The organism is Novosphingobium sp. MBES04 (assembly GCF_000813185.1).
Taxonomy (GTDB): Bacteria; Pseudomonadota; Alphaproteobacteria; order Sphingomonadales; family Sphingomonadaceae; genus Novosphingobium; species Novosphingobium decolorationis.
The window spans coordinates 1,263,797-1,320,615 of the sequence record NZ_DF850489.1; the positions used below are offsets into that span (position 1 = coordinate 1,263,797).

Consider the following 56,819-nt stretch of genomic DNA (forward strand, 5'->3'; position numbering starts at 1 on the left):
ATTCAACCGACTCATCAACGCAATCGACAATTGCATCACCGCGACCGGGGAGGAACAGTAATGCCTCGCCCTCGTCAGCGCCCCCTTCCGACCGTCGATGAACTTCACCGTCGCTTCACCTATGAGCCCGACACCGGCATCATTCGCGCAAAATGGCGGGAAGAAACCGACCGCTACACGGTTGCATTCAATCGCCGCTATGCGAACAAGCCCGCTGGCGGTTTGATGAACCAAGGATACTGCTGGATTCGCGTCGGCGAACAGTGTCTGCTCGGTCATCGAATTGCATGGGCGCTCCATTTTGGCGAATGGCCTGATGGTGAAATCGATCACCGCGATGGCGACAAAACGAACAACGCACTTACCAACCTACGGATTGCAACCCGAGGGCAAAACATCATCTCTCGCAAGCTGCGTGGTGAATCACGATTCAAAGGTGTAAGCCGCTCCGGCAAAAAATGGCGCACCTATATCCGTGTGGGCGGACGCGCAGTCTACCTCGGCACCTTCGAGCGCGAAGAAGAAGCCGCCGAGGCGTATCTCCGCGCAGCGCTGGAAGTTCACGGCGATTTCGCCTTCGTCCCGCGTGGCAGGGTTCGCGGCACCGTCATCATCTCGATGGCGGCGTGAAGATAAATAGGAATGTGGGCGGTGAGCCATTGGTTCTCCTCGCCGCCCACACTCTCCTGTCTCCTCGGGCCGCTATCACACCCATGATAGCGGCCCTTCTCACCCGATGACTTTGCTCGAACACTTCTACGCCGATCTCGCCACCCTCTCCACCAAGGAAGGCCGCAGGCGACGGGTCCACTGGCACCGCGCTGCGGTTCGATATTTGAATATGCTCGCGCTGACCGCCGATCCGATCCCAGCGCATCACCGCGAAGGCGACATCACGACAGTTCCCGTCGATGCGTTCTTCCTGCGGTTCTCCCGAAGCGAACTTGAGCAGCTTTATCGGGTGACGAAATGGCGCGGATAAAGCACCAGAACGCGTCACCCGCGCTCGTTCAGCGCACCCTCGCAATCGTCCCTTGCCTGCGCCCCACTGGTGAGGGCCGGAACGGTGAGCGCGACGATCTGCGGGCCAGTCAGCAAAAGCGGTGCAATCGGCGCGCTGGTGTCCGCAAGCCACCGTTCCACCTCGTAGCGGTCGAAGACATCACCGATGATCGGCGCGGGAAACCCGCGAAGCGTGCGCCACTCGTGGAAAGTGGTCGTCGAAACGCCGGTGCGGGCAAGGATTTCACAGGTAGTCAGTCCAGTCATACGCATTCTCTTTCGAGTTGAGTTTGTGCGTAACCGGCTGCGCAGCGTCGTTCGCAGTTCGGTTTATATATTCGTCCCTTGCTCTCCAGTGAGAAACCTAATTTAGTGAAACAATGGCAAACCGAACCCCAGAAGTCCTGACAGCAGCCGCCCGCCACAAAGGCAGACGAAAAGGTCACGCGTCGAGCGGAAAGCGTGCAAATCGCTGGCTTTTAGATTTCCAATTCGAGATTCGAGCAATCGCGCGCGAACTTGGCGAAACCAACGAAGAGATTGCCGCGCAACTCAATGCACGAGGCTTCGCCGCACCGCGCGGCGGACCTGTCAACAAGAACCATATTCAGAAAGCGTTTTCTGATTTTGGCGTTGAACGCGGAAAAATTAAAAAACTACGGATGCAGGCGTCCGAGGCCGCCGATGAATTTAATATCGACCCACAGTTGATGATCTTTCAGCTTTGGCATGAATGGCAGCATCACGAAGCGGTCAAGGTGTTTTTACATCACCTCCCTATCGCCGACAAAACCACACGACCATTCGTTTTCAATCCGGTCCATCCAGACGAATGGGTCATTCCATCGAATAGACCCAACTTCGATCCCAACGACCGCATAAAACTCGGTCTTTTAGGCCCTCCGCCATGGTCATTCTTGGCGCAAGCACTGTTTGGAACCATCGAAGTGAACGATGATGTCGCGAAGGAAATCGTCGAACGAAAGAAGGGAGAGGTGATGCGGCGTGAGATGGCTGTAGAGCAGGGCGTTGAATATAGCGGACATGAGGACGACCTCGCAAACATCCGCGCGTATCTATCAAAAATGAGTGATCGATCCGCCTTACCGCCCGATATGAAAGCGATGGGCTGGAAAATCTTGCCGCCCGACGAAGCAGAATGAACGCTGGACAGGTCCGGTCTACCGCCCTACCCGCGCCTCCTTGATCCGACGACGCAGTTCCTGCCCGACCAAACTATCGCCGGGGTATTCGCGGGTCGGATGAACCATATCCAGATGCGAAATTTTTGCCGGTGACCTGCCCATTCCCGGCTTGATTGAAATCATGCGGGTGCCGTTGATGAGTGAAACACGCACCTCCCGGCTCGGGAAGCAGGTCACGCGCTCGCATACACTGCGAATGGCTTCCATGACTTTGCGGCGATGGACCGCCCTAACCTCCAAGTCTTCATCGTAGAGATGCTGACGGATCGACGCGATCCGGGACAAATGCTCCTCGCCTGACGCCTTGCCCATGGCTTTCTCCCGCTGCTTATGAAGCTCCGCGATTGCCGCCTCGCAGTCGTTGGCCTCCGCTTCCGCGCCTTCCGCAAGCCGCTGCGCCATCGCCGAGGGCCCATTTCCATCATTTGCAAATGCCAACCAAAGCCTCTCCGCCCTCACCTTCGCATGTTCGGCTTCGCGGGTTTTCTCAGCAATGAGCCCATTTAACTGCGCGACCTCATCTCGGCGCAGGAACGCCTTGTCATCCATCGCAAGCGGCAAGAGAGAATCCAGCAAGGCATCCTCAAAGCCCATGTAGGTAAGCTGCGACCGGTTCGGGCATTTGCCGTGATTGGCTGCATTGCGGCACACCAGTGCCGCGACATCACGCTTATGGGTTAGGACATTGCCGCTCTTCGCCACATATGTGCTTCCAGCAGGCTTGATCCGTTTGTATTCCATCTTCCCGCCACACTCAGAACATCGAGCAAGACCCGACACCAAGTTGACGACCACGGCAGAACGCCCGCCGCCCTTTGTTTCGAGGCGGGTTTTAGCTGTCGCCCTGACACGAGCGAAAAGCTCAGGCTCAACAATCACAGGGAACAACTTGAATGGTTCGCCGTGCTTCACACGCTTGCCGTCCCGCATGATGTGGGGCTGATATTCACCGATCACCGCAGGGTCGTTGAGGATTTTGCTGATCCGTGCCCGATCCCAGACTGCGGCCTTTCGGCCCCATCTCCCCCAAGTCTCGACGCCCTCTCGGTTGAGTTTACGAGCAATCGAGTGCGCGCCCATCCCGGAGTCTGCCATACCCCATATCTCGCGAACAACCTTGGCCTTGGCCTTATCGATATTGTAAACGCCATCCTCGACGACCAACCACGCAGGACAGGTGCGACTCATCGGCCTCTTCATAGTCTCTGCGTCGTTGCGGCGAATTTCATATCGGCGTTTCAGGCGCTCCGATTTCTTCTCACTCTCTTCCCGCGCCGTTTCGGCCTTCACCAGCATCGTGATGACCTGCACGAGGTCGAGCCGCGCGCCAGCCTCATAGAATGTGTCACCGTCTACCGTTGCGACATGAACACCATGCCGCCCGAAGTGGCGAATGAGATCGAAGGTATCTTCAAGCCCTTGTTGTGACAGACGGTCGAGGCGCTCGACGAGTAGAATCGAACCATGGTGAAGCCCCATCGATGCTTCATTCTCGAAAATGGCGAGCGCAGCCCCTTCGGTGCGGTTATCACCGCTGAAAGCCGACCGGCCTTCATCGATCAGCACCTCACCAAGCTTCCACCCCTTGGACTCTATATGCCGGAGACAGTCATCCTTCTGCCGACGCGTGGAAGTGCCCTCGCGCTGCTCAAGGGTGCTGAAACGGATATAAATGTGGGCGGTTTTGGTCATTCGTCGATCCTACCGGAGCAGGATCGTGATTCGCGATATTCGCGATCAGTGCCTGCCGAAAAGCTTCTCGACGCTTTTTAGGTCGAGTTTCACCCACGTAGGGCGTCCATGGTTGCATTGCCCCGAGCGCGGCGTGTGCTCCATTTCACGCAGCAGCGCGTTCATCTCGGCCACCGAAAGCGTGCGACCGGCCCGGACCGAGCCATGGCAGGCCATCGTCGCCAGCACGAGATCGAGCCGCTCGCCCAGGAGCAAGGCATCGCCGTTCTTGGCCAGATCGTCGGCGACGTCGCGCACCAGCGCCTCCGCGCTCGACTTGCGCAGGACAGAGGGGATTGCGCGCACCAGCATGGCGCCGGGCCCGAAGCGTTCGAGCACGAGGCCGAAGCGCGCGAGATCCTCCAGTTTCTCCTCCAAAGCATCGCACGCGACTTCCTCCAGTTCGACCACCTCGGGAAGGAGGAGCGCCTGGCTGCGGTTCATCGCCTCTTCCGCGCCCGCCGCCTTGAGGCGTTCGAGCACCAGGCGTTCGTGCGCGGCGTGCTGGTCCACGATGACGAGGCCATCTTCGGCTTCGGCCACGATGTAGGTGTTCGAAATCTGGCCGCGCGCCACACCCAGGGGATAGCGCAGCGCCTCTTCCTCCGCCGCATCGGGCTCTTCGGAAAGAGCTTCGGCCCGGCCCGAAGGCTGCGCCATGACGTCGGCCTCGTAGGCACGCCAGGCGGCGGCGCCTTCGGCCACGCGCCCTGCCCCGCCACCACTCGGGAAGAAGGTGCGCTGGGGAGCGTATTCGCGTGCAAAGAGCGAGCCGATCGAGGGCGCGGGCTCTGCGCTGCGGGCTGGCGCTGCGGGCTCGACCTGCCAGTTGCCCATGCGTTCGCCGAGGGTGGCTGCGCGCTCTTCTGTCCGGCCGCTTCCAGCGCGTGACGCAGCGCGCCGACCAGGAAACCGCGGATGAAGGCCGGGTCCCGAAAGCGCACTTCGGTCTTGGCCGGATGGACGTTGACGTCGACCTCCTCGGGCGGGATCGAGAGGAAAAGGGCGAGCACCGCATGCCGGTCACGCGCCAGCATGTCGGCGTAAGCCCCGCGCACGGCGCCGGTCAGCAGGCGATCCTTGACCGGGCGACCGTTGACGAAAAGGTACTGGTGATCGGCGACACCGCGGTTGTAGGTCGGCAAGCCTGCAACGCCCGTCAGGTGGGCGTTGCCCCGCTCGGAATCGATGAGGACGCCATCCTCGGCGAGTTCGCGCGCCACAAGTCGAGCGACCCGTGAAGCCAGTTCTTCATCGGGCTGGACCGCGATGACGCGGCGCCCATCGTGTTCGAGGACGAAACCGATGTCGGGCCGGGCCATCGCGAGACGGCGCACCACATCCTGGCACGCGGCGTACTCGGAGCGCGGCGTGCGCAGGAACTTGCGGCGCGCGGGCACCTTGCCGAACAGGTCCTCGACCCGGATGCGGGTTCCGGGCGGCAAGGCCGCCGGACCATCCTCGGTCACCACGCCATGGTCGGTCACCCGCTTCCAGCCCTCGTCCGCGCCGCGCGGGCGGCTCTCGATGGTTAGGCGCGCAACCGAGCCGATCGAAGGCAGCGCCTCGCCGCGGAAGCCCAGCGTCGAGACCATCTCGATATGTTCGTCGGGAAGCTTCGAGGTTGCGTGGCGCTCGAGCGCGAGGGCCATTTCGTCGGGGCGCATGCCGCAGCCATCGTCGGTGACCTCGATGAGGTCCAAGCCACCCGAGGCAATGCGCACGGTGATCTGCGTGGCGCCCGCGTCCACCGCGTTTTCCACCAGCTCCTTGAGCGCCGAGGCCGGGCGCTCGACAACCTCACCGGCAGCGATGCGGTTGACGAGATGTTCGGGCAAACGGCGAATCGTGGGCATGGAATTCCTGAATTTGCGGAGAATTTACGGCACCTGCAGGCGCATAATCAGAGCATGTGCCGGCAAGCACACCCCTAGCCCTTGAAACTAACGACGAAGCGCCGCGATTTCGAGACGGATACCGGAGGAAACCCACCGGAAATCGACACAAATTTTTGGCCTTTCGCGAATCGATGGTTTAAGGGAGCCTCTCTCTTGCAAAACAGACTTTCGCAGGCACGCCTCGCGCAACGCCTCGCGACTGGAAATCATACGGATAATAGATGGCTGGCCCCTTCTCGCGATTCTTCAAACTCGGCTCTCAGGACATGGCGATCGACCTGGGTACCGCGAACACGCTCGTTTACGTGCAGGACCGCGGCATCGTTCTGAACGAGCCCTCGGTCGTCGCGATCGAGACCATGAACGGCGTGAAGAAGGTCAAGGCGGTCGGCGACGACGCCAAGCTGATGATGGGCAAGACGCCCGACAACATCGAGGCCATCCGCCCGCTTCGTGACGGCGTCATCGCCGACATCGAGATCGCCGAAGAGATGATCAAGCACTTCATCCGCAAGGTGCACGGCAAGTCCAATCTCTTCCGCTACCCCAAGATCGTGATCTGCGTGCCCTCGGGCTCGACCTCGGTCGAGCGCCGCGCCATCCGCGACGCCGCCAGCAACGCCGGCGCGCGCGAAGTCTTCCTGATCCTGGAGCCGATGGCTGCGGCAATCGGCGCCGACATGCCTGTCACCGAACCGGTCGGTTCGATGGTCGTCGACATCGGCGGCGGCACCACCGAGGTCGCCGTGCTTTCGCTGCGCGGCCTTGCCTACACCACCTCGGTGCGCGTGGGCGGCGACAAGATGGACGAGGCGATCGTCTCCTACGTGCGCCGCCACCACAACCTCCTCATCGGGGACGCCACGGCAGAGCGCATCAAGAAGGACTACGGCATTGCCGTCATGCCCGAAGATGGCGCAGGTGAGACGATCCACATCAAGGGCCGCGACCTCGTGAACGGCGTGCCCAAGGAAATCTCGATCACGCAGGCCAATGTCGCCGAAGCGCTGGCCGAGCCCATCGGGGCGATCATCGAAGGCGTGCGCATCGCGCTGGAAAACACCGCGCCCGAACTCGCCGCCGACATTGTCGACCAGGGCATCGTCCTGACCGGCGGCGGCGCACTCATTCGCGGCCTCGACGACTATCTGCGCGAGGAAACCGGCCTTCCCGTCAGCGTCGCCGAAGATCCGTTGTCCTGCGTCGCGCTCGGCACCGGCCGTGCGATGGAAGATTCCGTGTACCAGGGCGTGCTGATGTCCGCCTGATCCACCGCCGAGGCGAAGAGCGCACCGCGCGCTCCTCGCCCGTTGATTGATGCAATACCCGGAGCCCCTCCCCTCGCGGGAGAGGTCCGGCTCGACTTGGAGTGCAGGGCGCATGGCGCCGCCGGCAAGCAAGCGCTCCGGATATTCCCGCAGAGCGCAATTTTCTTCGTTTATCAGCCATACTGCGGGCGTGGTGGGCGTGGTCATCGGGCTTGTCCTGATCGTGATCTCGGCCGTCAATCCCAGCAGTTTCCAGAGCTTGCGTGCGATTGCCGCCGACGCGACCGACCCGGCCCCGAAGCGACCGCAAAGGGGCGCAGCTTCGGCGACAACGTGCTGAACAGCGTTACCGGCTTCTTCAAGATGGGAAGCCGCCACGCGAAGCTCGAAAAGGAGCTCGCGATCGCGAAGTCGCGCCTGGTCGAGGCTGAAGCCATCGAGGCCGAGAACGCGCGTCTCAAGGACATGCTCAAGCTCACCCGCACGCGCAAGGACGTGGTTGCGGTCGCCACCCTGACCGCGTCGACCCCGTCGAGCACGCGCCGCTTTGCAACGCTGGGCGTGGGACGCAACAAGGGCCTGGAAAAGGGCATGCCGGTTCGCTCTGCGCGCGGGCTCATCGGCCGCGTCCTCGAAGTGGGCCAGACCAGCGCGCGCGTCCTCCTCATCACCGACACCGAGAGCCTGGTTCCGATCCGCCGCACCAAGGACGGCGTCGCCGGCTTCGCACAGGGCCAGGGCGATGGCACCTTGCGGGTTCGCCTCGTGAACCTGGGCATCAATCCGCTCAAGAAGGGCGATGTCATCGTCTCCTCGGGCGCTGGTGGCCTTTACCGCCCCGGCACGCCGATGGCGGTCCTCACCGAAATCCTGCGCGACGGCGCCATTGCCCGCGTGATCAGCAACCCGACCGATGCCGACTACGTGCTCGTCGAAAGGGCCTGGGCCCCGGAGGCACCGCCGGTCGAAGCCCCTGCGGAGAAGCCCTAGTGCTCGAAGGCCCCACGACGCGCCGCGACGATGGGCCGCGTCCGCGGATCAACCGGGCCCCCTCCCCGATCCTGGCCCAGGTCGTGCCCTGGCTGTCGGTGGTGCTGGCCACAATCGTTCCGACCTGGTTCGTGATCGCCTCGGCCCCGATGTTCCCCCCGTTCGGGTTCCTGACCTTCCTTGCCTGGCGCCAGTTGCGCCCGGGGCTCCTGCCGCTGTGGGCGGGCCTGCCGCTCGGCCTCGTCGACGATCTGTTTTCGGGCCAACCCTTCGGTTCCGCGGTGCTTCTGTGGTCGCTCGCGGCCATCGCCATCGACAACCTGGAAGAGCGCTTCCCTTGGCGCAATTTCGCCACCGAATGGCTGGTAGCCACCAGTCTCATCATCCTCTACATTCTGGGCAGCTATCTCCTGTCCAACCTGGTTGCCGCCAATGCCCCCATTCATGTCGTGGTGCCTCAACTCGTGATCTCGATTTTCGCCTACCCCCTCATTGGACGCCTGGTTGCCGTTCTTGACCGCCTGCGCCTGACCGCGGTGCGGATCACCCGATGAAATTCCGCTTTCGCCGCGCCAAGCCCAAGCCCCACATTTCCAACGGCATCCTGCGCAACAGCTTCGACCGGCGCACCGTCGTGCTCGGTTCGGTCCAGGGCGGGGTCGCTTGCCTTCTCGCCGCACGCCTGGGCTACCTCGCCGTGTTCGAGAACGAGAAGTACCAGCTCGAGGCCGAGAGCAACCGCGTCAACCTCTCGCTGATCGCGCCGCGCCGGGGCTGGATCCTCGACCGGCATGGCACCCCGCTTGCCTCCAACCGCGCCGATTTTCGCGTCGACGTGATCCCCGAGCGCATGCACGACAAGGCCGAGACCGTTGCGATGCTCGGCGATCTGCTCGACCTCACCCCCGTCGCGCGGCAGGACCTGCAGGACAAGCTTGAGGACGCCCGTGGCTTTGCCCCGGTGCAGGTTGCAAGTGGGCTCGATCTCGACCGTTTCTCGGCCGTCAGCGTGCGCCTGCCCGAACTGCCCGGCGTCGTTACCCAGCGTGGTTACTCGCGCTATTACCCCGACGGCGTGAACGTGGGCCACCTTATCGGTTATGTCGGTGCCGCCTCTGCCGAGGAGTACGAGAAGGACCGTGATCCGCTGCTCCTGACGCCGGGCTACAAGGTCGGCAAGGACGGCCTGGAAAAGGTGTTCGAGAAGGAACTGCGCGGCAAGCCGGGCGCCCGGCGCACCGAAGTCACCGCGCGCGGACGCATCATCCGCGACCTCGAAACACGCGACGACATTCCCGGCGACACCGTCAAGCTCACCATCGATGCGGGCCTGCAGTCCTATGCCGCACGGCGCATCGGCACCGAGTCCGGCTCGGTTGTCGTGATGGACTGCCACAACGGCGACATCCTCGCGATGGCTTCGATGCCCAGCTTCGATCCCAACAGCTTCTCCGACGGCATCGGCCGCCTGGAATGGAAGATGCTGTCGGATGACGACCACGTGCCTTTGCGCAACAAGGTCCTGCGCGGGCTCTACCCGCCCGGCTCCACCGTCAAGCCGATGGTCAGCCTCGCTTTCCGCGAAGCCGGCCTTGACCCGAACGAGACCGTCTATTGCGGCGGCGGCCTGCGCGTGGGCAACCGCGTGTTCCACTGCTGGAACCGGCGTGGCCACGGCCAGGTCGACATGGCCAAGGGCATCTACCAGAGCTGCGACGTCTATTTCTACGCGATGGTCCAGCGCATGGGCATGGACGTCATTGCCGCGATGGCGCGCAAGTTGGGCCTCGGGCAGGAGTTCGACCTGCCCGTCGTTGGCCAGTCCTACGGCACGGTGCCGGACCCGGCCTGGAAGCTGCGCAAGTACGAGCGCGAGTGGCAGACCTTCGATTCGGTGAACGCAACCATCGGCCAGGGCTACTTCCTCGTGAACCCGCTGCAGCAGGCGGTCATGGCCTCGCGCATCGCAAGCGGCCTTAACCTGCAGCCGCGCCTGATCCACACCGGTAAGCCGCAGCACGCCGAATCGCTGGGTATCCCGCAGGACCACCTCGACTACGTCCACAAGGCGATGTCGGACGTGGTCAACGGCCCCGGTACGGCACACCGCGCCGCGCTGCCCATGAAGGACGTGCTGCTGGCGGGCAAGACGGGTACGGCGCAGGTCGTCAGCCTCAGCATCTCGAACGGCAAGACCGGCCCCTTCAAGTACCGCGACCACGGCCACTTCATCTGCTTCGCGCCCTGGGACAAGCCCCGCTACGCCTGCGCCGTTGCCATCGAGCACGGCGGAGGCTCGGGCGCGGCCTACCCCATCGCGCGCGACGTGATGACCTACCTGTGGGACAAGGAGGCCGCGATGGAGCGTCTCACCGAATATGAGAGCCAGTGGGGCGGCACCGCGCAGGAACGCGCCGATTCGCGCTACGGCTCCTATGTTCGGCAGTACGGCGTCTCGGCCCCCAAGGTCTCGACCGAACAGGAAGCCGAAGCCGTGCGCGACGCTGAAAACACGCAGAGCCAGCCCCAACCCATCATGAGCGAAGCCCAGAGCCCCCGCCCCGAGCCGGTTGCATCGCCAAGCGCGAACGCGTCGCCCGATACGTCGGACGCAGCGCCCTCCGCCGCCACCACTAGCGGGCAGACCACGCAATGAGCCTGATGAACCTGCCCGTGGTCTTTGCACGCCAGCCCTGGATCGTGCTCATACCACTCTTCGCGCTCGTGGGCCTGGGCGGCGCCGTGCTCTATTCGGCGGCCGGGGGCAGTCTGCACCCCTATGCACAGAGCCATGTCCTGCGTTTTGGCCTGTTCCTGGTGATGGCCTTCGTCATCTCCATGTTCAGCCGCAATTTCTTCCGGATCATGGCCTATCCAACCTACGCCCTGATCCTGATGCTGCTCGTGCTGGTGGAATTGGTCGGCGCGGTCGGCATCGGTGTCGGCAGCGGCAGCCAGCGCTGGCTGGACCTCGGCTTCATGACGCTCCAGCCCTCCGAGCTGATGAAGCCGGGTATCGTCCTCGTCCTGGCCAAGTTCTACGAGACCCTTCCCGCGCCGCTTACCCGTAGCTGGCGCGGCCTGGTGCCTGCCTGCATCCTGATTGGCATTCCCGCCGTTTTCGTGCTGATCCAGCCCGATCTGGGAACAGCGCTCGCGATCTGCTTTGGCGGCGTCGTCATCATGTTTCTCGCAGGCTCCCGATCAGCTGGTTCCTCGGCGCGACGGTTCCGCTGATCGCCATCGTCCCCGCGGCCTTCTTCTTCGTGCTCCACGACTACCAGAGGAAGCGCGTCCTGACGCTGTTCGACCCCGAGGCTGATCCGCAAGGCGATGGCTACCACATCATCCAGTCCAAGATTGCGATCGGATCGGGCGGCGTGTTCGGCAAGGGCTTCGGCAACGGTTCGCAGAGCCACCTGCAATATCTTCCAGAGGCCCATACCGACTTCGTCTTCGCCACCATGGCCGAGGAATGGGGCATGGTGGGCGGCCTCTTCGTGATCGCGGTCTTTGCGATCATCCTGAGCTGGGGGCTGCGCGTGGCGGCCAAGGCTCCGGACCGCTTCTCCAGCCTGCTGGCCGCCGGAATGAGCACGACGATCTTCTTCTACGTGGCCATCAATCTGATGATGGTGATGGGCATGGCGCCGGTCGTTGGCATCCCGCTTCCGTGGATGAGCCATGGCGGAACCTCGATGCTCACCAACATGATCTGCCTGGGCGTTTTGCTCGCCGTAAACCGCTGGAACCGTGGACCTTCGTCATTCACCTGAAAAAATTTCAAGTTTTCTCTTCCCTTCCTCGAATGAGCCTGTATAGGAGCCACTCCGCCGCCGAATCGGCGAAGCCAAACGGCTTCACACCGGCTCACGGCAGAAGGCTAAAAGTGGACGCATAGCTCAGTTGGTAGAGCAGCTGACTCTTAATCAGCGGGTCCTTGGTTCGAGCCCAAGTGCGTCCACCAAGCCTTCATCAACCACTCTTCGGGGTGGCCCTTTCGTGGGGACGCATAGCTCAGTTGGTAGAGCAGCTGACTCTTAATCAGCGGGTCCTTGGTTCGAGCCCAAGTGCGTCCACCACCACCTTACCAACCATCCTTACAGGGATGGCCCTCTCGTGGGGACGCATAGCTCAGTTGGTAGAGCAGCTGACTCTTAATCAGCGGGTCCTTGGTTCGAGCCCAAGTGCGTCCACCACCCCCCTCTCCTGACATCGACAATCACGCCGGATGCTGTGGCAGCGCCATGGACAGTCCGTAGCGGGCATTGAGATCGGTTATCGTTGCCGGCGCAAGTGCGTGCACGAATTCGATGCCGACAGCCCCTTCGCGCACCCAGCGTACGCGCGCCTTGCGCGGCTTGAGATGGGCGAATCGCAACGTGACTTCCTCGCCTTGCGCAAAGCTCTCCCGGCTCCGCAGGATCGAGCAGCCGCCAGCTCCCAGATTGCCGATCTCGACATCAAAGACCTTCCAGGGGGACTTGCGGCAGCGCGCGCTCAGCAGCACCTCATGGCGACCGGACAGCCGATCACCGGGATTTCCGGCGTACATTCCTAAACCTTTCGTGATGCGCGACCTTCTTCTGCAATCGATAGCAAAGGCAGGTAAACACCAGGTTGCCTCAGGCCTACCTGACAGGCGCCGCCGCAGCGCCACCGCCGCGCGTAGGTGCGGCCGTAGGGGCCAGCTGCGCATCGATGGCCTTGCTGCTCGCCTCAATGCGCTTCGTGGCGTCTTCGTAGCGCTCATCGAACCCGGGCTCCTGCTGGCAGGCGGCGAGCAAGCCTGCCCCTGCCAGCACCAAGGTTCGCAAGACAAGAGCACATCGCGGCATCAATAATCCTTCCGGATGCGCACGTTGACGCTGTTGACGCCCGAACCACCCGCCTGGCTCAGGACCGAGAGCCAGTTGGTCACGCTGACCTCCAGCTGGGTCGCGGTGAACCCGCGGGCATCGGTGATGAGTTCGACGTAGATGTCGTCGGTCAGGTACTGACCTGCAGCAAGCGCCGTTCCGCGCCCGCTGTCCTCATCCGCGCCCAGGATACGCAGCCGGTCGACACCGGTCGCCGAGCGCAGCGATCCAAGCGGGTTCAGACCGCCGCCCGAGGCCCGCAGCGAGTTGAGCGAGGAGGCGAGCTGGACGGCCTGGATGGCCGAGAGGTTCGCTACCGAGCTGCCGAACAGGATGCGCGAGACGATTTCGTCGTCGGGCAGGCTGGGCGAGGAATTGAAGTCGAACTGGGGATCGTAGGCCTGGCCCGAGACAATCACGCTCACCTGGACGTCCTCGATCGATTCGGTCGCGGTGATGGCCACCGTGGGATCGATCGTGCGGCCTCCATTGAAGGTGATGAGACCCTCGCTGAGATCGAAGGAGCGACCCGCGAAACCCAGGGTGCCGCGAACAAGCTCCACCTTGCCCGCCATGGTCGGCTCGCTGCTCGTGCCATTGATGGTGAAGTCGGCCGACCATTCAGACTCCAGGCCCATACCGGACACGTAGAGCTTCTCAGGTGCGAGAAGATGGAGATCGAGACGGATGTTGCCGAAGGCACCCGCCATGCTTTCCGCTTCCTCGTCGCCCGACACGCGCACCGGACCGCGACGCGGCTTGAAACGCACGCCGGTCAGCTTGGGCACTTCGGAGACGCTGTCCATCACGATCTGGTAGCGGGTCTCGGGAAGCCGTATTTCACCCGAGAGGAGCGGCGTTTCGCTCGGCTTCTTCTGGAAACGCAGCGAACCGCTGGCACTTGCCGACAGCGAGCTGCTCTTGGCGAGGCGTGCATCGTCGAGTTCGACCTTGATATCCATCGGATAGCCGCCGGCTGCCGACAGGCTGACAAAGCCGTTGGCCTTGATCGTACCATCCCCAGCCTTGCCATTCAGCGAGCGCAAGGCAAAGCGGTCCCCTGTAAAGGCGCCTTCCAGATCCATCTCCGAAAGGCGGGTCCCGTAAGCCTGGTTCTCATAGGTGAGCCCCCGGCCCTTCACCACGCCCTTCAGGCATGGGTCCATGAGCTTGCAGGAGAAGTCCGCAGCCAAACCAACCGAGCCCGTCAGCGACTGGCCTGGCTGGCCCGCAAAGGAAAACAGCGTCGCTGCAGGCCCGTTGTAACGGATGCCACCGCTCAGGGGCGCCTCGAGAAGCCGCGCCATCCACGGGCCTTCGCTCGCGGGAAGCGGCCGCAGGTTGGCAGCCATACGGCCGATCACGCTGCCCCGGCGGCGCACGACCGAGCGCACTTCCGCTCCGTCAGCCAGCAGCTTGCCGACAAGGTTCATGTTCACCGGCTCGCTCACAGTGCTCGAGCTGGTCCGCGTGAAGTTCGCAAGCGTCAGACGCGCATCGGCCTGTGGGAAGGAGGCCGCGTTCTCCTGCGCGAAATCGACGCTGCCATTGACCGTCCCCCCAAGGCCGAGGCCGGGCATGAACGCATTGGCCATGGCGACGTCGAGCCCTTCGAGCCGTGCCTTGAGAGACATGCCCGCGCCATAGTCGCCCGAGAGCCGCAAGGTGCCTCCGCCAATCGAGACCGCGCTGGGCAGAAGCTCGTAGCCATCCTCCTTGATGGCGATGCGGGCCGGGTTGATCGTCTTGACAGTCTGCCCCCGCATACGACCACGCAGGGCCACCCGCCACAACTCGGGCTGCATCTCGGCGTTGAAGCCAAGCCGGAAGGGAATGCCGCTCACACCCTCGACCAGCCCCTTCGCCTTGCCCGCTCCGTCACGGTAATCGATCAGCACGCGGCCTGCGGCCAGGTTGTATTCGCCCATGCTGACGCCCGACACCTGCGCGTCGGCGACGAGCAGCGGCTGATCGTAGAGCACCGCACGCCCATCAATGATAGCCGATCCGATGGCGAAGTTTGCAGGCCCCTGGAATACCGTATCCTTGGCGCGCAGGTTGAACTTCGCGGCCTGGTATTCGCCGTCCGCCGAAAGATCGACCTTGCCGCCGACCCCATTGCCCGAAGCGCTCAGCTGGCCCGCGAAAGGCCCACTGGCGGTCTGGACAAGGCGTCCGGCGAAATCGATCCCCGAAAGCGTGGCCGAATTGATCTGCACCGCCATGGCCTTGGCCATTTCCAGCGTGACGTCGGCCTTGAGCGGGCCGTAATCGGTATCGCTCGTCATATCGAGACGGTAGCCGCCCTTCGCCCCGGTCACGCGCGCATCGACATTGGCAAGACCAATGCCCAGGCCCGGCCGTTCAGCCGTGAGGTGCGCGTCGGGATCGGTCATGGTGCCCTTTACCCGTACCGCAATCGCTCCGTACTGCTCGGACGTGCCATCGGCGTTGAACGCAATACGGCCATCAGGCGACCACAGGCCCGATCCGCCCCGCACGTTGAGGTAAGGCGCAGTCAGGTTGACGTTCGAAAAGCGCGCCACACCGTCCGCGCCGTAACGCACGCGTGAGGACACCGCAAAATCGCCGCCAAGGTAGGTCGCGACATTCTCGTTGAGGAGCTTGGTGGAACGCGCCTTGACCGTACCGTCGAGGCCATAGTTCGCGCCCTCGCCCTTCAGCTCCATGTCGGCGTTGATCGTGAAGATGCCGACGCTGGAAAGCTCGTAGTTGTCGATCCGTCCGTCGAGCGCGCCAGTATAGAAGCCCTCGCTCATGTCCGCGGCCAGGAGCAGCCCGGCATCGATGCGGTCAGAGCGTAGGCGCATGTTGTCCGAAAGGATGCGCGTGCCCTTGACCGCGACATCGCCATCAAGACGCACCTGCTCCAGGGTTCCTCCCGCAACCGCGTCGAGCCCCGTGATCCGCGCGACGCGCGCCGAGACGGGAATGAGGATGCGCTCGGCATCGACCGTTGCCGCGCCGCGTGCGGTGAAGCCCTGCAGGCCCATGTCGTTCATGACCAGACGCGCGGCCGTGATTTGGTAGTCCACGGACGGCGTCGCAAAGGCGCCATCCAGAGCGAGGTGGGCATCGACCCCCGAACCGTGCAGGTTCTCGGTCAGCACCGAAGGGCTGAGCAAGGTGAAGTCGAGCGTGAAGTCCTCGAAGGTGTTGTCGGACAGGTCGATGCGGCCCGCAGGCACGAGACGGAAAGCGTCACTGCTGACCTCTCCCTTGACCGCCATGCTGCGCTCGGCAAGTGCCGCGGTCACATCAAGGCGGGTGATCGGCCCCAGGAGGGCCGCCGTCGGCCCTTCGAAAAGACGTGCGACCTGCGTATCGCCACGAACCTGGAAAGTTCCATCCCGCGCGCGCAAGGCAAGATCCGCCAGCGGGGCGCCGCCGTAGGAGCCCTTGAGCTTCCCATCCCAGCTCGCCCAATCCCCCTTGCCCGTCAGCGCCAGGTCCATGGGCTGCGTGAAGCCGGCTAGCGCGGCAATGACACCCTCGGTGGGCGCCTTCAGATCCAGATCGATACCGAGGCGGTTCTTCGCAGGCTGAGCGTCGAGTTTCACGAGGAAACTGTCGCCCCCCTCCTTGCCCTCGATGGGAATCGTCGCGCCCTTGGCATCGACGATGGCCCGGCCATCGGAAATATGCGTCTCGCCCGAGAGCGACATGATCCGGCGTTCGCCCGAAACCGGCGCCTCGGCGATGAAACGGTCGACCCGCAGCTCGCCGATGTCGATGTCGAGATCAGGAAGCAGCGGGCCTTCGCTCGGCGGAGTTTCCTTGAACACCGGCACGCGGCGCAGAACCATCTGGCCCGCCGTCGCACTGCGCACATCGACGTGGTTCTGGAGATAGGCAAAGGGCCGCCAGTCGACGTGGATCTCGGGCGAGAAGAGGAATTCCCCCTTGGTATCGCGTACGGACAGGTCATGCAGCGTCATCTCGCCGTAAAGGGAGCCCTCGATCCGGCCCACGCGAAGCCGCATGCCATTCTCGAAGGTCAGCCCGGCGATCTGCTCGGCCACGAAGCGATGTCCGGGCCCGGTATCGATGCCGAAGATCACGGCCGCGACAAGCACCACGATCCCCAGCACCGCAGCCACGACCGTCTTTACGAGGCGTATGCGCGCGCGATGCCACAGGCTCGGCTTGGTCGGGGCGGCTTCCACCGTATCCGTTTCGCCGGTGTCGGGAAGTTCGTCCTGGGCCATCAGAAGGCCTGCCCGATGGAGACATAGACGTTGATGGAAGATTCTCCTGGGCGCCGGTTGATGGGCGTTGCCACATCAAGGCGCATCGGTCCGAAATTGGTGTAGAAGCGACCGCCGATACCCACGCCGTAGCGGATATCGTTGAACTGGGGCATGGTCTCGCGATAGGCTTGGCCCGCGTCGACGAAGGCAACCACGCCGTAGTTTCCGAAACGGTAGCGCGCCTCGATGGAGCCCTCGTTGAGGCTGCGCCCACCGATCGGACGGTCATCGGGGGCCTGCTCACCAAGCCCCTGATAGCTGAAGCCGCGCACCGATCCGCCGCCACCGGCATAGAGACGCCGCGAAGGCGCGAGATCGAACAGACCCACGCCCTGGATCGTGCCGAACCGCACGCGCCCGGCGATCACCAGGCTGTCCGTCACCGGGTAGTAGGCCGAACCATCGATCCGCGCGCGCAGGTAGGGATTGAACCCCTTGTTGAGCGTCGCCTCGGGCTGGATCAGCGTAGTCAGGCGGAACCCCTTGGTCGGATCGAGGAGGCTGTCGGAGGTGTCCCATCCGACCTGCCCGTTGACGCCCGCGATGTAGTAGGTGCGGCGGCTGCGATCTCCGGTGGTCTCGTTGTAGTCAGTCTCGGCCGTACCGATCAGCTCGATGCCGGCACCATAGGTGAAGCGCTTCTGCCACAAGGGGGTCGAATCGCGGCTGATGCGCGCGGCCAGGCGTCCGGTATAAGCGTCGTAGGCATCATAATCGTTGTAGAAAGCCTCGGCGGTCAGTTCGAGCGTGCGGTCGCGTTGGCCCGCATTGGAGCGGCGGAAGGTGCTGCCAAGCCCCATCTGCTGCGTGCCGAGGATTCCGTTGAAGCTGACAGCGCCTTCGGGCGGAAACATGTTGCGATGGGTCCAGGCCGCCTGCGCGGTGATACCCTCACCCGCCGCATAGCCGAGCGAACCGGCGATCGTGCGCGCAGGCCCCTTGTCCTGCTTGACGTGGAGGCGCACCGCCTCGGTGCCGTCCTCCAGCACCTCCCCGGTCTGTTCGGGCTCGACCGCGACAGTCGAGAACAGGCTCGTGCCAATGAGCGCCTTGCGCAGGTCATCGACCATGCGGCTGTCATAGAGATCGCCCTCTTCGAAACGCGCCAGCACACCCACGTGCCTGGCATCGAAGGCCGTGTCGCCATCGGTCGTGATACCCCCGAAGCGTCCACGCGGACCGATCGTGACGGGCAAGGTGTACACGCCATCGCCCGTATCGCGGTCGAGCAGGATATCGCGCTGGCCGACCTTGGCGAAGGGATAGCCGTTCTGCGGCAGGGCCACCGCCACGCGCGCTTCGGCACCCTGCACGCGCTGCGCCACGATCGGCTCTCCGACCTTGAGCGGCATGTTGTCCGCGATCAGACCTTCCGGCTCGGTCGGATCGGCCTCGATCACGATGTCCGAGAACGTGAAGCGCTGTCCGGGAACCACCGAAATGCGCGCGGTGAGATCGCCCTCGTCGCTGTCACGCGCAGGGGCAAGGCGCGTGCGGATACGCGGCGTATACCAGCCATCCGCCTCGAGCAGGGTCTGGAGAAGCTGCGCATCCTCTTCGAGGCGCGCAGAGACCATGGCCGTATTGTTCGCCTTGCCATCGCCCTTCTTGAGGGCGGAGAGCGAGTTGAACACGCTCTTTATGGCCGTCGGGCTTTCCTCGTCCGCGCTCTCAAGGCCCTCGAGTTCGACGCGGTAGCGGACCTCGCTCTGCTGCTCCTCGCCGCCCTCCTCGGCAAATTCGACCGGGGTCACCTCGAACTGGTCGAGCGGCGGCAAAGGCTCGGAAAGCTCGGCGTCGCGAATGGGCGCATTCTCGATCTCGCGGACAGTCTGCGCATCGTCGGGGAGCGACTGCACCGTCTGTACGGGCGCCTCGGGCACGCGCGCGCCCTCACTCTCGCCTTCTCCGGCCATGCGGCGTTCGAAATCAGCGATCGATTCCAGCGGTTTGTCGAGCTCGGGATCCTCGCTCGCGCCCAGTTCGGGAACGCGGGAATTGAATTCCTCGTCATCGATGACGGGTTCGACCTCGGGCAGATCAGACGCGTCCGGCAGAGCGGGCACATCCATCGCACCGGCCTTCAGCGAGGAGGCCTCCTCGGCACGTTCCTGGATGGCCGGATCGCCCGACACCTGGCTTTCCTGCGCCAGAACGGGCGCAGCGTAGGCCAGGCCGACCGAAAGTGACAGAAGTGCGCAGCCGCAGCGGATAACACGAGCCCCCCTGGTTCGGGTACGGAGACAAGGTGTATCGCTTAGTCCATTCATAAACAACGCTGTTTCTGTCCCCATGCGCGCCAAGGCCGTGTCCACACCGCCGATAACCCTTATCGCATTGCAACCACAATGGTTCCCGTACAGTTTGTTAGCGCATGACCGAGGACTATCTCCCCCCCGACGCCCCGCCCGGTGCGGATTCCAACTGGCCCCTGCAGATGCCGCCCCGCGCCTGGCTGCGGATTTTGCGCAGGGTCTGGATCATGGCGGGCTTCCATGAACTGGGCCTCCTGGCAGGAGGACTGGCCTTCTACTGCTTCCTCGCGCTGACCCCACTGATCGCCGCGACAGTGATGATCTACGGATTGGTCGGCGATGCCGATACCGTGCGCAAGCAGATGCAGAGCATCGTTGATGTGGTTCCGCCTGAAGTCGCGCAGGTTCTTCAGGCCCAGCTCATCCAGATCGTCTCGACCAGCTCCGGCGTTACCGGCCTTGCCCTTGTCATTGCCCTGTTCTTCGCCATCTTCGGCGGCATGCGCGCGGCCAACGGCATGATCAGCGCGCTCAACATCGTCAACGAGGAGCACGAGACGCGCGGCACCATCGCCGTTTCCTTCCGGGCTGCGAGCCTGACCCTGGCCGCCGTCTTCATCGCGCTGACCGGCGTCCTGGCGGGCGGCGTCTTCACCTGGCTGCAACGCCAGGCTTCGTTCTACCTGGGCACCTCGACCGCGACCCTGTTCACCTGGCTGACATGGCTTGCCGCGCTGATCCTTGGCACCTGCGGCTTTGCCCTCATCATGCGCTTCGGGCCCGACCGGCGCCCCGCCAAGTGGCGCTGGCTGGCGCCCGGCGCGATGCTGGCCACCTTCCTGTGGCTGGCGATCTCCTTCGGCTTCTCGTTCTATGTCGCCTATATCAGCGACTACAACGCGACGTACGGATCACTCTCGGCCATCGTTGTCTTCCTGATGTGGCTCTACCTCTCGGCCTACGGGGTCCTCTTGGGCGCGCTGCTCAATGCCGAGATTGAGCGGCAGGTGTTCCGCGACACGACCGCGGGCCGCACGCGCCCTCCCGGCAAGCGCGGCGCAGTCCTGGCCGACATTCTCGATGACACGATCCCCACGCTCGAGGATCTCGAGCAGCACAAGGTTCGTCGCGCACGCCTGGCACGCCAACGCCTCGACAGCTGAACATCGGATATTCAGCTCTTGCATTGCGATGTGATAAAGGTCTAACGGCCGCACATCGCAATGTGAGAAAGACCAATGCCCTCCAAAGTCATCGACCAGGTCCGCAAGCTCATCACCGAAGGCGGCATGAGCCGCGCCGGGCTTGCCCGCGCCGCCGGCCTCCACGCCAATACCCTGCGCGACTGCACCGAAGATAGCTGGAACCCGACCACCGAAACCCTCGACAAACTCGAACACGTGCTCTTCTCGAACGACGAGACCCCCGTTCTCGTCCCCATCGAGGAGATCATCGACGAGGCGCGCAACGGCCGCATGTTCATCCTCGTCGACGACGAGGACCGCGAGAACGAGGGCGACCTCGTCATTCCGGCGCAGATGGCCACGCCCGCCGCGATCAACTTCATGGCCACCCACGGCCGCGGCCTCATCTGCCTCTCGCTCACCAACCAGCGCGTCGACGAACTTGGCCTCGACCTGATGAGCCAGCACAACGGCACCCGGCACGAAACCGCCTTCACCACCTCGATCGAGGCGCGCGAGGGCGTGACCACGGGCATCTCCGCCGGTGACCGCGCCCGCACCGTTTCGGTTGCCATCGACGGCACCAAGTCCAAGGCGGACATCGTTACCCCCGGCCACGTCTTCCCACTGCGCGCCCGTGATGGCGGCGTTCTCGTGCGTACCGGCCACACCGAAGCCGCGGTCGACATCTCGCGTCTTGCCGGCCTCAATCCATCGGGCGTGATCTGCGAGATCATGAAGGACGACGGGACGATGGCCCGCATGGACGACCTCGTCAGCTTCGCGCGCCTCCACGATCTCAAGATCGGCACCATTCGCGATCTCATCGCCTACCGCCGCAAGCACGACCGCATGGTCGAGAAGACCAACGAGCTGACCTTCACGAGCCGCCATGGCGGTCAGTGGACGGCCTGCTGCTACCACAACCGTGCGACCGGCGATGAGACCATCGCGCTGGTGAAGGGGCGCATCGACCCCACGCAGCCGACGCTGGTACGCATGCACACCCTCTCCACCTTCGTGGACATCTTTGGCGAGGAATCGCAGGATCGCTCCGACCTCCTGCAGCGCTCGATGAAGATCATCGCCGAGGAAGGCTCCGGCGTCATCGTCGTCATCAACAGCCCGATGTCGCAATCTTTCTCCGAAGTGATGGACCTCAAGCGCCAGTTCCGCGATGGAAAGAATCCGGACCTGGAGGAACTGCGCGATTATGGCGTGGGCGCGCAGATCCTGGCCGAACTGGGAATCCACGACATGATCCTCCTGACCAACACCCGTCATTCGCTCGTCGCGCTCGAAGGCTATGGCCTCGATATCGTCGGCGAACGCCCCATCACGTCCAGCGAAAGCTAAGGAAGCTACCACCATGGCTCGTTTTCTCATCGTCGAAGCCCGCTTCTACGACCACCTCAACGACATGCTCGTCGCAGGCGCCCGCAAGGCGCTGGAAGCCGAAGGCCATTCGGTCGATGTCATCACCGTTCCCGGCGCACTCGAAATCCCGGGAGCCCTCGCCCTCGCGGACGGTGCCGGTGAATACGATGGCTATGTCGCCATTGGCGTCGTCATCCGCGGCGAGACCTACCACTTCGAGATCGTCGCAGGCGAGAGCGCGCGCGGCATCATGGCGCTGACGATGGACGGCATCGCCATCGGCAACGGCATCCTGACCGTGGAGAACGAAGAGCAGGCCCTCGTCCGCGCCGATCCGGCACAGAAGGACAAGGGCGGCGAAGCGGCCAAGGCGGCACTTGCCCTGCTCAAGCTGCAGGACAAGTTCGGCCGCTAACCAAGAGGTCACACCACACCCTTGCGAAAAGGGCGCCGCGGCACAGGCCCGGCGCCCTTTTTCATGCGCGCGCACCGGTCGCTGGAGCGCGGTAGCTTTCGCCCTCGCACCAGTCCCGAAACGTAACAGCGCGCAAACCCTGATTGCTCCGCCCTCGAATGGCCCTAGAAAGGGGGCATATGGCATTTTAGAGCCATAACGGATGTTCATGTGACATCTGGCTCGGAACGCTCGATACAGGGGGCGTTTATACGAAGCCAAACCCGGGGTCGCAGCCGGTACACCAACAGCCGACAGGAGAAACGGCACCATGAAGGACCGGGCTCAATTGCAGGAATTGCTCGATGATCTCTACGACCGCCTCGCCCAGCTCGACATGGCGGGGGAAAGCGTGGCCGCCGCCCATCTCGATGCAGCCGTGACACTGCTGAATCGATCGATCGAACTGCTGCCAACTGCAACCGAAATGGAATAACCTCGTAAAGACGCGGGCCCGTAAGCGCGCTTAAGGTTGTTGGACCATGTCAGACGATCGGGGCAAGAATTCGTCAGGACGGGACGCCAAGGCCGCACGCGGGGATGATGCGGCTAAGTAAGGAATTGTACGCACGATTGCTCCGACGTCGATGTGGATCTCGGCTCCCGGTTGGCCATCCGGCCCATCGGACCACCCACTCCTTGTGCGACGGTGATCCGGACTGATGGAAAATACAGACCAGAGGATGCGAAACCGAAACAAGGCGATCCGCCTGATCGGCATCGCGAACGAGCTCCTGGCCATGGCGCGCCAGCTCGAACTTGACGACGACGCGCCCAACGGCGCCTCACCGTTCGATGTCCTGCCCGATCTTGCCGCGGCAGATGGGCATACCCGACGCCTGCGGGCCGCGACATCCGCCAACGACACGGGCCGCAAGGACCATCCCATCTGGGTGGAACTCGCCCGGCAGACGTACGAGGACCGGCGGCGGCGCTCCAAGATCTTCCAGTCGGACGACCTGTTTGGCGAGCCGGCCTGGGATATCCTGCTGGACCTGTTCATTGCCGCCAAGGAACGGCGCAGCGTTTCGGTAACGAGCGCATGCATCGGCTCTGCCGTGCCCTCCACCACCGCACTGCGCTGGATCACGATCCTGGAAAAGCAGGGACTTCTCCTGCGAGAAGCCGACCCCGGCGATGCCCGCCGCGTCTACGTGAAGTTGAGCGCGCGCGGCTACGGAGCCATGCTCGAGTACTTCACTGCCGCTTCGCGCTCTGTGGTCCTGCTCGAAGAAGGCGGCACGACCGCGGCCCTCAAAATGCAATAAAAAAGCCCCGATACCAATGCGGTACCGGGGTTTCTTCAACTCACGGCGAGGAGTCTCGCGCCGCTATGCGGCGCAAGGCTGCCGCGTCGCCCTATCAGCCAAGCGAAACCTTGAAGGCTTCGGCACCGGCATAGTGCGCCGCGCCGCCAAGCTCTTCCTCGATGCGGATGAGCTGGTTGTACTTGGCAAGCCGGTCCGAACGCGCGAGCGAGCCGGTCTTGATCTGGCCGCAGTTGGTCGCAACGGCGAGATCGGCGATGGTCGCGTCCTCGGTTTCGCCCGAACGGTGTGACATGACCGCGGTGTAGCCCGCCCGGTTCGCGATCGAGACGGCTTCGAGGGTCTCGGTCAGCGTGCCGATCTGGTTGACCTTCACGAGAAGCGAGTTGGCGAGCCCCTGCTCGATGCCCATGGTCAGGCGCTTGGGGTTGGTCACGAAGAGGTCGTCACCCACCAGCTGCACCTTGCCGCCGATCTTGTCGGTGAGCGCCTTCCAGCCCTCGAAGTCGTCCTCGGCCATGCCGTCCTCGACCGAGATGATCGGGTAGGCCGCGCACAGGTCGGCAAGGTAGTCGGCAAAAGCCGCCGGAGCGAGCGAGAGGCCCTCGCCGCTGATCTCGTACTTGCCGTCGCGGAAGAACTCGGTCGAAGCGCAGTCAAGGGCAAGCTGGATGTCGGTGCCGGGCTTGAAGCCGGCCTTCTCGATGGAGGCCATCACGAAGTCGAGCGCATCGCGCGTGCTGGCAAGGTTGGGCGCGAAGCCGCCTTCGTCACCGACCGCGGTGGCCAGGCCCTTCTCCGACAGACCCTTCTTGAGCGTGTGGAAGATCTCGGCACCCCAGCGCACGGCTTCCGTGATCGAACCGGCGCCCACCGGCATGATCATGAATTCCTGGAAATCGATCGGGTTGTCGGCGTGCTCGCCGCCGTTGATGATGTTCATCATCGGCACTGGCAGGACGTGCGCCGAGACACCGCCAATGTACGAATAGAGCGGCAGACCACGGGCATTTGCGGCCGCCTTGGCAAGCGCCAGGCTGGTGCCCAGGATCGCGTTGGCGCCCAGGCGGCTCTTGTTCTCGGTCCCGTCGAGATCGATCATCGCCAGGTCCAGGTCGCGCTGGTCTTCGGCATCGAGGCCGATCAGGCACTCGGCAATATCGTCGTTGACCGCGTCCACGGCCTTGAGCACGCCCTTGCCTAGGTACCGGTCCTTGTCCCCGTCACGAAGTTCGACCGCTTCATGCGCCCCCGTCGACGCGCCCGAAGGCACCGCGGCACGGCCAAAACTGCCGTCTTCCAGCAGCACGTCAACCTCCACGGTGGGGTTGCCACGGCTATCCAGAATTTCACGGCCATGAATATCGATGATCGCGGTCATTTTCGAAACCTCCTCTGTCGCCACATTCCAGTGACTCTGGTTGGCGCTCTAAGCAGCGGAACAACCTGTGACAAGTTGCGTTGCAGCATTATTGAGTAGCTTGTGTTACCCTGTGTGCACACCATATCATTCAGACGCCGCACGCGATGCCGGGGCAAAGGCAGGCTGCGGCGATTGGGCAAAGGAAGGAAACCTCGATGGTCGAATCCACCATAGACGACACGACGACCCCTGGCGCCGATGCGGCCAAGAGCCACTTCACCAAGGCGGTCGACGAAGCCAAGGCTGGCGCCCACGCCCTTGCGGACGAGTATCGCGCCAAGTTCTCGCAGAAGAAGGACAGCCTGAACGAGGAAGCGAAGCACTGCTCGGATGAGGCACGCGGAAAGGCCGACGCCTTTGCCGCAGACGCCAAGGCCAAGGCCAGCGAATACGCCGTGGAAGGCAAGGCGCAGACGAGCAAGGCCATCGTGCGCCTCTCCAAGGTCATCGACGACAACGTCGCCTACATCGACGACAAGGCGGGCGTGAAGTACGGCGACTATGCCCGCTCCGCGTCCAAGTCGATGCAGGACGCGGCTGCCCGCCTCGACGAAAAATCGTTTGAGGAACTGGGTGAGGACACGCGTGCCTTCGTGCGCTCCAATCCGACACTTTCGGTCGGCATGGCCGTGGCCGCAGGCTATGTCCTGGGCCGCCTGTTTTCGAAAAGCAGCTGATCCCCCTGACGACCGAGCCTGATTGATGCTTCACCAATCCCCGCCGGGGACCGAGCCGAGCCCGGGAACCGACGACGTCACCCTTGCCGAGGACCTGCGCCTCCTTGCCGATGAGGCCAAGGTCCTCGCCAAGGCCGAACTCGGCTTCCAGAAGGCGCGCGCGTCCTATGCCGGACAGCAGGTCAAGAAGATCGTGGCCCTGCTCGTCATCGGGCTCGTGCTGCTTTTCTTCGCAGCCATGGCGGCCGTGGTCGGTCTCGTCATTGCACTTGGCCAGGTGATCGGCGCCTGGGGCGCAATGGCCGTTGTCACACTTGGACTTGCCGTCCTTGCGGGGCTGTGCGCAATGAATGCCAAGCGCAAGCTCGGCGCCATGAAGCGCGTCATCGCCAACACGACCAGCGAAGAGACTCGGCCATGAAGAGTTCGGCCCAAGAGGTCATGGCACAGCGCGAGATGCGCAACGCGGCCAAGGACGCCTTCGACGCGCGCTACGGCGCGATCCGCGCCGACATGGAGGAGCGCGGCATCGCCGGACGCATCCTTGACGAGACCGTCGAGGCTGCGCGCGGTGCCTTCGATGAGGCCGTGGCCGTTGTCGAGGACAACCCGGCAATCGTCGGCGGAACCCTCGCCGCGCTGGCGCTTTGGATATTCAGAAATCCCCTAATCTCCTGGGTCGAGACGCTGCTGCGGCTTGATCACGACCATGAAGAGGACACCGACAATGGCTGACAGCGAACCCACCACTCCCGCCACTTCGGCAACCAGCGCCAATACGGGCAATATCGTGGCCCTGCACTCCTCGAGCAAGGATGAGCGTCCTTCCGAGAAGGTGATCGGCTTCGTGAAGCGCCACCCGGTCATCACCGTGGCCGGCGGCCTGGCGGTGGGCGCGGCCGTGGCCGCACTCCTGCCGCGCCGAATGACCCGCGGCGCCGCTACGCGTGCCATCAGCATTGCCCAGACAGCGGGCACCACCACCCTCCTGTTCGGCAAGCGCGCTGGCGACGAGATCCGTCTCCTGGGCCACCGCGCAAGCGACGAAACGCACGCGGCCCTCGAAGGACTCGAGGAACGCGCCGAGCACGCGGGCGACTACGCGGCGGGCAAGCTTGAAAAATTGGCCACTGCTGCACTGGGATTTGCATCCTCCATCGCCCGCAAGAGCGGCAAGCGGATCGAACAGGCCGGCGAGGCAACCAGCGAAGGCACGCACAAACTCGCGGATTTCGCCGAAGATCTGCGCAAGAAGGTGGGTCACTGAGGCGTCTTGATAATGATTTGCAGGAGCTGAAATAGCCCGATTTCCGGGAAGATCCGGCCTTGCCCCCAGCCCAGTCGGAAATTATAGGGCCAAGGCGTCTCCCAACAGGAAAAAGTGGCACATCACATGCAGCAGAAACTTCACCTCGTGATGGGCGGCCGGGTCAAGGATCCGACCGGTCTTGAATTCGTCGACCTCAACGACATGGACATCGTGGGCGTGTTCCCGAACATGGCAACCGCGAAGGACGCCTGGAAGTCGGCCGCACAGCGCACCGTCGACGATGCCGAGATGAAGTACGTGATCGTGCACCTGCACCGTCTGCTCGACCCCGAGAACAACGAAGTCTGATACCGACTTCGGCACACACGAAAAGAGCCGGGAAGGACCCCCCTTCCCGGCTCTTTTCGTGTGTGGGTGGCATTCCGGGCGAACAGGTCAGCCCGAAATGCCCGCCAGATCAAATGAAGTCGATCTTCTCGACAAGGTAGAACTTGTCACCCGAAGGGACGGTCACCTCGATCTCTTCGTTCACCTTCTTGCCGATCAGCGCCTTGCCGAGGGGCGAGTTGTAGCTGATGCGCCCCGCCTTCGCGTCGGCCTCGTAGGGGCCCACGATCTGGTACTTCACCGGCTTGTCGTCATCGTCGAGCAGCGTCACGGTTGCGCCGAAGATGATCTTGTCACCCGACAGCGTTGCGGGATCAACGATGTGCGCACGGCTGATCTTGTCCTCAAGATCGCCGATCGTGGCTTCGATCTGCCCCTGGCGTTCCTTCGCCGCGTGATATTCCGCATTTTCCGAAAGGTCGCCGTGCGCGCGCGCTTCCTCGATCGCGTCGACGACACGAGGACGCTCTTCGCGCAGCGCCTTGATCTCTGCCATGAGCCGTTCGTAGCCCTCGGCGAGCATCGGCAGCTTTTCAACACTTGCCATCTAAATCTTCCTCCTGTTGCCGTCCCATGCTCGCCTCGCTGCCTCGTGACAGGCGACTAGTCACCTGCCCGGTCCCCGGCGATGCGCGCCAAGAGGGACCGGTCCGATCTGCAGCGATGTGGGAAGGCAAGATCGATTTCAGCTATAATAATCTTGCAACGAACGGACTTCAAGCTGGCTCCCGCGAATCGTCGCGATTGCCTCGCTTGCCGCAATGCTCGCGGCGGCCGTGGTGAAGATCGAGACCTTCGCGGTCAAGGCCGAGGCCCGGATCGACTGCGAGTCCTTGAGGCTCTGCCACCCCTCGGTCGTGTTGAAGATCAGCGAGACCTCGCCATCCTCGATCTTGTCGACGATGTGCGGACGGCCTTCGGCGACCTTGTTCACGAGTTCGACCGCGATCCCGGCCTTCGCCAGGAACTGCTGCGTGCCCGACGTTGCGATGATGCGGAAGCCTTCGTCGGCCAGCTTCTGGACCGCGGGAAGGATGTAATCCTTGTCGCTGTCCTTGACCGAGACGAACACCGTGCCTTCCACCGGCAGGCGCATGCCTGCACCGAGCTGGGCCTTGGCAAAGGCGCGCGGATAATCGCGGTCGATGCCCATGACCTCGCCGGTCGACTTCATCTCCGGGCTCAGCACCGGGTCGGTGCCCGGGAAGCGCGCGAAGGGGAAGACCGCTTCCTTGACCGCGAAGTAGTCGAGCTCACGCTTGATCGGCGGGAAGGTCGACAGCTTTTCGCCGGCCATGACGCGCGCGGCGATCTTGGCGATGGGCTGGCCGATCGCCTTGGCGACGAAGGGCACGGTGCGCGAGGCGCGCGGGTTGACCTCGATGAGGTAGACCTCGCCGTCCTTGACTGCGAACTGCACGTTCATCAGGCCGCGCACACCCAGGCCGAGCGCAAGCGCGTGTGACTGGCGCTCCATTTCCTCGATGATCTCGGCGGGCAGGCTGTAGGCGGGAATGGTGCAGGCGCTGTCGCCCGAGTGCACGCCCGCTTCCTCGATGTGCTGCATGACACCGGCAACCACGACCTGATCGCCGTCGCACAGCACATCGACGTCGCATTCGACCGCATCGCGCAGATACTGGTCGATGAGGACCGGACTGTCGCCCGAGACCTGCACTGCGGTCGCGATGTAGTCATCGAGCTGCTGCTCGCTGTCGACGATCTCCATGGCGCGGCCGCCCAGCACGTAGCTGGGACGCGTCAGCACCGGATAACCGATGCGGTTGGCGACCGCGACGGCCTCGTCACGGCTGCGCGCCATGCCGTTGGCGGGCTGCTTGAGCTTGAGCTTGTCGACGAGCGCAGCGAAGCGCTCACGGTCTTCGGCAAGGTCGATGGCGTCGGGCGAGGTGCCCAGGATCGGGATACCTGCCTTCTCCAGCGCGGCCGCCAGCTTGAGCGGGGTCTGGCCACCGAACTGGACGATGACGCCGACGAGTTCGCCCTTCGACTGCTCGACGCGCAGGATTTCCAGCACGTCCTCGGCCGTCAGCGGCTCGAAGTAGAGACGGTCAGAGGTGTCGTAGTCGGTCGAGACGGTTTCGGGGTTACAGTTGACCATGATGGTCTCGAACCCGGCCTCTTCCAGCGCGAAGCAGGCGTGGACGCAGCAATAGTCGAACTCGATGCCCTGGCCGATGCGGTTGGGACCACCGCCCAGGATGACGACCTTCTTGCGCTCGGACGGCATGGCCTCGTCCTCGGGCTCGCCGAAGAGCGGCGCTTCGTAGGTCGAGTACATGTAGGGCGTGATGGCCTCGAACTCGGCCGCACAGCTGTCGATGCGCTTGAAGACGGGGCGCACGCCCAGCTTGTTGCGAAGTGCGCGCACTTCCTCTTCGCTGGTGGCACCGGCCATCGCGCGGATCGTATCGTGAAGGAGGCCCGAGCTCTTGGCCTGGGTCTCGCCCAGACCGCCCGCGACATGGACCGAACGCACGGCCAGCGTGGCCAGGCGCTTGTCGGAGAAGCCCATGGCCTTCACCCGGCGCAGGCCCGCGGCATCGATCGGGAGGCCATGCTCCATGATCTTCGCTTCCTCGGCGATGATCTCCTCGATGTGGCGCAGGAACCACAGATCATAGAAGGTGATCGCGTGGATTTCCTCGATCGTGAAGCCCTCGCGCATGGCCTGGGCCACGTTGAGGAGACGGGTCGGGGTGCGCTGCGCGAGCGCCGCAGTGATGGTGTCGCGGCTTGCGCCTTCGAGTTCGACCACGCGGTTGAAGCCATCAAGGCCGGTTTCGAGGCCGCGCAGGGCCTTCTGCATCGATTCCTTGATGTTCCGGCCAATCGCCATGACTTCACCGACCGACTTCATCGCGGTCGAGAGTTCGGGCTTGGAGCCCTTGAACTTCTCGAAGGTGAAGCGCGGGATCTTGGTGACGACATAGTCGATGGTCGGTTCGAACGAGGCGGGCGTGGCGCCCGTGATCTCGTTGGTGACCTCATCGAGCGTGTAGCCGACGGCCAGCTTCGCCGCGACGCGCGCGATGGGGAAGCCGGTGGCCTTCGAGGCCAGCGCCGAGGAGCGCGAGACGCGCGGGTTCATCTCGATGACGATGAGACGGCCGTCCTTGGGGTTCACCGCGAACTGGACGTTCGAACCGCCGGTCTCGACGCCGATCTCGCGCAGCACCTCGAGCGAGGCGGTGCGCATGATCTGGTATTCCTTGTCGGTCAGCGTGAGCGCCGGAGCCACCGTGATGGAGTCGCCGGTGTGGACGCCCATGGGGTCGACGTTCTCGATCGAGCAGATGATGATGCAGTTGTCCTTGCGGTCGCGGACAACCTCCATCTCGTACTCTTTCCAGCCCAGCAGCGATTCCTCGATGAGGACCTCGGTGGTGGGGGATGCGTCGAGACCCGACTTCACGATCGCCTCGAACTCGGCCTTGTTGTAGGCGATGCCGCCGCCGGTACCGCCCAGCGTGAAGGAAGGACGAATAATCGAGGGCAGACCCGTGCGCTCAAGGACGGCGAGAGCCTCGTCCAGCGTGTGGGCCACGCCCGAACGCGCGCTTTCGAGGCCGATCTTGTCCATCGCCTCACGGAAACGCTGGCGGTCCTCGGCCTTGTCGATGGCATCGGCGTCCGCACCGATCATCTTGACGCCCCACTTCTCCAGCGTGCCGTCATTGAACAGCGCGAGCGCACAGTTGAGTGCGGTCTGGCCACCCATCGTGGGAAGCACCGCATCGGGGCGCTCCTTCTCGATGATCTTGGCGACGACTTCGGGGGTGATCGGCTCAACGTAGGTCGCATCGGCCATGTCCGGATCGGTCATGATCGTGGCGGGGTTCGAGTTGACGAGGATGACCCGGTAGCCCTCTTCCTTGAGAGCCTTGATCGCCTGGGTGCCCGAATAGTCGAATTCGCAGGCCTGGCCGATGATGATGGGTCCCGCGCCGATGACGAGGATCGAGGAGATGTCTGTGCGTTTGGGCATGGTTCAATCCTGCCTTGAGATTATGCGGGTCAAAGGGGAGACGAAGCGGTCGGGGCCGGGGTTCCCGGCGCGTCGGCTTCGATGATGCGGGCCTGAGGGAGCGAGCGGCGCACCTCGCGAAGGGTGCAGGCCTGCTCGGCCGCGCTCAGGTCGGGAGAGAGGGTAACCACCGGAGCGCCCTTCCCGCCCGAGAACATCGTCTCGGGCACACCGCAGATTTCCGCGATGGCCTTCCCGTCCGTCGTCACCACCTGGGCCTTGGGCGGCGGTTCGCCGCAGGCCGCCAGCGCGAGGGCGGGAAGGAGAAGGGAAAGGCGCCAGGAGATCATCCCAGCATCCCGACGAACTTCTCGAACAGGTAGAAGCTGTCCTGCGGGCCCGGCGAGGCTTCGGGGTGGTACTGCACGCCGAAGGCCTTCTTGCCCTTGATCGCGATGCCGCAGTTGGAGCCGTCGAAGAGCGAGACGTGGGTTTCCTCGATGCTGTCGGGCAGCGTCGCGTTGTCGACCGCGAAGCCGTGGTTCATCGAGGTGATCTCGACCACGCCGTCCTCGTGGCGCTTCACCGGGTGGTTGGCACCGCGGTGCCCCTGGAACATCTTGGCGGTCTTGGCGCCTGCCGCGATGGCCAGCATCTGGTGGCCAAGGCAGATGCCGAAGATCGGCACGTCGCGGTCCAGCAGGCCCTTGATGACGGGGACGGCGTAGGTGCCGGTTGCGGCCGGATCGCCCGGGCCGTTGGAGAGGAAGACGCCGTCAGGCTTGAGTTCAAGCACCTTTTCAAGGCTCGTCTCGGCGGGAACCACGGTGACGCGCGCGCCAGCCTTCACCAGGTTGCGGAAGATGTTGTCCTTGGCGCCATAGTCGAGCGCGACAACGTGAGGGCGATCATCGCCCTCAGCGGCCGCGTAGCCTGCGCCCAGAGTCCAGGTCGAGTCTTCCCAGCTCTCGTCCGCGGTGCGGGTGACGACCTTGGCCAGGTCCATGCCCTCGAGGCCCGGCCAGGCCTTGGCCTGCGCAATCAGGGCGGGAACATCGAAGTTGCCTTCGGGATCGTGCGCGATGACCGCGTTGGGGGCGCCCGTCTTGCGGATGCGGCGGGTCAGGGCGCGGGTATCGATGCCGGACAGGCCGATCTTGCCCTTGGCCGCGAGCCAGTCGCCGAACTCACCGCCCGAGCGGAAGTTCGAGGCGAGCGTCACGTCCTCGCGCACGACGCAGCCGACCGCGCCGTCGACCTTGGATTCCAGATCCTCGTCGTTCACGCCGACATTGCCGATGTGGGGGAAGGTGAAGGTGACGATCTGACCCGAGTAGGACGGGTCCGTCATCACTTCCTGATAGCCGGTCATGGCCGTGTTGAAGCAGACTTCGCCTTCTGCCACACCCACAGCGCCAAAGCCGCGGCCCCACAGAACCTCGCCTGTGCTGAGTACAAGAGCGCCCGTGGCTCCTTCCGGTTTAGGCGCAGGCGAAGATGCGGCGTCGGCCATAATGGGTCGCTCCGTTGAGGGTGTTTCTGACATGTGTGCTAAGGCGCTCCCGCTAGAGAGGGTTGTACATCACGTCAAGGCGGCTAGATGCAATTTTCGCGCTGCCTTGCTACTTATGCAATCCCAGCACGTCCCACATCCATACACCGACAGGAAAACAATGCTTCGTGATTCGATCAAGGCCGCCCAGATCGCAGCCATGAAGGCCGGCGACAAACCGCGCCTTGCAACCGTCCGGCTGATTCTCGCCAAGCTCAAGGACCGCGACATCGAGCTGCGCACCAGCGAAGCGCCCGCCGATGACGACGCCATGGTGATCGAGGTCCTGCAGAAGATGGTCAAGCAGCGCCGCGAATCGATCAAGCTGTTCGAGGAAGGTGGCCGCCCCGAACGCGCCGCCGAGGAACAGGCCGAGGTCGAAGTGATCGAGACCTTCCTCCCCGCCCAGATGAGCGAAGAGGAAACCAAGGCCAAGATCGAGGCGATCAAGGCCGAAGTCGGCGCGGCCGGCATGAAGGACATGGGCAAGGTCATGGGCCTGCTCAAGGAGCGCCACGCAAGCGAGCTCGACATGGGCAAGGCCAGTGGCTGGGTGAAGGCCGCGCTCTCCTGATCACTCACCCCAACTCGCTCTAAGGCAGGCTTTTCCCGTGCTTACGCCCCAATGGCTCGACCAGCTCCGTTCCCGCACCACGCTCTCGGCGCTGGTGGGCCGTTCGGTGCGCCTCCAGAAGGCGGGGCGTGAGCACAAGGCCTGCTGCCCCTTCCACGACGAGAAGTCGCCCAGCTTCTACGTCAACGACGAGAAGGGGTTCTACCACTGCTTTGGCTGCGGCGCGCATGGCGATGCGATCCGCTGGATGACCGACCACCAGGGCCTCGCCTTCATGGACGCGGTCAAGGAGCTTGCGGGCGAGGCCGGGATGGACATCCCCGAGCCCGACCCGCGCGCCGCCAAGGCCGCGCAGAAGCGCGACACGCTCCACGACGTGACGACGGCCGCGCAGGAGTGGTTCCGCCACAACCTGACCACGCCCGAGGGCGCCGAGGCACGCGCCTATCTCCAGACGCGCGGGTTCGATCCGCGCATCATCGCGCGCTTCGGCTTCGGCTTTGCGCCCGACGAGAGGCAGGCCCTCAAGCAGGCCCTCGTGCGCTTCCCCGAACCGATGCTGATCGAGGCGGGCCTGCGCATCGAGGTCGAGGACCGCGATCCCTACGACCGTTTCCGTGGCCGCCTGATGCTTCCCATCGAGGACGCGCGCGGCCGGGTCATCGCCTTTGGTGGACGTATTCTCTCAAAAGAGAAGACCAAGGCCCCGAAATACCTCAATTCTCCCGACACACCACTGTTCGACAAGGGGCGCACGCTCTACAACCTGCACCGCGCCGCGCCCGCCGCGCGCCAGTCGGGCCGGATCGTGGTGGTCGAGGGCTACATGGACGTGATCGCGCTGGCGGCGGCCGGTATCGACGAGGCTGTTGCCCCGCTCGGCACCGCGCTTACCGAGCACCAGATCGAGATGCTCTGGCGCCATGTCGAGGCGCCGATCCTGTGCTTCGATGGCGATGCGGCCGGACAGCGCGCGGCGCTGCGCGCGATTACCCGCGCCCTCCCCCTGCTGCGCCCGGCGCACACCTTGCGCATCGTGCGCCTGCCCGAAGGGCTCGACCCCGACGATCTTATCAAGGCGCGTGGACCTGCGGCGATGGAAGAGGTCCTTGGCGAGGCGCGAAGCCTGCTCGACGTCTTGTGGGAGGTGGAGAAGGACGCGCAGCCCCTCACCACGCCCGAGGACAAGGCCGGGCTCAAGGCGCGCCTCGTCCAGCATGTCGAGACCATCCAGCACCCCGACATCGCCAGCCTCTACAAGCGCGAATTGCTCGACCGATACGGCGAGTTCGCCTTCCCGCGCCGCGAGAATCGCTGGCAGGGCGGACAGGGCAGCGGCGAATCGCGCCGGTCCTTCACGCCGCGAGGCCCCGGCCAGGGACGCTGGAACGGGCGTCCGGCAACGCCCCCCTCGCTCCCCGAATCAATCGAGAAGCTGAAGAAGGCGCTTTCGGGCGGATCGCGCGACGGGCTCGCGGCCGCGGTCATCGCCGGACTGATGCGTTGGCCCGAACTCGTACCCCGGCACGCCGAGGCCCTGGCGCGCACGCCGGGCCTCGATTCGCGCTTCGATGCCTTGCTCGAATGTTGCGATGCCATGGCACCGCTTGAAAAAGACGCGCTATCCACCATATTGTCGGAAAATGGACTGGAAGTTCCCAGAACCGCTGAATATTCGGGGTTTCGCTTCGGCTTTCTGGCCCCGGGCGCGAATGCAGAGCATGCGGCAGCGGAACTCGCTCAGGCCATCGATCTCTTGGTGGAACGTCCAGTCCTGGAGGCGGCACTGGCACAGGCGACAGCCCGGTTCGAAAGCGAGGTTTCGGACGAAACTTTTGCCGAGCAGCAACGTCTCCTCAAGAGAAAGCTGGAATTTGATAAACGCCTCAGGCAAATGGCGACAAGACATGCGTCTTCGTCCTGATTGTATAATTATACGCTCACAGGGTGTCGGGCAGCACGGGATAACGGCGGAAGAATGAGCAAGAACGAGACCAACGGCGGCGAAAACGACGGTACCGACGCGCCGCTGATCGACCTCAACGAGGCTTCGGTCAAAAAGCTGATCGCGCGCGCCAAGCGCAAGGGCTACATCACGATCGACGAACTCAACGAGGCCCTGCCCCAGGACCAGATGAATTCGGACCAGATCGAGGATATCTACGCCGCGATCAACGAAATGGGCGTCAACATTGTCGAGAACGACGAGGACGCCCAGAACGAGGACGAGGAAGAGGTCGAGGAAGTCGATTCCTCCGACGACACCTCGCCCAAGCCGGCCGTCGAGACCAAGAAGAAGGAAACGGTCGAGCGCACCGACGACCCCGTGCGCATGTACCTGCGCGAAATGGGCGCGGTCGAACTGCTCAGCCGCGAGGGCGAAATCGCCATCGCCAAGCGCATCGAAGCTGGCCGCGACATGATGATCCTGGGCCTGTGCGAGAGCCCGATCACCTTCCACGCCATCATCCAGTGGTCCGAAGCCCTCAACAACGAGGAAATGCAGCTGCGCGAGATCCTCGATCTCGACGCCATGCTCTCCAAGGAGCCTGCGCCCGAAAGCCTCAACGAAGACGGTGAGAGCGACGACGACGGCGAGATCTCCGAAGCCACCGCCGGGCCGTCCTACAAGGACGACGACGACGAGGAATCTTCGGAAGAAGGCGAAGAAGGCGAGGACGGCGAAGGCGGCCGCAAGGAAGAGGAAGAGGAAGAGGACAACACCCTCAGCCTCGCCCAGATGGAAGCGGCTCTCAAGCCCGAGGCGCTCGAGAAGTTCGCCACCATCACCGAGCTGTTCCAGGCCTTCGAGAAGCTCCAGTCCGAACGCCTCGAAGCGCTCGCGCTGGGCATCGATTTCCCGGCTGCCAAGGAAGACCGTTACAACGAGCTGCGCGAGGAACTCACCGCGCAGGTCGAATCGGTCCAGTTCCACGCGACCAAGATCGAATACCTCGTCGACAACCTCTACACCTTCAACCGTCGCCTCACGACGCTGGGCGGCCAGATGCTGCGCCTTGCCGAGCGTCACAAGGTGAAGCGCGTCGACTTCCTCAACAGCTACGTCGGCCGCGAGCTCGACGACACCTGGCTGCCGGAAGTGGGCAAGAAGGACAAGAAGTGGGCGGCTTTCGCGACCGAGGAAGCCGACGCCGTCGAGCGTATCCGCCAGGAAGTCTCGGACATCGCGGCGGCCACCGGCATGGCGCTTCCCGAGTTCCGCCGCATCGTCAACATGGTCCAGAAGGGTGAGCGCGAGGCGCGCATCGCCAAGAAGGAAATGGTCGAGGCGAACCTGCGCCTGGTGATCTCGATCGCCAAGAAGTACACGAACCGTGGCCTTCAGTTCCTGGACCTTATCCAGGAAGGCAACATCGGCCTGATGAAGGCCGTCGACAAGTTCGAGTACCGCCGCGGCTACAAGTTCTCGACGTATGCGACGTGGTGGATCCGTCAGGCCATCACCCGCTCGATCGCGGACCAGGCACGTACGATCCGTATTCCGGTCCACATGATCGAGACGATCAACAAGCTCGTGCGTACAAGCCGCCAGTTCCTCCACGAGCAGGGCCGCGAGCCTACGCCTGAGGAAATGGCCGAGCGTCTCTCGATGCCGCTCGAGAAGGTGCGCAAGGTGATGAAGATCGCCAAGGAGCCGATCTCCCTCGAAACGCCGATCGGCGACGAGGAAGATTCGCACCTGGGTGACTTCATCGAGGACAAGAACGCGATCATCCCGGTCGATGCCGCGATCCAGGCCAACCTCAAGGAAACGGTCACCCGCGTCCTTGCCAGCCTCACCCCGCGCGAAGAGCGCGTGCTGCGCATGCGCTTTGGCATTGGCATGAACACCGACCACACGCTGGAAGAAGTCGGCCAGCAGTTCTCGGTGACCCGCGAACGTATCCGTCAGATCGAGGCGAAGGCCCTGCGCAAGCTCAAGCACCCGAGCCGCAGCCGCAAGATGCGCTCGTTCCTCGATCAGTAAGGGAACACGTTTCTCGTCGATCACGAAGCGCCCGCGGACCTGCTCCGCGGGCGCTTTCGTTTGCGATTGGAAAGCCTCCCCTTTTGTGCTTGGTATTGCTCAAGGGGGACAACGATCTATGCACGGCGCCGTACGACTTGCGATCGGCCTGGGTCTGCTCACCTGCGGCTTGACGCCAAGCGCCCAAGGGCAGAGCACCACACAGCGAGCCACCACAGCAACGCCTGGCGATAGCCAGGAACTGGCCCGGCGGGTGACAGCGGCCGCCTATCCTCTGGAGGTCCGCAACCGGGAGATGGACCGTATCGTGGACACGGTTCTCGATGCCATTCGCGCAAGCTACGCCTTTGCAGACGAAGCTCCGCCATTTGCCCGCGACATGATCGAGGAGCATCTGGCCCGATTTTCCGTAGAGATGCGCAGGTTCGCCTACGACAAGATCGCGCTTCGCATGACCCAGGGGCTCGAACGGGCCTTTGCCCGGAAATTTAATCGCCTTTCGCTGATCGTCCTGGACGCGCAGTCCGCCACACCCGACGGCCGCGAAGACCTGCAGGACATCGCGCGGGAGATCTACACGACCGATCCCGACTTTCTCGAAACCGAAAACGCCATCGTGCGGACGTTCATCGCGGCCGAGCGCCATAAGTCACGGCAGTTGCGCCAGAACATTCGTGACATTCAGGCCGGCCGCATTTTCAGCCCCTGATCAACCGACGCGGTGGACCGAGAGGTAGACCGTGGATCCCGTCTTGCCGCCTGCGGCCACGAACAGCGAACGATTGACCCAGGCGTAATCCGGATGGCCGGTGTCGAGCCGGATCGCGGTGCGCATGTAGTATTCCGAAAACTCGAGTGTTTCGCCCGCCGCGATGCGTTCGACCGCCTCGGGCGGCATATGGCGCAGGCCCTGGCTGATGACCTCGATCACCGCGCCGTCATCCGTTTCAATGGCGTAGCGGGCATCGAGATAGGCGACGTCATCGGTGCGCACGGTCTGCCAGTCGGCCCCTATGGCGAGCAGCTTGCCGTTGATCGCCGTGCCCGACACGCGCCCTCCAACGATGGGAATGATGCGGCGGGTGCCCTGGGCGTTTTCGCCCATCTCGTGCGGGGGCGAAAGCTCGACCTCGAATTCGCATATATGCTCCAGCGTGGGGGTCACGGCAGTTTCTCCTCGATCTTGTGGGCACCCTCGACGCGCGCACCGGGTTCGATAGTGGCGGGCGATGCGTTCAGTTCCTGCATCGCGAAGCCCGCCGCGCGCTGGTAGGCGCGCATGAATTCCTCGCGCTCGGTCTTGGGGATCACGTCCTCGATATCCTCGAAAATGCCGCCGCAGCGCTCCTCGACCATGCCCAGCAGACCAAAGGGCCCGGCCCCGCGGTTGCGCAGCGCCAACTCGCCGACCGGCGCGCAGTAGCGGGCATCGAACGCGGCCAATGCCTCGGTGCCCACACCCATCTCGAGGAACAGCGCGCCGATCCGGCGCGCATCCATGATCGCCTGCGAAGCCCCGTTCGAGCCTGTCGGGTACATCGGATGCGCGGCATCGCCCATCAACGCGACCGGCCCGTCAACCCAGGTCGGGATCGGATCGCGGTCGATCATCGGGTTCTCGTAAGCCACGTCCGCCCCCGCGATCAGGGCAGGCAGGTCGATCCAGTCGTAGACGAAATCGGTGAAGTGATGGGCAAAGCTTTCGACATCGACCGGGCGAAACCAGCCCAGGCTCTGCCAGTCATGATCCTCATCGAAGGTCTGCTCGGCGATCCAGTTCACGTCGCACAGGCCCTCGGCGTCGGGCTGCGAGATCGGGTAGATGACGACGCGGTGGCGCGCCGTGCCCAGTCCCACGAACGACGACCCGGTGCGAATGGCCTTGGCGCGCGTGGTGCCGCGCCACATGACCGTGCCGCCCCAGTGGATCGGCGCCTGGTCCGGGTGCATCTGGGCACGCACGCTCGAATGAATGCCGTCCGCGCCGAACAGGAGCGTACCGTGCTCCTCGACCTCTGTGCCATCGGCAAGGCGGCACAGCGCGGTGACCGAGCCATCTCCCTCCTTGCGGTATCCCGTGACGCGCTGGCCCAGGCGCACCTTGTCGGCCCCCAGCCTGTCAATCGCGGTTTCATGCAGCAGCATGTGGAAGCGCCCGCGATGGACCGCGTACTGATCCCAGTGATAGCCTGCCAGGCGTCCGCGCGGTTCACTGTAGATTTCGCGTCCGTTGAGGCCGACCAGCGCCCATTCCTTCGCCGGGATGCCGATGGTGTCCATCATTGCCTGGTCAATGCCCAGATCCGCCAGTTCGCGCACCGCATTGGGCTGCAGGTTGATCCCCACGCCCAGCGGCCGGGGCTCGCGCACGCTCTCCAGCACCAGGCAATCGACGCCGATCTGGTCGAGGGTCAGGGCGAGGCAAAGGCCTCCGATACCGCCTCCGGCGATGAGAACGCGTGGTTGCACCCTGACTTTCCTTCTTTCGCTGCGCATTATCGGCCCCTTACGGCAAGTTTCTTGCGCGACCGGGTGGAGCGCGCGTACACTGCGCCACACCGCGACGCAACCGGATGAGAGGCGCAGACTTGGCCACTCTCTCCGGCACGCAGCCATTCTTGCCCTACAATCAAAGATAAGCGCTCAGGGACTCGCAAAACGACACCGCGATGACTAAGGGGGCGCTATCAACTCCTCTCTCTGTCAAAAGATCCATTCGCCATGCGTATTGCCATTGCTTCCGATCATGCCGCCGTGGACCTCAAGGCCACGCTGCGCGACTATCTCATCGAACTGGGCCACGAAGTGGCTGACCTCGGCCCCGAAACGGCCGACCGTGTCGACTACCCCGACTACGGCTACCTGCTCGGCTCGGTCGTCGCCGACGGCACCGCCGACTATGGCGTGGCGCTGTGCGGTTCGGGTATCGGCATTTCGATGGCGGTCAACCGCAACCCGGCCTGCCGCTGCGCGCTCGTGTCCGAGCCGCTTTCGGCCGCCCTTGCGCGTGAGCACAACAACGCGAACTGCATCGCGATGGGCGCACGCCTGACCGGGATCGACATGGCCAAGGCCTGCCTCGACGCTTTCCTTTCGACCGAGTTCGGTGGCGGACGCCACGCCGGACGCGTCGAGAAGCTCTCCAACCCTCCCGCCTGAACCCAAGGGGCCCTTCGAACCATGACCGTTGATACCGCAATCCGTTCCCCCGGCTTCTTCACCGACAGCGTGGCTGACAGCGATCCCGCGATCGCCGCCGCCATCGGCAAGGAACTGAAGCGCGAACGCAAGCAGATCGAACTGATCGCGTCGGAAAACATCGTCTCCAAGGCCGTTCTCGAGGCGCAGGGTTCGGTGCTCACCAACAAGTACGCCGAAGGCTACCCGGGCAAGCGCTACTACCAGGGCTGCGAACCCTCGGACGTGGTCGAGAGCCTCGCCATCGAGCGCGCAAAGGAGCTGTTCGGCTGCGAATTCGCCAACGTCCAGCCCCACTCGGGCGCGCAGGCCAACGGGGCAGTCCTTCTCGCCACGGTCAAGCCCGGCGACACGATCCTGGGCATGAGCCTGGATGCCGGTGGCCACCTCACCCACGGCGCCCGCGCGGCGCTGTCGGGCAAGTGGTTCAACGCGGTCCAGTACGGCGTGACCAAGGACACCCACCTCATCGACTACGACGAGGTCCAGAAGCTGGCAAGCGAGCACCAGCCCAAGCTCATCATCGCGGGCGGCTCGGCCTACCCGCGCGTGATCGATTTCAAGCGCATGCGCGAGATCGCCGACAGCGTGGGAGCCATCTTCCAGGTCGACATGGCGCACTTCGCCGGCCTGGTTGCCGCGGGCCTGCACCCCTCGCCCTTCCCCTACGCGCACATCGCCACCACCACCACGCACAAGACCCTGCGCGGTCCGCGCGGCGGCATGATCCTCACCAACGACGAGAAGCTCGCCAAGAAGATCAACTCGGCGGTCTTCCCGGGTCTCCAGGGCGGTCCGCTCATGCACGTCATCGCGGCCAAGGCCGTGGCCTTCGGGGAAGCCCTGCGCCCCGAGTTCAAGGACTACGCGGCCAAGGTAATCGAGAACGCGAAGGTCCTCGCCGACACGCTCAAGGAGCGCGGCGCGGCGATCGTCTCGGGCGGCACCGACACCCACGTGGCCCTTGTCGACCTCACGCCGCTCGGCGTGACGGGCAAGGACGCGGACGAGGCGCTCGAGCGTGCGGGCATCACCTGCAACAAGAACGGCATCCCCTTCGACCCGCTGCCGCCGATGAAGACCAGCGGCATCCGCGTCGGCACGCCGGCGGGCACGACCCGCGGTTTCGGCCCGGAAGAATTCCGTGAAATCGGCAACATGGTCGCCGATGTCCTCGACGGCCTCGCCAAGTGCGGCGAGGAAGGTGACGCGCAGGTGGAACAGAACGTGCGCGCGCGCGTAGAAGCCTTGTGTGACCGCTTCCCGATCTACGAGGACTAAGACCATGACCGACCCCCAGCGCCCCAACGACACTGGCGACTTCGTGACCGATGCTCGCCTTGAACTTTCCGGAATGCTGCGTGATGGCCTCGACCATCCCTCGACCCGGCCAGTTCTCGTCTGGGGGGCGCTGGGTGCGGTGGCAGGCGCAGCCCTGCCCTTCGTCTCGGTGGGCCTCGGGCTTGCCGCAGGCGCCGGATACAAGTTCTACAAGCGCGTGCGGCCCGACTGAGGCCGCGCCCGCTCCCTTTTTGAAACGATAGGCCCGAATGCGCTGCCCTTTCTGCGCCCATGACGATTCCCAGGTAAAGGACAGCCGTCCGGCCGAGGACAACGCCGCGATCCGCCGCCGCCGCCAGTGCTCCAGCTGCGGCGCGCGCTTCACCACGTTCGAACGGGTGCAGCTGCGCGAGATCACGGTGCTCAAGTCCGGCGAGGAAGGCGAGGAGAGGCGCGAGCCCTTCGACCGCCTCAAGATCGAGAAATCGGTCTCGCTCGCCTGCCGCAAGCGCAGGATCGACCGCGAGCGGATCGACCAGCTCGTCTCGGGCGTCCAGCGCCAGATCGAGACCACCGGCGATGCCGAAATCCACTCGCGCGAGATCGGCGAGATGGTGATGGACGGCCTGCGCCAGCTCGACTCGGTCGCCTACATCCGCTTCGCTTCGGTCTACCGCGCCTTCAACGAAGCCCGCGACTTCGAGGAATTTGCAGGCACCGTGCGCGACGTGGCGACAGGCGACACCCAGAATGACTGATACCCCCACCCCTTCCGCGCCGACGTTCGGCACCGTTCCCGAAGACCGCAAGCCCATCGTCGTGCTCGTGCGGCCGCAGCTGGGCGAGAACATCGGCAAGGCCGCGCGCGCCATGCTGAACTTCGGGCTCACCGAAATGCGCCTCGTTTCGCCGCGCGACGGCTGGCCCAACCCTTCGGCAGGTCCTGCCGCAGCGGGCGCCAACGTGATCCTCGAAGAGGCTGAGGTCTACGAGACGCTCGCCGATGCGGTGGCGGACTGCACCAATGTCTATGCCACCACCGTGCGCAAGCGCGGCGTGACCAAGCGCGTGGTGACGCCCGAAGAAGCGGCCAGCGAAATCTACGCCGAACCGGGCCGCTCGGCCTTCGTCTTCGGCCCCGAACGCTCCGGGCTGGAAACCGAGGACGTGGCGCTCGCCCGCTCGATCCTGACCGTGCCCATCAACCCGGAATTTGCCTCGCTCAACCTCGCGCAGGCCGTGATCCTGTGCGCCTATGAGTGGTCAAAGGGCGCAGGCCTGTCCCAGCCTACGCAGGAAGAGGTGCTTCCTCCGGCCCCGCAGGACGAACTGGAAGGGCTTATCGGCCATTTCGAGAAGCTTCTCGAACCCAAGAACTACTTCTGGCCCGAGACCCGCGCCGAGGCGAACCGCCTGACCTTGCGCAACCTCCTCACCAAGCCCGCGTGGAACCACCTGGAAGTGCGCACCATGCGCGGTGTCCTCTCCACGCTGGAAAAGGCCCGCCGCCCGCGCGGCGAAGGCTGACAGCTCTTTCGGGCGTTGCGCCTTATCCCGCAACGCCCGCTCACCCATTTTCAACCCGCTTCGCGCAAAATCCCGTTTTGCTTTTGCGCAGCTGGGTGTATGGGCACATCCAGCATCAAGAGTTGGGGCGACGCCCAACGCCAACCTGCCGTTCCGGGCAAGGTGGTACTCCGCAAGGAGGATGTGGCCGTCCCGGCAAGCAAACGGACACGCCACATTTCGCGTCGCTCCTGCCCAGGAGTACGACGTCAAATGCCGATCAAGATCCCCGACGACCTGCCCGCGCGCCAGACCCTCGAAGCCGAAGGCGTGACGGTCATGGGCGAGGCCGACGCGGTGCGTCAGGACATTCGCCCGCTGCAGATCGGGCTGCTCAACCTCATGCCCGACAAGGTGCGCACCGAGACCCAGCTCGCGCGCCTCCTGGGCGCCACGCCGCTGCAGATCGAACTGACGCTGGTGCGCATGACCGACCATGTCTCGCGCAACACCGCGCAGGACCACATGGAAGCGTTCTACCGCCCCTGGGAGGACGTGCGCGAGGAACGCTTCGACGGCTTCATCATCACCGGCGCTCCGGTCGAGCGCATGCCCTATGAAGAGGTGAACTACTGGGAGGAACTGCGCCAGATCCTCGCCTGGACCCAGACCAACGTCCACCGCACGCTGACCATCTGCTGGGCAGCTCAAGCCGCGCTCTACCATTTCCATGGCATCCCCAAGCGCGTGCTCGACGCCAAGGCCTACGGCCTCTACCCGCACGAAGTCCACGCCCCCGCCTCGCCCTTCCTGCGCGGCTTTGCCGATGTCTTCAATGTGCCCGTCTCGCGTTGGACCGAGGTCTGCCCCGACGCGCTGGACGCCGCCGAGCGCCTCGAAGTGCTGGCCTCCAACCCGGTCACGGTCCGTGCCTTGTCGATGACCCCGCCCACCGCATGCTCCACATGTTCAACCATCTGGAATACGACACCGAGACGCTCGCCAACGAGTTTTTCCGCGACGGCGGCGCGCAGCTGCCGCACCGCTACTTCCCGGAGGACAACCCGAGCCGCCGCCCGCTCAATTCATGGCGGGCTCACGGCCACCTGCTGATCGGCAACTGGATCAACGCGATCTACCAGACCACCCCCTTCGATCTGGCCACGATGGGCATGGCCGGTTCGCTCGAGGCGCTGTAGGGCGCGCAGGACAAGGCTCCGCGTGCCTCAGCGGGCGTTTGCGCTTGACTTTGCGCCCCCATCCCGTATGGGCCAGCGCTTCACGGGACGCCTTCCCTTTCGAGAGTTGGCGCCTCCTTCGGCCCCGCACCCCGGTGAAGCGGCGGCCGCATCCGGCATATCATGGCCGGATGGTGCGCTCCGGGAAACAAAGGATCGCCTTGCCACGGTGGCACAGGCGGCAGCAGAACGGAAAGAAACGTTATGTCGAAGCGTAAGAGCGCTAAGTACAAACTCGATCGCCGCATGGGCGAGAACATCTGGGGCCGTCCCAAGAGCTCGGTCAACCGCCGCAGCTACGGCCCGGGCCAGCACGGTCAGCGCCGCAAGGGCAAGCTGTCGGACTACGGTCTGCAGCTGCGCGCCAAGCAGAAGCTCAAGGGCTACTACGGCGACGTGACCGAGAAGCAGTTCAAGCGCACCTACCAGGAAGCGTCCTCGATGAAGGGCGACACCGGCATGAACCTGATCGGTCTCCTGGAGCAGCGCCTGGACATGGTCGTCTACCGCGCCAAGTTCGCGCCGACCATCTTCGCGGCTCGCCAGATCGTCTCGCACGGCCACATCCGCGTCAACGGTGTGAAGTGCAACATCGCTTCGCGTCGCATCCGCGTGGGTGACGTGATCTCGCTGGGTGAGAAGGCCAAGGAAATGGCTCTCGTCATCGAAGCTCAGGCTCTGCCCGAGCGCGAGATTCCCGACTATGTCGCTGCCGAAGGGACAAGGTGACCTTCGTCCGCGTGCCCACGCTCGACGAAGTTCCCTACCCGGTGAAGATGGAACCGAACCTCGTCGTCGAGTTCTACTCGCGCTAAGAGTTCGGCTCCTTCGGGAACGAAATTCTTTCGGAAAGGGCGGTCCCTCGGGGCCGCCCTTTTTTCGTGGCAACTCACGGAAAAGCTGGGTCATTTCACCGCGAAAAAGCGGAACCTTCACACGCCTCGTGTATTGCGCAGGGGCAATGACCCGCTTTCGCTACATCACCCCGCACCGCACCGGCAAATGGTACCCCGACCTCGAGACCGCGCAGCGCCATGCCTGCGATATCGGCGCGGGGTTCCGGGACGAACGCACCGGCCGCTTTGTCGCCTATATCGACACCTATCTGGAGGAAGACGAAGCCGAACTCGCGCTCGGCTCCGTTTCCTGAGGGAAACCTCCACTCAGTCGAGCTTCAGCTGCGTGTGCAGGAAGGCATCGCTGTCGGCCAGGAGCTGCGTGCGCGCCTCGCTGCTGTAGAGAAAGTGATCGAGCCCGTCGAACTCGACATAGCGCACCGACTTGCCGGCCTGCTCCAGCTTCTTCGCCATGACCTGGCTTTCGCGCACGCCCACGTTCTGGTCGAGCGTGCCATGAAACAGCAGCACCGGCGCCTTGATCTTCTCCGCGTTCTGCGCGGGCGAGCCTTCGCGCAGATGCGGGCCACTCCCAAGCTCTTCGCGCACCAGCGCGGCGTTGGTGAAGCCCTCGGCCTCGGAGCGCAGGATTTCAAAGTCGGTGACGGGGGCAACGGCCACCACCGCCTTGAACAGGTCCGGATCGAGCACACCACTCTGGAGCGCCGCGTACCCGCCGTAGGACCAGCCAAAGATCGCCAGCTTGTCCGGTGCGGCAATGCGCTGCGCCACCAGCCAGCGCCCGGCGTCATTGACATCGCCGATGGCCGTCTTCCACGACTTGAACCCATTTTCCTTGTACCATTCCGAACCGTAACCGGCGGATCCGCGGTAGTTGGGCTGGAGAACCGCGAAACCGCGTGCGGCAAAGAACTGGACCATCCAGTCGAAACCCCATTCGTCGCGTGCGCTCGGCCCGCCGTGCGGCATGACGATGGCGGGCAGATCGCGGCCCGTGCTGCCCGGCGGCAGGGTCAGGTAGCCCGGGATCTGGACGCCGTCCCCGGCCGGGAACATCACCGGCTTCATCGGCGCCAGCGCCAGGTCGACGAGCTTCGGGCGCACCGGCAGGACTTCCTCAAGACGCCGCTCGGCCTTGTTGAAGAGATAGAGCATGCCCGGCTCGGTATCGCCGGTCACGCGCAACAGGAGGTTCTTCTCCTCCCGGTCGGCATCGACGACCCGAACAGCGACCTCTCCGGGCAGCGCGCCAGCCAATGCCTTGGAGAGCGCCCCCATCTCGGGATCGAAATAGACCTGCTCGCGCCGCTCGCGCGCATAGGAGAGACCTACCACGCGGTTGTCGCGCCCGATGCGGATAAGGCCGTCGATATCGACGTCGTCCGCCGCAAAGAGCTTTTCGCGCGTCAGCGAGCCATCGAGCGCGACCGCGTAGAGGCCGCGATGCCCGTTCTCCCACGCCCATCCGAAAGCACGGTTGCTCTTGCCATCAACGGCCAGCGGCTCGAAGCTCAGGACGCCTGCCTCCTGCGGACCACCCCAACTCGAGAGCCATTGCCATTCCCAGTCGCCCGGCGTGCGGTAGAAGAAATCCTCACTCGGCTTGAGGAGCCCGGTCGCCCCGGTCTGCTGGCGACTCTTGACGCGAATTGTTCCATGACCGTCGGTGATGTACCCGGTCGCGAACTCATCGGGCTTCTCGACCCGGTGGCGGCGTCCCTTGATCGTGTCGACCATCTCGACACCCAGCCCCTCTTCCTCGTTCGCGAGGCGCGTGCCGATGGTGTTTTCCGGCACGAACACCTTGGTCATCAGGACGCGCCCGGGCTCTCCCTCCACGTCCCAGTCGATCACGCTTCCCCCGTTCTGGAAGAACGTGCGCGCGCGCAAGGACTGCGTGTTCGACAGAAGCGTCGCATTCTTGCCGTCATCGTCCAGCCCGAAGATGCGGGTGAAACTGACGAGCTGCCCGGCATAGTCCACGATATAGTGCACCTGGCAGACCAGGCGCGCGTTGGTGGACCATTTGCAGAAGCGCAGCTCCCCCTCCTCGCTCGGGACACTGGTGATGGCAGTCGGGAAACCGCCCTCGGCAAGGTTTGCGACTTCGAGCACGCGGCCACCCTTGCGCGGCGAGATGAAGGCGATCTTCGTTCCGTCCGGTGACAGGCTGATCTGGGTAATATCCTCCAGCGCCCCGAACCGTGCGGCCAGCTGTTCGGCACTCTCCCCGGACTGCGCCTGTGCCTGCAGCGGCACGGCCGCCGCCATCGCTGAGCCCAGAAACAGCCCGGACACGAGCGCACGCAAACCTCTCAAGACCACCCCGAAACCCCTCATTTCCCTATAATGCAAATGGAATATGCGAGTGTCCAACGAGGCGGTCAAGTTGCCGAAATTTAATGCAAAGTAATTTAGGCGAAGAGTTGCCTGGAAAGCGCACTATTCGCCCGGCGGCATGCCCACCTGTTCGCAGACCCAGCCCCACAAGGCGTCGACTTCCAGCGCCGCCTTGCCATCGGGTTCAATCTCACGTGCAACTTCGCCGCTTCCCGCGCTGCGGTGAAAGGCCGCGCGTTCGCCAAAGTGATGGGGACTGACCGAAAGCCCCAGGTTACGCGCCGCCTCGGCCGCTTCCTCAAGCATCCGGGTCGCGCGCGCGGGAACGGCGTTGAAGACGACGTGGGCCGGCTTGGAGGCATAGGCCATGAGCCCCGCCGTGGCCTCCAGCGCATGCAGATCGACGCCCGCGCCCTGGTGGGGACAAGCACGATGTCGGCCACGCGCACGGCCTCGCGCGAAGCGGTATCGCCATGGGGCGGCGTGTCGATCACGATGACATTGGAGCCAGCACGCTTGGCCCGCTCAACCGTGCTGAACAGGCGCACCGGGGGGCAGGTGATGACTTCCGGCAGGAACTCGCCGCGCCAGTCTCCCCAGGCCGCGGCGGTCGCCTGGGGGTCGGTATCGATCACCTGGACCTGATTGCCCGCGTAGACCGCACTGGCCGCAATGTGGAGGGCGAGCGTGGTCTTGCCCGACCCGCCCTTCTGGCTGACAATGGCTATCGTGGTCATCCGGGCTGTCTCTCCTCACCCCGCTGGAGAACGTGTCCGCCCTGCGAATCGCAAGCCGGGACCCTGCGAATGTCCGGGCCCTGCCCCGCCTTGTCCAGCAAAAGACCTTCAGCCGCTCAGGGCGCACTCGGTCTCCTGCATTGCGCCCTCGGAAGAAGCCACGGTGGCCGCCATCCGGGCATCGCGTCCGTAGATGTCGGGATAGAGCTCCACCCCGCCCCCGTCCTGCGCGCGGCCAGCCGTGAAATAGGTAATGTAGACCGGCAGCGCCTTGCCCAGCGCCAGACGGGTCTCGCGCCGCGAAGCAAGGACTGCGTCGATCTGGGGCTGCGTGGCTGCCCCCTCCAGCAAGGTTGCCGCAAAGCCGAGCGCGTCCCCGGTGCGGATACAGCCGTGGCTGAAGGCGCGCACCTCGCGCTCGAACAGCGCCTTGCCCGGTGTGTCGTGCATGTAGACACTATAGGGATTGGGCATGTCGAGCTTCATCTGGCCCAGTGCGTTGTTCGGCCCCGGCTTCTGGCGCCAACGTCCGCCCGTGCGCACGTAGCCCCTGCGGGCCGGAAACCGACCGTTGTTCTCACGCACGATGCTCTGCGGGATGTTCCACCAGGGATTGAGGATGACCCCGCGCACTTCGGCCCGGAAGGTGGGCGACGGGGTCGAGACCTTACCCACGATGACAGGCCAGAGACCGACCTGCGCCCCCTCGCGCCACAGGCGTGCCGTGAAGGCCGCCGTATTGACGAGAATGTAGTCGGGCTCCATGCGGTGGGGCAGCCAGCGCCAACGCTCCATGTTCCGCGCGAGCGTGGCGCGCCGTTGGGGATCGGTTTCCTGCACGAAAGCCTTTTGCAAAGCCCCGTAGTCCGAATGGTCCGGCCACAGCGCATCCAGGAACGAGGTCAGCCCTCCCCCGGCCCGTGCCCGGGCCAGCCATGCGGCGATGTCGATCTCAGCGTCGGGATCGGCGATGTGCCAGCCGCTGCGCATGCGGGCAGATGTCTCGCCCAGCAGAGCGGTCCGGGCCAGGTCGAGGGCAAGCTCCTGCGCCGCGCTGGCAATGACTTCGGCATCACCGCCCTCTCGCGCATCCTCCAGCACCGAGGTGTCGAGCGGGCGCAGACCATGGTCAGGCAGAGCCCCCGCCGCTGCCTCGAGAGCGGCCAGTTCCCTCTGCGACCAGGGCGTCGTTTGCGCGTCCACCCTCGTCCCCACGAGCGCAAATGCAAGAGCGGTCACACAAAGCAATGAATTGACGCGTCTTTTCATATACAAAAGATTCGTTGTCTCAGTTTATGACTTAATATATACATATAACAGACAAACAATAAACGGGTCGGACACACAAGCATGAACTTCAACAGGCGCCACTTCCTTGGCGCGCTCGCCACGGGTGCGGCCAGCCTGGCCTCGTCCATCTCTTTTGCAGCCACTCCCAGCCGCCAGATGCCACGCGGACTTGCAGAGGCCAAGGCCGCGCTCGATGCGCATGGTGCGCGGGTGCGCCACCGCGACATCGTGGGTCTTGTGGATTTCAGCGCCCCCTCCGGCGACCCGCGCTTCAGCCTTGTCGATATCGGCAACGGCCGCGTGATCGCGGATTTCCACGTCGCGCATGGGCGGGGCTCGGACCCGGGCAATACCGGAATGCTCCAGCGCTTCTCGAACCGCCCGGGATCGAATGCCTCGTGCCAGGGCAGCTTCCTGACCGGGGAAACCTATTATGGCACGCATGGCCGCTCGCGCCGGATCCACGGGCTCGATCCCGAAAATTCGATGGCCTATCCGCGTGCCATCGTAATCCATGGCGCCTCCTACGTCTCAGCGGACATGGCGCGCCACACCGGGCGCGTGGGGCGCAGCCTCGGGTGCTTCACGGTGTCCCAGCGCGACATCGGCCCCGTGCTGAGCCAGCTGCCCCCGGGCCGCCTGCTCTTCGCCTACCGCTAAGCCCCCATCCGGCAGGCATTGACGCCGTCCAAAGCCGGTATTAGCCAACGCTTTCGCAAGGACGACCTTCACCCCGCACAACCGGGGCACGACCAGACCGGGACGGCCCGGCAGCACACAGGAGGCTGCCGCATGGCATGGGTTTTCGTCGTACTCGCCGGTCTGCTCGAGACCGTCTGGATCTATTTTCTCAAGAACACCGAAGACGGGATCACCGCTCTGGGCGCCCTGGCCATGGCTGCCTCGCTGCTTGGCAGCTTCTGGCTGCTGGCTCTTGCCATGCGCACGATCCCGCTTGCCGCGGCCTATGCCGCCTGGACCGGGATCGGGACGCTCGGCGCGTTCCTGCTGGGCCTTCTGGTCTTCGGTGAGCGGCTGAGCCCGGCGGCGATCGCCGGGCTCATGCTCATCGTCTCGGGCACCGTGCTGCTGCGCGTGGCAACAGGCAGCGGCGCCTGAGGCGCTATTTGCGGTTGGCGAAGTAGTCGCGCCGAAAATCGGCCGCGAAGGCATCGAAGCGCTGCTGCGCAATCGCATCGCGCATGCCCTGCATGAGCTGCTGGTAGAACCAGATGTTATGCTCGGTCAGGAGCATCGCGCCGAGCATCTCGCCCGAACGGATGAGGTGGTGCAGGTAGGCGCGGGTATAGGTCTGGCAGACCGGACAACCGCAGCGTTCGTCGACAGGTCCGGTGTCCTCGGCATGCCGCGCGTTGCGCATGTTGAGGGGGCCATTCCAGGTGAACGCCTGCCCGTTACGTCCCGAGCGGGTGGGCAGCACGCAGTCGAACATGTCGACCCCGCGCTCGACCGCACCGACCAGATCGTCCGGCTTGCCCACGCCCATGAGGTAGCGCGGGCGATCCTCGGGCAACTGCTGGGGCGCGAACTCGAGCGTTGCGAACATCGCTTCCTGCCCCTCGCCAACGGCCAGACCGCCAATGGCGTAGCCATCAAACCCGATGTCGACGAGGGCATCGGCGCTGGCCTTGCGCAAGCCTTCGTCCAGCGCGCCCTGCTGGATGCCGAAGAGCGCCGAGCGCTCGGCATGTTCCTCGCCGCTGTCGAAGCCCTCGCGGCTGCGCCGGGCCCAGCGCATCGACATCTCCATCGAGCGCGCGATGACATCGCGCGACTGGTCGATCTTGGGGCATTCGTCGAAGGCCATGACAATGTCCGAGCCAAGCAGGCGCTGGATTTCCATCGAGCGCTCGGGGCTGAGCATGTGGCGCGAACCGTCGAGGTGGCTGGCGAAGGTCACGCCCTCCTCGGTGATCTTGCGCAGGTCCGAGAGGCTCATCACCTGGTAGCCGCCACTGTCGGTCAGGATCGGGCGATCCCAGTTCATGAACTTGTGCAAGCCTCCCAGGCGCGCCATGCGCTCGGCCCCCGGGCGCAGCATGAGGTGGTAGGTGTTGCCCAGGATGATGTCGGCCCCGGCGGCGCGCACGTCCTGTGGTTTCATCGCCTTGACCGTGGCAGCGGTGCCTACGGGCATGAAGGCGGGCGTGCGGATCTCGCCCCGGCGCATCTGGATGACGCCGGTACGGGCCCGACCGTCGCGGGCGTGGATCGAAAACTGGAAACGCGGTTTCATGCCCCGCCCGTTAGAGCATTTTCCCGAGAGATGGAATTATCTGATGCTTCGCAAAAACACGGCGAAGGCTCGCCCTGTTCAGAAGCCGTAGACCACCGAGAAGCTCGAGATCGTGTCGGTCTTGAGGGTTCCGGCGGCCGGTGCGGTTTCATGCTCGAAGTTATAGGACAGCTTGAGCTTGAGGTTCTTGGTCATCGCGGTTTCGAGCGCGGTGAGCGAGGTGAAGGTGTTGTTCTCCGTGCTCACATAGCCACTGGCGACCTGCGAGAGCTTGACCGTGTTGTTGAGCTTCCAGGCAAAATCCACCGACATAAGCGCAGAATACTGCGTCTCGCTGGGCTCATCGACATAGTCGATCATGCGCATGGCCGGGCCCGCCTCGACCGAAAGCGTCATGCGATCGGTTCGGATAAGGCGCCGACCAAGACCGCCCGAGAGCGAGTAGCGGTTCTCGAAACCCGAAATCGGATCGCGTTCGTACTGCGCACGACCGTAGATGAAATATCCCTCATGCAGCGTAAAACGCGGTTGGTAGGCCAGAAGATACTTGTTGGTCGTGACCGTGCTGTCGGTCTCCTGGTAGTTGGCCGTCGCTGTGATGGTATGTTGCCACTTGATCCCCTGACGGTCCGCCTTGAAGCCGCCGGTTACGCCAAAGTTGCTGGTGTTGCCCGTGTTGCGAAAGCCACCCAGATCGATCTGACCTTTCCAGAGCTGAAGGATCCCGGCCTGCCGGATCCGGCGCTGCTTCGCTTCGAACTTGGCGCGCTCCTCGGCCGCGCGGCGGTCGCGATAGCTCTTGTGCATGCCCCGGATCTCGTCCTTGAACCAGGGCTGCACCTTGATCGCGAACTTGACGACCGCGTCGACCTCGGCGTCCTCTTCGCCCTTCATCGATTCCTCGAGCATGGCGCGCACGTTGCGCGGCAGGGTCGGGCGGTCGGCATCGACGAAGGGGATCGGCTCCACGAAGGTCGGAAGCGACACGAAGACAGGCCGGGGGGGAATGGGATCGGGCATCGCAATGACGTCCCAGTCCACGGCACGGCCCTCCGGCGGCTCGTCTTGCGCGAAGGCCGGAACGGAGAGCACGACAAGGGGAAGGACGAGGCTTGACCGGAAGCGAAAAGGCATGGGCGATGGTTACGTAATCACGAACGCAAACGCCAGCCCGTTGCAAAGATTCGTGCAATAATTGCAATGCAAAGAGCCAGGAAGCCGAGCGCCATGACAAGCGAGACCACGACCGGGAAATCCGCCTGGCCATAGAAGCACCAGCGCAGCCCGTTGACGAGGTAGACCATCGGATTGACCAGGGCCACCGAACGCCAGGGCTCGGGCAGGAGGTCGATCGAGTAGAACGTGCCCCCCAGGAACGTCAGCGGCATCACGAACAGCGAAGGCACCATGCCCACCTGCTCGAAGCTCCTGGCCCAGATCCCGAGGATGAACCCGAAGAGCGAGAACGAGGCCGAGACAAGCAGGACAAAGCCCAGGACCAGCACCGGATGGACGATCGTGTAGTCGACGAAGAAGCGCGCGGTCCCCAGAATGATCGCGGCAAGAACCAGCGATTTCGTGGCCGCCGCGCCGACGAAACCGACAAGGGTCTCGGCAAAGCCCACGGGGGCCGAGAGCAGTTCGTAGATCGCGCCGGTGAAACGCGGCATGTAGATACCAAACGCGCCATTCGCCGTGCTCTCGCTCAGGAGTGTGAGCATGAGCAGGCCGGGGACGATGAAAGCGCCGTAGTCGACACCCTCAAGGCCGGACTCCATGCGGCCACCGATAGCTGCTCCGAAGACAACGAAGTAGAGCATCGTCGAGAGCAACGGCGCGATGATGGACTGGAGCGCGGTGCGTAGGGCCCGTGCGAGTTCATGCTTGTAGATGGTCCACGCGCTGCGGGCGTTGAACAGGCTCATGCACCCTCTCCCGTGTCGGACTGGTTTTCGAGGAGGTTCACGAAGATCTCCTCCAGATTGGATTCGCGGATGTCGATGGCGGTATAGTCGACCCCGTGGGCAATCAGCGCCTTGGTGAGCGCGGCTACCTCGGATTTGCCCTGCCCGGTGCCATCCCCGCCACGGTAGACAAGCGCCCGGCCATCTTCGGCAAGGCTCAGCGAATGGCCGGAAAGCCCTTCGGGGATGGCGCTGATGGGTGCCGCCAGCGTGAAGACTGCTTCGGTGCGGCCGAGCCGGGCCATCATCGCGCGGGTTTCCTCAACCATGCGGATGCGGCCTTTCTGGATGATCCCCACGCGGTCGGCCATTTCCTCTGCCTCCTCGATATAGTGGGTGGTGAGGATGATCGTGGTGCCCTGCTCGCGCAGCGCGGAAATGTGGGTCCACATGTCGCGGCGCAGTTCCACGTCCACGCCCGCCGTGGGCTCATCGAGGAACAGCAGTTCGGGATCGTGGGCGAGCGCCTTGGCGATAAGGACGCGCCGCTTCATGCCGCCGGAAAGCGCGCTCAGCGATTCCGCGCGCTTGTCCCAGAGGCTGAGCGCGCGCAGGATTTCCTCGACCCGCGCCGCATCGGGCGCAAGGCCGAACAGGCCGCGCGAATAGTTCACGGTGTGGAGCACCGTCTCGAACATGTCGGTGGCCAGTTCCTGGGGGACGAGCCCGATGCGGCGGCGCAGGGTGCGCCAGTGGCGCCCCATGTCCTCGCCAAAGGCCCGGATCGTGCCCGAGCTAGGCTGCACAAGGCCACAGACCGCACCGATCAGCGTGGTCTTGCCTGCCCCGTTGGGGCCTAGGAGTGCGAAGATCTCGCCCTTGCGAATGGTCAGGTCGACACCGTTCAGCGCGGTGAAGCCCCCGTCATAGGTCTTGGTCAGACCCTCGATTTCGAGAATGTCCTGCATGGCCGGGAACATGGGAGGAAGTCGCTATGCTTCCAAGCCCCCATGCGGGAATTGCCGGACAAAAAAGAAATCAGGCCTTCGGCCCCGGGATCAGCAGGCTGGAATCACCATAGCTGTAGAAGCGGTAGCCGTGCTCGATGGCGTGGGCATAGACCGCCTGCATCTTCTCCAGCCCCATCAGGGCAGAGACCAGCATGAAGAGCGTCGACTTGGGCAGGTGGAAGTTGGTCATCAGCCCGTCGATGGCCTTGAAGCGGTAGCCCGGCGTGATGAATATCGCGGTGTCGCCCTCGAAGGGACGAACCACGCCGTCCTCGCCCGTTGCGCTCTCCAGAAGCCGCAGGCTGGTCGTGCCGACTGCGATGATGCGCCCGCCTGCCGCGCGTGCGGCGTTGAGGCGATCGGCCGTCTCGGCATCGATCCGGCCCCATTCGGAATGCATCTGGTGTTCGGCGGTGTCGTCCGCCTTGACCGGAAGAAAGGTGCCTGCCCCGACATGGAGCGTCAGCGTCTCGCGCCCGATGCCCGCAGCATCGAGCTTCGCGACCAGTTCAGGCGTGAAGTGGAGCGCGGCCGTGGGCGCGGCCACTGCGCCCTTCTCGCGCGCGAACATGGTCTGGTAGTCGCTCTTGTCCGCCTCGTCGGTGTCGCGCTTGCCCGCGATGTAGGGTGGCAGCGGCATGCGCCCGGCGCGTTCGAGCAGGATTTCGACCGGCTCTTCGCCCTGGAAGGCAAGTGTCCAGCTGCCATCGTCCCAGCGCTCTTCGGCAATGGCCTCTACCTCGGCGGGAAATTCGATGTGGTCGCCCGCCTTCAGCCGCTTGCCGTTGCGCACGAAGGCCTGCCAGCGGCGCAGGTCGAGCCGCTTATGGAGCGTCGCGCCGATGCGCGCCTCGCCGCGGCGGCCTTCCAGCTGGGCGGGAATGACGCGGGTGTCGTTGAAGACCAGAATATCGCCCGGGGCGAGGACCTCGGGAAGCTCGCGCACGATGCGGTCGGCCAGCGGCGCATCGCCATCGGCCACGAGAAAACGCGCCGCATCGCGCGGCTTGGCCGGGCGCAGCGCGATGTTCTCCGTCGGGAGATCGAAATCGAAAAGGTCTACTCGCATGACCGGCAGCCGCTAGACGCGAAACGCGCCTGCGGCAAGATGCAAGCGGCCCGGCGTCCTCTTACTGCGAGGACGAGTTGTTGAGATCGTCGAGCGTGACGGGCGTATCGTCGGTCACCGCCGGAGCGGGCGCCGCGGGCTTGGGCTTGTGCTCGGAAAAGAGCGAGGCCTGGACGATCTTCGTGGGATCTTCGGGCGGTTCGCCGCGGTGGATCGCATCGACATAGTTCATGCCGCCGATGACGCGGCCGAACACGGTGTACTTGTGATCGAGCGCGAAGCGCGGATAGAACACGATGAAGAACTGGCTGTTCGCGCTGTTGGGATCGTTGGTGCGCGCCATCGCAACCGAGCCGCGCACGTGCGGCATCGCATTGAATTCCGCTTCCAGGTCGGGAAGGTCCGAGCCCCCCTGCCCGGTGCCCGTCGGATCGCCCGTCTGCGCCATGAAGCCGTCGATCACGCGGTGGAAGATCAGACCGTCGTAGAAGCCTTCGCTGGCCAGCTTGCT

At 64.2% G+C, this 56,819-nt stretch carries 50 protein-coding genes, 3 tRNA genes, 5 pseudogenes and 1 riboswitch (1 of these 59 cut by a window edge); of the genes and pseudogenes, 36 read left to right on the top strand and 22 right to left on the bottom strand.

The annotated features are described in order from the left end of the window. Together MBENS4_RS24370 and MBENS4_RS19395 are read left to right on the top strand one after the other, a co-directional pair. Positions 1-630, top strand: a 630-nt coding sequence (locus tag MBENS4_RS24370; RefSeq protein ID WP_206778146.1) for an HNH endonuclease signature motif containing protein, incomplete at its 5' end; no start/stop codon positions are given. Between the two features lie 106 nt (positions 631-736). Then, entirely contained in the window at positions 737-982 is a 246-nt protein-coding gene (locus MBENS4_RS19395) for a hypothetical protein (RefSeq protein WP_039393828.1), read from the top strand. Between the two features lie 14 nt (positions 983-996). Here the strand turns inward: MBENS4_RS19395 and MBENS4_RS19400 are convergent, their stop codons facing one another. Further along, positions 997-1,269, bottom strand: coding sequence for a helix-turn-helix transcriptional regulator (locus MBENS4_RS19400; protein ID WP_039393830.1), 273 nt, complete (start codon positions 1,267-1,269; stop codon positions 997-999). 113 nt (positions 1,270-1,382) lie between these two features. Between MBENS4_RS19400 and MBENS4_RS25555 the strand changes: the two genes are divergently transcribed. Then, positions 1,383-2,165 (top strand): hypothetical protein, encoded by a 783-nt coding sequence (locus MBENS4_RS25555; RefSeq protein WP_144401011.1) that lies wholly within the window; start codon positions 1,383-1,385, stop codon positions 2,163-2,165. A gap of 18 nt (positions 2,166-2,183) precedes the next feature. Here MBENS4_RS25555 and MBENS4_RS19410 read toward each other — a convergent pair whose 3' ends face one another. Next, the gene (locus MBENS4_RS19410) at positions 2,184-3,899 is read right to left on the bottom strand and encodes a recombinase family protein (protein ID WP_039393835.1); all 1,716 of its coding nucleotides are present in this window, start codon (positions 3,897-3,899) and stop codon (positions 2,184-2,186) included. A 45-nt stretch (positions 3,900-3,944) separates the two neighbouring features. Next, positions 3,945-5,794 (bottom strand): annotated as a pseudogene (gene mutL, locus MBENS4_RS19415) (DNA mismatch repair endonuclease MutL). Between the two features lie 263 nt (positions 5,795-6,057). On the opposite strand from mutL, the gene MBENS4_RS19420 reads away from it, so the two are divergent. The 9 genes and pseudogenes from MBENS4_RS19420 (at position 6,058) to MBENS4_RS19455 (ending at position 12,293) form a co-directional block, all read left to right on the top strand. Continuing rightward, entirely contained in the window at positions 6,058-7,104 is a 1,047-nt protein-coding gene (locus MBENS4_RS19420) for a rod shape-determining protein (protein WP_039393837.1), read from the top strand. A gap of 112 nt (positions 7,105-7,216) precedes the next feature. Then, positions 7,217-7,444 (top strand): hypothetical protein, encoded by a 228-nt coding sequence (locus MBENS4_RS26925; RefSeq protein ID WP_242405020.1) that lies wholly within the window; start codon positions 7,217-7,219, stop codon positions 7,442-7,444. Then, positions 7,438-8,094, top strand: a complete 657-nt coding sequence (mreC, locus tag MBENS4_RS19425) for a rod shape-determining protein MreC (RefSeq protein WP_242405021.1) — start codon at positions 7,438-7,440, stop codon at positions 8,092-8,094. The genes MBENS4_RS26925 and mreC overlap by 7 nt, the downstream gene beginning before the upstream one ends. Continuing rightward, the gene (gene mreD, locus MBENS4_RS19430) at positions 8,094-8,648 is read left to right on the top strand and encodes a rod shape-determining protein MreD (RefSeq protein ID WP_239026429.1); all 555 of its coding nucleotides are present in this window, start codon (positions 8,094-8,096) and stop codon (positions 8,646-8,648) included. Before mreC ends, mreD begins: the two co-directional genes overlap by 1 nt. Further along, the gene (mrdA, locus tag MBENS4_RS19435; protein ID WP_084592247.1) at positions 8,645-10,750 is read left to right on the top strand and encodes a penicillin-binding protein 2; all 2,106 of its coding nucleotides are present in this window, start codon (positions 8,645-8,647) and stop codon (positions 10,748-10,750) included. The genes mreD and mrdA overlap by 4 nt, the downstream gene beginning before the upstream one ends. Further along, positions 10,747-11,870: pseudogene (gene rodA / locus MBENS4_RS19440) on the top strand (rod shape-determining protein RodA). The gene mrdA and the pseudogene rodA overlap by 4 nt, the downstream one beginning before the upstream one ends. Before the next feature lie 115 nt (positions 11,871-11,985). After that, positions 11,986-12,061, top strand: a tRNA-Lys gene (locus MBENS4_RS19445). Positions 12,062-12,100: 39 nt separating this feature from the next. Continuing rightward, positions 12,101-12,176 (top strand) — tRNA-Lys (locus MBENS4_RS19450). Positions 12,177-12,217: 41 nt separating this feature from the next. Further along, a tRNA-Lys gene (locus MBENS4_RS19455) sits at positions 12,218-12,293 on the top strand. Between the two features lie 23 nt (positions 12,294-12,316). Here the strand turns inward: MBENS4_RS19455 and MBENS4_RS19460 are convergent. The 3 genes from MBENS4_RS19460 to MBENS4_RS19475 all read right to left on the bottom strand — a co-directional run bounded on the left by MBENS4_RS19460 (position 12,317) and on the right by MBENS4_RS19475 (position 19,359). Beyond that, a complete protein-coding gene (locus tag MBENS4_RS19460) occupies positions 12,317-12,649 on the bottom strand; it encodes a PilZ domain-containing protein (protein ID WP_039393838.1) in 333 nt (110 codons plus the stop codon). Positions 12,650-12,931: 282 nt separating this feature from the next. Continuing rightward, a complete protein-coding gene (locus tag MBENS4_RS19470; RefSeq protein ID WP_039393842.1) occupies positions 12,932-17,182 on the bottom strand; it encodes a translocation/assembly module TamB domain-containing protein in 4,251 nt (1,416 codons plus the stop codon). After that, positions 17,182-19,359, bottom strand: a complete 2,178-nt coding sequence (locus MBENS4_RS19475; protein ID WP_340140855.1) for an autotransporter assembly complex protein TamA — start codon at positions 19,357-19,359, stop codon at positions 17,182-17,184. The genes MBENS4_RS19470 and MBENS4_RS19475 overlap by 1 nt, the downstream gene beginning before the upstream one ends. Positions 19,360-19,598: 239 nt before the next feature. On the opposite strand from MBENS4_RS19475, the gene MBENS4_RS19480 reads away from it, so the two are divergent. The 5 genes from MBENS4_RS19480 (at position 19,599) to MBENS4_RS19495 (ending at position 23,762) form a co-directional block, all read left to right on the top strand. Further along, positions 19,599-20,642, top strand: coding sequence for a YihY/virulence factor BrkB family protein (locus MBENS4_RS19480; RefSeq protein WP_039393846.1), 1,044 nt, complete (start codon positions 19,599-19,601; stop codon positions 20,640-20,642). Between the two features lie 75 nt (positions 20,643-20,717). After that, complete coding sequence (gene ribB, locus MBENS4_RS19485) at positions 20,718-22,019, top strand: 3,4-dihydroxy-2-butanone-4-phosphate synthase (protein ID WP_039393848.1); 1,302 nt, start codon at positions 20,718-20,720, stop codon at positions 22,017-22,019. A 13-nt stretch (positions 22,020-22,032) separates the two neighbouring features. Beyond that, positions 22,033-22,455 carry a 6,7-dimethyl-8-ribityllumazine synthase gene (gene ribH, locus MBENS4_RS19490; protein ID WP_039393850.1) on the top strand — a complete coding sequence of 141 codons (423 nt, stop codon included), beginning with the start codon at positions 22,033-22,035 and terminating at the stop codon, positions 22,453-22,455. Positions 22,456-22,765: 310 nt separating this feature from the next. Next, positions 22,766-22,930, top strand: a complete 165-nt coding sequence (locus MBENS4_RS25950; protein ID WP_159108105.1) for a hypothetical protein — start codon at positions 22,766-22,768, stop codon at positions 22,928-22,930. A 226-nt stretch (positions 22,931-23,156) separates the two neighbouring features. Further along, a complete protein-coding gene (locus tag MBENS4_RS19495) occupies positions 23,157-23,762 on the top strand; it encodes a MarR family transcriptional regulator (protein WP_039393852.1) in 606 nt (201 codons plus the stop codon). 94 nt (positions 23,763-23,856) lie between these two features. Here MBENS4_RS19495 and eno read toward each other — a convergent pair whose 3' ends face one another. Then, positions 23,857-25,143: a phosphopyruvate hydratase gene (gene eno, locus MBENS4_RS19500; RefSeq protein WP_039393853.1), complete on the bottom strand. Its 1,287-nt coding sequence runs from the start codon at positions 25,141-25,143 to the stop codon at positions 23,857-23,859. Positions 25,144-25,340: 197 nt separating this feature from the next. On the opposite strand from eno, the gene MBENS4_RS19505 reads away from it, so the two are divergent. The 5 genes from MBENS4_RS19505 to MBENS4_RS19525 all read left to right on the top strand — a co-directional run bounded on the left by MBENS4_RS19505 (position 25,341) and on the right by MBENS4_RS19525 (position 27,480). After that, positions 25,341-25,862 (top strand): hypothetical protein, encoded by a 522-nt coding sequence (locus MBENS4_RS19505; protein WP_039393855.1) that lies wholly within the window; start codon positions 25,341-25,343, stop codon positions 25,860-25,862. A 25-nt stretch (positions 25,863-25,887) separates the two neighbouring features. Continuing rightward, the gene (locus MBENS4_RS19510; RefSeq protein ID WP_039393857.1) at positions 25,888-26,283 is read left to right on the top strand and encodes a phage holin family protein; all 396 of its coding nucleotides are present in this window, start codon (positions 25,888-25,890) and stop codon (positions 26,281-26,283) included. Further along, on the top strand, positions 26,280-26,597 hold the full coding sequence (locus tag MBENS4_RS19515; RefSeq protein ID WP_039393859.1) for a hypothetical protein: 318 nt from the start codon (positions 26,280-26,282) through the stop codon (positions 26,595-26,597). The genes MBENS4_RS19510 and MBENS4_RS19515 overlap by 4 nt, the downstream gene beginning before the upstream one ends. Then, entirely contained in the window at positions 26,590-27,129 is a 540-nt protein-coding gene (locus tag MBENS4_RS19520; RefSeq protein WP_039393861.1) for a hypothetical protein, read from the top strand. Before MBENS4_RS19515 ends, MBENS4_RS19520 begins: the two co-directional genes overlap by 8 nt. A 126-nt stretch (positions 27,130-27,255) precedes the next feature. Then, a complete protein-coding gene (locus MBENS4_RS19525; RefSeq protein WP_039393863.1) occupies positions 27,256-27,480 on the top strand; it encodes a DUF4170 domain-containing protein in 225 nt (74 codons plus the stop codon). Between the two features lie 109 nt (positions 27,481-27,589). On the opposite strand, the gene greA is transcribed toward MBENS4_RS19525, so the two are convergent. The 4 genes from greA to carA all read right to left on the bottom strand — a co-directional run bounded on the left by greA (position 27,590) and on the right by carA (position 33,020). Then, complete coding sequence (greA, locus tag MBENS4_RS19530) at positions 27,590-28,066, bottom strand: transcription elongation factor GreA (protein ID WP_039393865.1); 477 nt, start codon at positions 28,064-28,066, stop codon at positions 27,590-27,592. 138 nt (positions 28,067-28,204) lie between these two features. Then, positions 28,205-31,528: a carbamoyl-phosphate synthase large subunit gene (gene carB / locus MBENS4_RS19535; protein ID WP_039393867.1), complete on the bottom strand. Its 3,324-nt coding sequence runs from the start codon at positions 31,526-31,528 to the stop codon at positions 28,205-28,207. Between the two features lie 29 nt (positions 31,529-31,557). Continuing rightward, entirely contained in the window at positions 31,558-31,857 is a 300-nt protein-coding gene (locus MBENS4_RS19540) for a hypothetical protein (RefSeq protein ID WP_039393869.1), read from the bottom strand. Beyond that, complete coding sequence (gene carA, locus MBENS4_RS19545; protein WP_039393871.1) at positions 31,854-33,020, bottom strand: glutamine-hydrolyzing carbamoyl-phosphate synthase small subunit; 1,167 nt, start codon at positions 33,018-33,020, stop codon at positions 31,854-31,856. Before carA ends, MBENS4_RS19540 begins: the two co-directional genes overlap by 4 nt. Before the next feature lie 160 nt (positions 33,021-33,180). On the opposite strand from carA, the gene MBENS4_RS19550 reads away from it, so the two are divergent. The 4 genes from MBENS4_RS19550 to MBENS4_RS19565 all read left to right on the top strand — a co-directional run bounded on the left by MBENS4_RS19550 (position 33,181) and on the right by MBENS4_RS19565 (position 38,330). After that, a complete protein-coding gene (locus MBENS4_RS19550; RefSeq protein WP_039393872.1) occupies positions 33,181-33,633 on the top strand; it encodes a GatB/YqeY domain-containing protein in 453 nt (150 codons plus the stop codon). A gap of 37 nt (positions 33,634-33,670) precedes the next feature. Then, a complete protein-coding gene (dnaG, locus tag MBENS4_RS19555) occupies positions 33,671-35,557 on the top strand; it encodes a DNA primase (RefSeq protein WP_039393874.1) in 1,887 nt (628 codons plus the stop codon). A 54-nt stretch (positions 35,558-35,611) separates the two neighbouring features. Beyond that, on the top strand, positions 35,612-37,621 hold the full coding sequence (gene rpoD, locus MBENS4_RS19560) for an RNA polymerase sigma factor RpoD (RefSeq protein WP_039393875.1): 2,010 nt from the start codon (positions 35,612-35,614) through the stop codon (positions 37,619-37,621). Between the two features lie 118 nt (positions 37,622-37,739). Continuing rightward, positions 37,740-38,330 (top strand): hypothetical protein, encoded by a 591-nt coding sequence (locus MBENS4_RS19565; protein ID WP_144401012.1) that lies wholly within the window; start codon positions 37,740-37,742, stop codon positions 38,328-38,330. Here MBENS4_RS19565 and MBENS4_RS19570 read toward each other — a convergent pair whose 3' ends face one another. Beyond that, the gene (locus MBENS4_RS19570; protein ID WP_039393879.1) at positions 38,331-38,786 is read right to left on the bottom strand and encodes a DUF3237 domain-containing protein; all 456 of its coding nucleotides are present in this window, start codon (positions 38,784-38,786) and stop codon (positions 38,331-38,333) included. After that, entirely contained in the window at positions 38,783-40,090 is a 1,308-nt protein-coding gene (locus MBENS4_RS19575) for a flavin-dependent oxidoreductase (protein WP_039393881.1), read from the bottom strand. The genes MBENS4_RS19570 and MBENS4_RS19575 overlap by 4 nt, the downstream gene beginning before the upstream one ends. A gap of 252 nt (positions 40,091-40,342) precedes the next feature. Here MBENS4_RS19575 and rpiB point away from each other — a divergent pair, with 252 nt between their 5' ends. From rpiB to MBENS4_RS19615, 8 genes and pseudogenes are all read left to right on the top strand, one after another. Continuing rightward, positions 40,343-40,780, top strand: a complete 438-nt coding sequence (rpiB, locus tag MBENS4_RS19580) for a ribose 5-phosphate isomerase B (RefSeq protein WP_039393882.1) — start codon at positions 40,343-40,345, stop codon at positions 40,778-40,780. A gap of 21 nt (positions 40,781-40,801) precedes the next feature. Continuing rightward, entirely contained in the window at positions 40,802-42,100 is a 1,299-nt protein-coding gene (gene glyA, locus MBENS4_RS19585; RefSeq protein WP_039393884.1) for a serine hydroxymethyltransferase, read from the top strand. A 4-nt stretch (positions 42,101-42,104) separates the two neighbouring features. Next, entirely contained in the window at positions 42,105-42,332 is a 228-nt protein-coding gene (locus MBENS4_RS19590; RefSeq protein WP_039393887.1) for a hypothetical protein, read from the top strand. Between the two features lie 37 nt (positions 42,333-42,369). Then, complete coding sequence (gene nrdR, locus MBENS4_RS19595) at positions 42,370-42,858, top strand: transcriptional regulator NrdR (RefSeq protein WP_039393889.1); 489 nt, start codon at positions 42,370-42,372, stop codon at positions 42,856-42,858. Continuing rightward, positions 42,851-43,627, top strand: a complete 777-nt coding sequence (locus MBENS4_RS19600) for an RNA methyltransferase (RefSeq protein ID WP_084592248.1) — start codon at positions 42,851-42,853, stop codon at positions 43,625-43,627. Before nrdR ends, MBENS4_RS19600 begins: the two co-directional genes overlap by 8 nt. A 107-nt stretch (positions 43,628-43,734) precedes the next feature. After that, positions 43,735-43,840: riboswitch (SAM-I-IV-variant riboswitch) on the top strand. Between the two features lie 39 nt (positions 43,841-43,879). Continuing rightward, positions 43,880-44,805: pseudogene (locus MBENS4_RS19605) on the top strand (homoserine O-succinyltransferase). Positions 44,806-45,048: 243 nt separating this feature from the next. Then, positions 45,049-45,659 (top strand): annotated as a pseudogene (gene rpsD, locus MBENS4_RS19610) (30S ribosomal protein S4). 146 nt (positions 45,660-45,805) lie between these two features. Further along, positions 45,806-45,994: a hypothetical protein gene (locus tag MBENS4_RS19615; RefSeq protein WP_039393893.1), complete on the top strand. Its 189-nt coding sequence runs from the start codon at positions 45,806-45,808 to the stop codon at positions 45,992-45,994. A gap of 13 nt (positions 45,995-46,007) precedes the next feature. On the opposite strand, the gene MBENS4_RS19620 is transcribed toward MBENS4_RS19615, so the two are convergent. The 3 genes and pseudogenes from MBENS4_RS19620 to MBENS4_RS19630 form a co-directional block, all read right to left on the bottom strand. Then, the gene (locus MBENS4_RS19620) at positions 46,008-47,999 is read right to left on the bottom strand and encodes a S9 family peptidase (RefSeq protein ID WP_242405022.1); all 1,992 of its coding nucleotides are present in this window, start codon (positions 47,997-47,999) and stop codon (positions 46,008-46,010) included. Between the two features lie 144 nt (positions 48,000-48,143). Further along, positions 48,144-48,778: pseudogene (locus MBENS4_RS19625) on the bottom strand (AAA family ATPase). A gap of 108 nt (positions 48,779-48,886) precedes the next feature. After that, the gene (locus MBENS4_RS19630; RefSeq protein WP_159108106.1) at positions 48,887-49,981 is read right to left on the bottom strand and encodes a L,D-transpeptidase family protein; all 1,095 of its coding nucleotides are present in this window, start codon (positions 49,979-49,981) and stop codon (positions 48,887-48,889) included. A gap of 147 nt (positions 49,982-50,128) precedes the next feature. On the opposite strand from MBENS4_RS19630, the gene MBENS4_RS19635 reads away from it, so the two are divergent. After that, complete coding sequence (locus tag MBENS4_RS19635) at positions 50,129-50,728, top strand: murein L,D-transpeptidase catalytic domain family protein (RefSeq protein ID WP_084592251.1); 600 nt, start codon at positions 50,129-50,131, stop codon at positions 50,726-50,728. A 132-nt stretch (positions 50,729-50,860) separates the two neighbouring features. Then, complete coding sequence (locus MBENS4_RS19640) at positions 50,861-51,187, top strand: DMT family transporter (RefSeq protein WP_039393897.1); 327 nt, start codon at positions 50,861-50,863, stop codon at positions 51,185-51,187. Between the two features lie 4 nt (positions 51,188-51,191). On the opposite strand, the gene tgt is transcribed toward MBENS4_RS19640, so the two are convergent. The 6 genes from tgt to MBENS4_RS19670 form a co-directional block, all read right to left on the bottom strand. Continuing rightward, positions 51,192-52,325, bottom strand: a complete 1,134-nt coding sequence (tgt, locus tag MBENS4_RS19645) for a tRNA guanosine(34) transglycosylase Tgt (RefSeq protein WP_039393899.1) — start codon at positions 52,323-52,325, stop codon at positions 51,192-51,194. A 78-nt stretch (positions 52,326-52,403) separates the two neighbouring features. Then, positions 52,404-53,459, bottom strand: coding sequence for a DUF481 domain-containing protein (locus MBENS4_RS19650; protein WP_039393901.1), 1,056 nt, complete (start codon positions 53,457-53,459; stop codon positions 52,404-52,406). Positions 53,460-53,476: 17 nt separating this feature from the next. Continuing rightward, positions 53,477-54,250, bottom strand: coding sequence for an ABC transporter permease (locus MBENS4_RS19655; RefSeq protein WP_039393903.1), 774 nt, complete (start codon positions 54,248-54,250; stop codon positions 53,477-53,479). Next, on the bottom strand, positions 54,247-55,197 hold the full coding sequence (locus MBENS4_RS19660) for an ABC transporter ATP-binding protein (RefSeq protein ID WP_039395569.1): 951 nt from the start codon (positions 55,195-55,197) through the stop codon (positions 54,247-54,249). Before MBENS4_RS19660 ends, MBENS4_RS19655 begins: the two co-directional genes overlap by 4 nt. Before the next feature lie 70 nt (positions 55,198-55,267). Further along, on the bottom strand, positions 55,268-56,308 hold the full coding sequence (queA, locus tag MBENS4_RS19665; protein WP_039393905.1) for a tRNA preQ1(34) S-adenosylmethionine ribosyltransferase-isomerase QueA: 1,041 nt from the start codon (positions 56,306-56,308) through the stop codon (positions 55,268-55,270). 61 nt (positions 56,309-56,369) lie between these two features. Beyond that, positions 56,370-56,819, bottom strand: the 3' portion of a protein-coding gene (locus tag MBENS4_RS19670; RefSeq protein WP_039393907.1) for a peptidylprolyl isomerase. It continues 240 nt past the right edge of the window; the window shows 450 of its 690 coding nt (coding positions 241-690); the start codon falls outside the window, past its right edge; its stop codon occupies positions 56,370-56,372.

Coding starts and splice junctions, on each gene's coding strand:
- MBENS4_RS19410 (WP_039393835.1), bottom strand. CDS start 3,899: ATGACCAAAACCGCCCACATTTATATCCGTTTCAGCACCCTTGAGCAG.
- tgt (WP_039393899.1), bottom strand. CDS start 52,325: ATGAAACCGCGTTTCCAGTTTTCGATCCACGCCCGCGACGGTCGGGCC.
- MBENS4_RS19590 (WP_039393887.1), top strand. CDS start 42,105: ATGACCGACCCCCAGCGCCCCAACGACACTGGCGACTTCGTGACCGAT.
- ribH (WP_039393850.1), top strand. CDS start 22,033: ATGGCTCGTTTTCTCATCGTCGAAGCCCGCTTCTACGACCACCTCAAC.
- MBENS4_RS19505 (WP_039393855.1), top strand. CDS start 25,341: ATGGTCGAATCCACCATAGACGACACGACGACCCCTGGCGCCGATGCG.
- MBENS4_RS19525 (WP_039393863.1), top strand. CDS start 27,256: ATGCAGCAGAAACTTCACCTCGTGATGGGCGGCCGGGTCAAGGATCCG.
- MBENS4_RS19660 (WP_039395569.1), bottom strand. CDS start 55,197: ATGCAGGACATTCTCGAAATCGAGGGTCTGACCAAGACCTATGACGGG.
- MBENS4_RS19510 (WP_039393857.1), top strand. CDS start 25,888: ATGCTTCACCAATCCCCGCCGGGGACCGAGCCGAGCCCGGGAACCGAC.
- rpoD (WP_039393875.1), top strand. CDS start 35,612: ATGAGCAAGAACGAGACCAACGGCGGCGAAAACGACGGTACCGACGCG.
- MBENS4_RS19395 (WP_039393828.1), top strand. CDS start 737: ATGACTTTGCTCGAACACTTCTACGCCGATCTCGCCACCCTCTCCACC.
- MBENS4_RS19640 (WP_039393897.1), top strand. CDS start 50,861: ATGGCATGGGTTTTCGTCGTACTCGCCGGTCTGCTCGAGACCGTCTGG.
- nrdR (WP_039393889.1), top strand. CDS start 42,370: ATGCGCTGCCCTTTCTGCGCCCATGACGATTCCCAGGTAAAGGACAGC.
- MBENS4_RS19400 (WP_039393830.1), bottom strand. CDS start 1,269: ATGACTGGACTGACTACCTGTGAAATCCTTGCCCGCACCGGCGTTTCG.
- MBENS4_RS19470 (WP_039393842.1), bottom strand. CDS start 17,182: ATGGCCCAGGACGAACTTCCCGACACCGGCGAAACGGATACGGTGGAA.
- MBENS4_RS25950 (WP_159108105.1), top strand. CDS start 22,766: ATGAAGGACCGGGCTCAATTGCAGGAATTGCTCGATGATCTCTACGAC.
- greA (WP_039393865.1), bottom strand. CDS start 28,066: ATGGCAAGTGTTGAAAAGCTGCCGATGCTCGCCGAGGGCTACGAACGG.
- rpiB (WP_039393882.1), top strand. CDS start 40,343: ATGCGTATTGCCATTGCTTCCGATCATGCCGCCGTGGACCTCAAGGCC.
- MBENS4_RS19550 (WP_039393872.1), top strand. CDS start 33,181: ATGCTTCGTGATTCGATCAAGGCCGCCCAGATCGCAGCCATGAAGGCC.
- MBENS4_RS19520 (WP_039393861.1), top strand. CDS start 26,590: ATGGCTGACAGCGAACCCACCACTCCCGCCACTTCGGCAACCAGCGCC.
- MBENS4_RS19420 (WP_039393837.1), top strand. CDS start 6,058: ATGGCTGGCCCCTTCTCGCGATTCTTCAAACTCGGCTCTCAGGACATG.
- MBENS4_RS19460 (WP_039393838.1), bottom strand. CDS start 12,649: ATGTACGCCGGAAATCCCGGTGATCGGCTGTCCGGTCGCCATGAGGTG.
- eno (WP_039393853.1), bottom strand. CDS start 25,143: ATGACCGCGATCATCGATATTCATGGCCGTGAAATTCTGGATAGCCGT.
- carA (WP_039393871.1), bottom strand. CDS start 33,020: ATGGCCGACGCCGCATCTTCGCCTGCGCCTAAACCGGAAGGAGCCACG.
- MBENS4_RS19655 (WP_039393903.1), bottom strand. CDS start 54,250: ATGAGCCTGTTCAACGCCCGCAGCGCGTGGACCATCTACAAGCATGAA.
- ribB (WP_039393848.1), top strand. CDS start 20,718: ATGCCCTCCAAAGTCATCGACCAGGTCCGCAAGCTCATCACCGAAGGC.
- MBENS4_RS19480 (WP_039393846.1), top strand. CDS start 19,599: ATGACCGAGGACTATCTCCCCCCCGACGCCCCGCCCGGTGCGGATTCC.
- MBENS4_RS19615 (WP_039393893.1), top strand. CDS start 45,806: ATGACCCGCTTTCGCTACATCACCCCGCACCGCACCGGCAAATGGTAC.
- MBENS4_RS19650 (WP_039393901.1), bottom strand. CDS start 53,459: ATGCCTTTTCGCTTCCGGTCAAGCCTCGTCCTTCCCCTTGTCGTGCTC.
- MBENS4_RS19600 (WP_084592248.1), top strand. CDS start 42,851: ATGACTGATACCCCCACCCCTTCCGCGCCGACGTTCGGCACCGTTCCC.
- MBENS4_RS25555 (WP_144401011.1), top strand. CDS start 1,383: ATGGCAAACCGAACCCCAGAAGTCCTGACAGCAGCCGCCCGCCACAAA.
- MBENS4_RS19515 (WP_039393859.1), top strand. CDS start 26,280: ATGAAGAGTTCGGCCCAAGAGGTCATGGCACAGCGCGAGATGCGCAAC.
- MBENS4_RS19565 (WP_144401012.1), top strand. CDS start 37,740: ATGCACGGCGCCGTACGACTTGCGATCGGCCTGGGTCTGCTCACCTGC.
- mrdA (WP_084592247.1), top strand. CDS start 8,645: ATGAAATTCCGCTTTCGCCGCGCCAAGCCCAAGCCCCACATTTCCAAC.
- glyA (WP_039393884.1), top strand. CDS start 40,802: ATGACCGTTGATACCGCAATCCGTTCCCCCGGCTTCTTCACCGACAGC.
- MBENS4_RS19540 (WP_039393869.1), bottom strand. CDS start 31,857: ATGATCTCCTGGCGCCTTTCCCTTCTCCTTCCCGCCCTCGCGCTGGCG.
- queA (WP_039393905.1), bottom strand. CDS start 56,308: ATGCGAGTAGACCTTTTCGATTTCGATCTCCCGACGGAGAACATCGCG.
- carB (WP_039393867.1), bottom strand. CDS start 31,528: ATGCCCAAACGCACAGACATCTCCTCGATCCTCGTCATCGGCGCGGGA.
- MBENS4_RS19635 (WP_084592251.1), top strand. CDS start 50,129: ATGAACTTCAACAGGCGCCACTTCCTTGGCGCGCTCGCCACGGGTGCG.
- MBENS4_RS19495 (WP_039393852.1), top strand. CDS start 23,157: ATGGAAAATACAGACCAGAGGATGCGAAACCGAAACAAGGCGATCCGC.
- MBENS4_RS26925 (WP_242405020.1), top strand. CDS start 7,217: ATGGCGCCGCCGGCAAGCAAGCGCTCCGGATATTCCCGCAGAGCGCAA.